Source organism: Streptomyces sp. NPDC058653 (genome assembly GCF_042716895.1).
Classification (GTDB): domain Bacteria; phylum Actinomycetota; class Actinomycetes; order Streptomycetales; family Streptomycetaceae; genus Streptomyces.
Map to the genome: position 1 here is coordinate 96324 of NZ_JBHXRM010000013.1, position 56853 is coordinate 153176.

At 71.2% G+C, this 56853-nt stretch carries 51 protein-coding genes, 1 pseudogene and 1 riboswitch; of the genes and pseudogenes, 33 read left to right on the forward strand and 19 right to left on the reverse strand.

The window, feature by feature from the left end:
- Positions 1-42 precede the first annotated feature (42 nt).
- Positions 43-810, reverse strand: a complete 768-nt coding sequence (locus tag ACFWU9_RS14110; RefSeq protein ID WP_384317914.1) for an enoyl-CoA hydratase/isomerase family protein — start codon at positions 808-810, stop codon at positions 43-45.
- A gap of 241 nt (positions 811-1051) precedes the next feature.
- Here ACFWU9_RS14110 and ACFWU9_RS14115 point away from each other — a divergent pair, with 241 nt between their 5' ends.
- Positions 1052-1576: an ATP-binding protein gene (locus ACFWU9_RS14115; RefSeq protein WP_384318037.1), complete on the forward strand. Its 525-nt coding sequence runs from the start codon at positions 1052-1054 to the stop codon at positions 1574-1576.
- Positions 1577-1618: 42 nt separating this feature from the next.
- Here the strand turns inward: ACFWU9_RS14115 and idi are convergent, their stop codons facing one another.
- The 4 genes and pseudogenes from idi to galE all read right to left on the reverse strand — a co-directional run bounded on the left by idi (position 1619) and on the right by galE (position 5528).
- Positions 1619-2212, reverse strand: a complete 594-nt coding sequence (gene idi, locus ACFWU9_RS14120; protein ID WP_384317917.1) for an isopentenyl-diphosphate Delta-isomerase — start codon at positions 2210-2212, stop codon at positions 1619-1621.
- Positions 2213-2430: 218 nt separating this feature from the next.
- Positions 2431-3129: pseudogene (locus tag ACFWU9_RS14125) on the reverse strand (class I SAM-dependent methyltransferase); the annotation flags it as partial.
- Positions 3130-3456: 327 nt separating this feature from the next.
- Complete coding sequence (locus tag ACFWU9_RS14130) at positions 3457-4398, reverse strand: cation diffusion facilitator family transporter (protein ID WP_384317920.1); 942 nt, start codon at positions 4396-4398, stop codon at positions 3457-3459.
- Between the two features lie 146 nt (positions 4399-4544).
- On the reverse strand, positions 4545-5528 hold the full coding sequence (galE, locus tag ACFWU9_RS14135; protein WP_384317923.1) for a UDP-glucose 4-epimerase GalE: 984 nt from the start codon (positions 5526-5528) through the stop codon (positions 4545-4547).
- 354 nt (positions 5529-5882) lie between these two features.
- Here galE and ACFWU9_RS14140 point away from each other — a divergent pair, with 354 nt between their 5' ends.
- From ACFWU9_RS14140 to ACFWU9_RS14225, 18 genes are all read left to right on the forward strand, one after another.
- The gene (locus tag ACFWU9_RS14140; protein ID WP_384318039.1) at positions 5883-7868 is read left to right on the forward strand and encodes a DUF5941 domain-containing protein; all 1986 of its coding nucleotides are present in this window, start codon (positions 5883-5885) and stop codon (positions 7866-7868) included.
- Positions 7865-8602: a sugar phosphate nucleotidyltransferase gene (locus ACFWU9_RS14145; RefSeq protein WP_384317926.1), complete on the forward strand. Its 738-nt coding sequence runs from the start codon at positions 7865-7867 to the stop codon at positions 8600-8602. Before ACFWU9_RS14140 ends, ACFWU9_RS14145 begins: the two co-directional genes overlap by 4 nt.
- Positions 8590-9651, forward strand: a complete 1062-nt coding sequence (locus ACFWU9_RS14150; RefSeq protein WP_384317929.1) for an iron-containing alcohol dehydrogenase family protein — start codon at positions 8590-8592, stop codon at positions 9649-9651. The genes ACFWU9_RS14145 and ACFWU9_RS14150 overlap by 13 nt, the downstream gene beginning before the upstream one ends.
- The gene (locus ACFWU9_RS14155) at positions 9629-10408 is read left to right on the forward strand and encodes a CDP-alcohol phosphatidyltransferase family protein (RefSeq protein WP_384317932.1); all 780 of its coding nucleotides are present in this window, start codon (positions 9629-9631) and stop codon (positions 10406-10408) included. Before ACFWU9_RS14150 ends, ACFWU9_RS14155 begins: the two co-directional genes overlap by 23 nt.
- 5 nt (positions 10409-10413) lie before the next feature.
- A complete protein-coding gene (locus ACFWU9_RS14160; RefSeq protein WP_384317935.1) occupies positions 10414-11286 on the forward strand; it encodes a glycosyltransferase family 2 protein in 873 nt (290 codons plus the stop codon).
- 124 nt (positions 11287-11410) lie between these two features.
- Positions 11411-12349, forward strand: coding sequence for an ABC transporter permease (locus ACFWU9_RS14165; RefSeq protein WP_384317938.1), 939 nt, complete (start codon positions 11411-11413; stop codon positions 12347-12349).
- The gene (locus ACFWU9_RS14170) at positions 12342-13127 is read left to right on the forward strand and encodes an ABC transporter ATP-binding protein (RefSeq protein ID WP_384317941.1); all 786 of its coding nucleotides are present in this window, start codon (positions 12342-12344) and stop codon (positions 13125-13127) included. The genes ACFWU9_RS14165 and ACFWU9_RS14170 overlap by 8 nt, the downstream gene beginning before the upstream one ends.
- Positions 13128-13739: 612 nt before the next feature.
- Positions 13740-14660 (forward strand): squalene synthase HpnC, encoded by a 921-nt coding sequence (hpnC, locus tag ACFWU9_RS14175; protein WP_384317943.1) that lies wholly within the window; start codon positions 13740-13742, stop codon positions 14658-14660.
- A complete protein-coding gene (gene hpnD / locus ACFWU9_RS14180) occupies positions 14657-15607 on the forward strand; it encodes a presqualene diphosphate synthase HpnD (RefSeq protein WP_384317945.1) in 951 nt (316 codons plus the stop codon). The genes hpnC and hpnD overlap by 4 nt, the downstream gene beginning before the upstream one ends.
- Before the next feature lie 100 nt (positions 15608-15707).
- Positions 15708-17096, forward strand: coding sequence for a hydroxysqualene dehydroxylase HpnE (gene hpnE / locus ACFWU9_RS14185; RefSeq protein WP_384317947.1), 1389 nt, complete (start codon positions 15708-15710; stop codon positions 17094-17096).
- A 143-nt stretch (positions 17097-17239) separates the two neighbouring features.
- On the forward strand, positions 17240-18298 hold the full coding sequence (locus ACFWU9_RS14190; protein WP_384318041.1) for a polyprenyl synthetase family protein: 1059 nt from the start codon (positions 17240-17242) through the stop codon (positions 18296-18298).
- Between the two features lie 147 nt (positions 18299-18445).
- Positions 18446-20518: a squalene--hopene cyclase gene (gene shc, locus ACFWU9_RS14195; RefSeq protein ID WP_384317949.1), complete on the forward strand. Its 2073-nt coding sequence runs from the start codon at positions 18446-18448 to the stop codon at positions 20516-20518.
- Positions 20518-21231 (forward strand): 1-hydroxy-2-methyl-2-butenyl 4-diphosphate reductase, encoded by a 714-nt coding sequence (locus ACFWU9_RS14200; protein ID WP_384317951.1) that lies wholly within the window; start codon positions 20518-20520, stop codon positions 21229-21231. The genes shc and ACFWU9_RS14200 overlap by 1 nt, the downstream gene beginning before the upstream one ends.
- Positions 21232-21236: 5 nt before the next feature.
- Positions 21237-22256 carry an adenosyl-hopene transferase HpnH gene (hpnH, locus tag ACFWU9_RS14205; RefSeq protein WP_384317953.1) on the forward strand — a complete coding sequence of 340 codons (1020 nt, stop codon included), beginning with the start codon at positions 21237-21239 and terminating at the stop codon, positions 22254-22256.
- 126 nt (positions 22257-22382) lie between these two features.
- Entirely contained in the window at positions 22383-24281 is a 1899-nt protein-coding gene (dxs, locus tag ACFWU9_RS14210; protein ID WP_384317955.1) for a 1-deoxy-D-xylulose-5-phosphate synthase, read from the forward strand.
- Positions 24282-24294: 13 nt separating this feature from the next.
- Positions 24295-25743: an aspartate aminotransferase family protein gene (locus ACFWU9_RS14215; protein WP_384317957.1), complete on the forward strand. Its 1449-nt coding sequence runs from the start codon at positions 24295-24297 to the stop codon at positions 25741-25743.
- A 101-nt stretch (positions 25744-25844) separates the two neighbouring features.
- Entirely contained in the window at positions 25845-26483 is a 639-nt protein-coding gene (locus ACFWU9_RS14220; protein ID WP_384317959.1) for a helix-turn-helix domain-containing protein, read from the forward strand.
- A gap of 141 nt (positions 26484-26624) precedes the next feature.
- Positions 26625-26750 carry a DUF6126 family protein gene (locus ACFWU9_RS14225; RefSeq protein ID WP_384318043.1) on the forward strand — a complete coding sequence of 42 codons (126 nt, stop codon included), beginning with the start codon at positions 26625-26627 and terminating at the stop codon, positions 26748-26750.
- Positions 26751-26780: 30 nt separating this feature from the next.
- On the opposite strand, the gene ACFWU9_RS14230 is transcribed toward ACFWU9_RS14225, so the two are convergent.
- Positions 26781-27581 (reverse strand): tyrosine-protein phosphatase, encoded by an 801-nt coding sequence (locus ACFWU9_RS14230; RefSeq protein ID WP_384318045.1) that lies wholly within the window; start codon positions 27579-27581, stop codon positions 26781-26783.
- Between the two features lie 401 nt (positions 27582-27982).
- A riboswitch (cyclic di-AMP (ydaO/yuaA leader) is annotated at positions 27983-28147 on the forward strand.
- Between the two features lie 4 nt (positions 28148-28151).
- Here ACFWU9_RS14230 and ACFWU9_RS14235 point away from each other — a divergent pair.
- Positions 28152-29099, forward strand: a complete 948-nt coding sequence (locus ACFWU9_RS14235; RefSeq protein ID WP_384317961.1) for a LysM peptidoglycan-binding domain-containing M23 family metallopeptidase — start codon at positions 28152-28154, stop codon at positions 29097-29099.
- Between the two features lie 172 nt (positions 29100-29271).
- Positions 29272-30072, forward strand: a complete 801-nt coding sequence (locus ACFWU9_RS14240; protein WP_384317963.1) for an SGNH/GDSL hydrolase family protein — start codon at positions 29272-29274, stop codon at positions 30070-30072.
- Position 30073: 1 nt separating this feature from the next.
- Here the strand turns inward: ACFWU9_RS14240 and ACFWU9_RS14245 are convergent, their stop codons facing one another.
- The 6 genes from ACFWU9_RS14245 to ACFWU9_RS14270 are packed head-to-tail and all read right to left on the reverse strand — an operon-like array spanning position 30074 to position 36245.
- Positions 30074-30937 carry an STM4011 family radical SAM protein gene (locus tag ACFWU9_RS14245; RefSeq protein WP_384317965.1) on the reverse strand — a complete coding sequence of 288 codons (864 nt, stop codon included), beginning with the start codon at positions 30935-30937 and terminating at the stop codon, positions 30074-30076.
- 7 nt (positions 30938-30944) lie between these two features.
- A complete protein-coding gene (locus ACFWU9_RS14250) occupies positions 30945-32312 on the reverse strand; it encodes an STM4012 family radical SAM protein (RefSeq protein WP_384317967.1) in 1368 nt (455 codons plus the stop codon).
- Positions 32309-33121 carry an STM4013/SEN3800 family hydrolase gene (locus tag ACFWU9_RS14255; protein ID WP_384318047.1) on the reverse strand — a complete coding sequence of 271 codons (813 nt, stop codon included), beginning with the start codon at positions 33119-33121 and terminating at the stop codon, positions 32309-32311. The genes ACFWU9_RS14250 and ACFWU9_RS14255 overlap by 4 nt, the downstream gene beginning before the upstream one ends.
- Positions 33122-33179: 58 nt before the next feature.
- Positions 33180-34346: an STM4014 family protein gene (locus ACFWU9_RS14260; RefSeq protein WP_384317969.1), complete on the reverse strand. Its 1167-nt coding sequence runs from the start codon at positions 34344-34346 to the stop codon at positions 33180-33182.
- Positions 34327-35301 (reverse strand): STM4015 family protein, encoded by a 975-nt coding sequence (locus ACFWU9_RS14265; protein ID WP_384317971.1) that lies wholly within the window; start codon positions 35299-35301, stop codon positions 34327-34329. Before ACFWU9_RS14265 ends, ACFWU9_RS14260 begins: the two co-directional genes overlap by 20 nt.
- The gene (locus ACFWU9_RS14270; protein ID WP_384317973.1) at positions 35298-36245 is read right to left on the reverse strand and encodes an STM4015 family protein; all 948 of its coding nucleotides are present in this window, start codon (positions 36243-36245) and stop codon (positions 35298-35300) included. The genes ACFWU9_RS14265 and ACFWU9_RS14270 overlap by 4 nt, the downstream gene beginning before the upstream one ends.
- Before the next feature lie 169 nt (positions 36246-36414).
- Between ACFWU9_RS14270 and ACFWU9_RS14275 the strand changes: the two genes are divergently transcribed.
- Both ACFWU9_RS14275 and ACFWU9_RS14280 read left to right on the forward strand, forming a co-directional pair.
- Positions 36415-36744: a hypothetical protein gene (locus tag ACFWU9_RS14275; protein ID WP_384317975.1), complete on the forward strand. Its 330-nt coding sequence runs from the start codon at positions 36415-36417 to the stop codon at positions 36742-36744.
- Positions 36745-36806: 62 nt separating this feature from the next.
- Entirely contained in the window at positions 36807-37808 is a 1002-nt protein-coding gene (locus tag ACFWU9_RS14280) for a DUF6745 domain-containing protein (protein ID WP_384317977.1), read from the forward strand.
- Positions 37809-37863: 55 nt separating this feature from the next.
- Here ACFWU9_RS14280 and ACFWU9_RS14285 read toward each other — a convergent pair whose 3' ends face one another.
- The 3 genes from ACFWU9_RS14285 to ACFWU9_RS14295 form a co-directional block, all read right to left on the reverse strand.
- Positions 37864-38742 carry a carbohydrate kinase family protein gene (locus ACFWU9_RS14285; RefSeq protein ID WP_384318049.1) on the reverse strand — a complete coding sequence of 293 codons (879 nt, stop codon included), beginning with the start codon at positions 38740-38742 and terminating at the stop codon, positions 37864-37866.
- Positions 38743-38936: 194 nt separating this feature from the next.
- A complete protein-coding gene (locus ACFWU9_RS14290) occupies positions 38937-39557 on the reverse strand; it encodes a TetR/AcrR family transcriptional regulator (protein WP_384317979.1) in 621 nt (206 codons plus the stop codon).
- Positions 39558-39640: 83 nt separating this feature from the next.
- Positions 39641-40822: a Glu/Leu/Phe/Val dehydrogenase dimerization domain-containing protein gene (locus ACFWU9_RS14295; protein ID WP_384317981.1), complete on the reverse strand. Its 1182-nt coding sequence runs from the start codon at positions 40820-40822 to the stop codon at positions 39641-39643.
- A gap of 356 nt (positions 40823-41178) precedes the next feature.
- On the opposite strand from ACFWU9_RS14295, the gene ACFWU9_RS14300 reads away from it, so the two are divergent.
- Complete coding sequence (locus ACFWU9_RS14300) at positions 41179-42474, forward strand: MBL fold metallo-hydrolase (RefSeq protein ID WP_384317983.1); 1296 nt, start codon at positions 41179-41181, stop codon at positions 42472-42474.
- Positions 42475-42972: 498 nt separating this feature from the next.
- On the opposite strand, the gene ACFWU9_RS14305 is transcribed toward ACFWU9_RS14300, so the two are convergent.
- Complete coding sequence (locus ACFWU9_RS14305) at positions 42973-43764, reverse strand: DeoR/GlpR family DNA-binding transcription regulator (protein WP_384317985.1); 792 nt, start codon at positions 43762-43764, stop codon at positions 42973-42975.
- 132 nt (positions 43765-43896) lie between these two features.
- Here ACFWU9_RS14305 and ACFWU9_RS14310 point away from each other — a divergent pair, with 132 nt between their 5' ends.
- The 6 genes from ACFWU9_RS14310 to ACFWU9_RS14335 all read left to right on the forward strand — a co-directional run bounded on the left by ACFWU9_RS14310 (position 43897) and on the right by ACFWU9_RS14335 (position 49209).
- The gene (locus ACFWU9_RS14310) at positions 43897-44787 is read left to right on the forward strand and encodes an SIS domain-containing protein (RefSeq protein WP_384317987.1); all 891 of its coding nucleotides are present in this window, start codon (positions 43897-43899) and stop codon (positions 44785-44787) included.
- A gap of 355 nt (positions 44788-45142) precedes the next feature.
- Positions 45143-47194: an ATP-binding protein gene (locus tag ACFWU9_RS14315; protein WP_384317989.1), complete on the forward strand. Its 2052-nt coding sequence runs from the start codon at positions 45143-45145 to the stop codon at positions 47192-47194.
- Between the two features lie 6 nt (positions 47195-47200).
- Complete coding sequence (locus ACFWU9_RS14320; RefSeq protein ID WP_384317991.1) at positions 47201-47638, forward strand: roadblock/LC7 domain-containing protein; 438 nt, start codon at positions 47201-47203, stop codon at positions 47636-47638.
- A gap of 2 nt (positions 47639-47640) precedes the next feature.
- On the forward strand, positions 47641-48012 hold the full coding sequence (locus ACFWU9_RS14325) for a DUF742 domain-containing protein (RefSeq protein WP_384317993.1): 372 nt from the start codon (positions 47641-47643) through the stop codon (positions 48010-48012).
- Entirely contained in the window at positions 47990-48676 is a 687-nt protein-coding gene (locus ACFWU9_RS14330) for an ATP/GTP-binding protein (protein WP_384317995.1), read from the forward strand. Before ACFWU9_RS14325 ends, ACFWU9_RS14330 begins: the two co-directional genes overlap by 23 nt.
- Complete coding sequence (locus ACFWU9_RS14335; protein ID WP_384317997.1) at positions 48676-49209, forward strand: GAF domain-containing protein; 534 nt, start codon at positions 48676-48678, stop codon at positions 49207-49209. The genes ACFWU9_RS14330 and ACFWU9_RS14335 overlap by 1 nt, the downstream gene beginning before the upstream one ends.
- 42 nt (positions 49210-49251) lie before the next feature.
- Here ACFWU9_RS14335 and ACFWU9_RS14340 read toward each other — a convergent pair whose 3' ends face one another.
- Genes ACFWU9_RS14340 through ACFWU9_RS14350 form a run of 3 tightly spaced genes read right to left on the reverse strand, consistent with a single transcriptional unit; the run spans position 49252 to position 53684 of the window.
- Entirely contained in the window at positions 49252-51252 is a 2001-nt protein-coding gene (locus ACFWU9_RS14340; RefSeq protein WP_384317999.1) for a DUF2264 domain-containing protein, read from the reverse strand.
- A gap of 54 nt (positions 51253-51306) precedes the next feature.
- Positions 51307-52599, reverse strand: a complete 1293-nt coding sequence (locus ACFWU9_RS14345) for a mandelate racemase/muconate lactonizing enzyme family protein (RefSeq protein WP_384318001.1) — start codon at positions 52597-52599, stop codon at positions 51307-51309.
- Positions 52596-53684, reverse strand: coding sequence for a LacI family DNA-binding transcriptional regulator (locus ACFWU9_RS14350; protein ID WP_384318051.1), 1089 nt, complete (start codon positions 53682-53684; stop codon positions 52596-52598). Before ACFWU9_RS14350 ends, ACFWU9_RS14345 begins: the two co-directional genes overlap by 4 nt.
- 249 nt (positions 53685-53933) lie before the next feature.
- Between ACFWU9_RS14350 and ACFWU9_RS14355 the strand changes: the two genes are divergently transcribed.
- From ACFWU9_RS14355 to ACFWU9_RS14365, 3 genes are read left to right on the forward strand one after another with little or no spacing between them, the layout of a single operon-like run.
- Positions 53934-54782, forward strand: coding sequence for an ABC transporter permease (locus ACFWU9_RS14355; RefSeq protein ID WP_384318052.1), 849 nt, complete (start codon positions 53934-53936; stop codon positions 54780-54782).
- Between the two features lie 29 nt (positions 54783-54811).
- Entirely contained in the window at positions 54812-55828 is a 1017-nt protein-coding gene (locus ACFWU9_RS14360; RefSeq protein WP_384318003.1) for an ABC transporter substrate-binding protein, read from the forward strand.
- Positions 55825-56694 carry an ABC transporter ATP-binding protein gene (locus ACFWU9_RS14365; protein WP_384318005.1) on the forward strand — a complete coding sequence of 290 codons (870 nt, stop codon included), beginning with the start codon at positions 55825-55827 and terminating at the stop codon, positions 56692-56694. Before ACFWU9_RS14360 ends, ACFWU9_RS14365 begins: the two co-directional genes overlap by 4 nt.
- The last annotated feature ends 159 nt before the right edge of the window (positions 56695-56853 follow it).

Below are 56853 nucleotides of genomic sequence, written 5' to 3' on the forward strand. Positions count from 1 at the left end.
GGTCGCTCGCCGCACGCCTGAGCGGCAGCGTCGCGACGGAGCTCAGCCCCGTACCGTCCACTCGAACCGCGGCGCGCGGCGTTCCAGGAACGCCGTCACCCCCTCCGCCCGGTCGCCGCTGTCGCGCGCCTGCCCGTCCCAGTAGGCGTCCCGGTCCTCGCGGCCCGTCGCGTACTCCTTCGCCGCCGCCTGGGTCAGTTGCGAGCGGGTGGCCAGCACTTGGGTGAACTCGGCCACCCGCTTGCCCAGTTCGCCCGGAGCGAGCACCTCGTCCACCAGGCCGACCCGCAGTGCCCGCTCGGTCCCGATCAACTCGCCCGAGAAGAGGAGGTACTTGGCCGTCGACGGACCCACCAGCGAGACAAGCCGGCGCGTCGACGACGACCGGTAGACGACACCGAGCTTCGCGGGTGTGATCCCGAACTGTGCGCCCTCCTCCGCGAACCGCAGGTCGCACGCGACCGCCAACTGGGCGCCGCCGCCCACGCAGTAGCCGCGTACGGCCGCGAGCGTCGGCTTCGGGAACGCGGCCAGCGCCTCCTCGGCCCGCACGCTGAGGTCCTGTATCGCGTCGCCGGGCTCGCGCAGCGCCCCGATGTCGGCGCCCGCGCTGAACGCGTCGCCGGCGCCGGTGAGCACCAGCGCGCGTACGGCGGGATCCGTCGCCATCCCGGCCAGCAACTCGGGCAGCGACCGCCACATGCCGGGGGTCAGCGCGTTGCGCTTGGCGGGATGGGCGATGGTGACGGTGGCGATCCCGTCGGCGACGGCGGCGGTCAGCCGTGGCGGCGCGGGCTCGGTGGGCTCCATGCGCCGGATGCTATCCGGGCGGATCGGACGGCCCGCGCGGGCACCCGCCTCTCACAGAAGGACAGGAAAGCGACACGGCCGGTCAGCCGTCCGAAGAGAGGGAACGCACCCGGCCGCAATCCGTCGATTGGTGCTGACTTCTGTTCAGCGCACCGGTCCGACCTGCCTCGTTCCCAAGACTTCGGAGTCCGATGTACAGCGCGCCCGGAGCGCTGGGGAACCGAGGGTGGGTGCCGCGGTGATGGAGAGCCTCGGGAGTGTTCCGGCCAGACCGGAGCCGTACGAGGGGGTCTGGCGGTTCACGGCTCCCTCGGTCGAGCTTTCCGTGCCGCACGCCCGGCACGCGGTACGTGACCTCCTGGTGCGGCAGGGCGCCCCGGTGTCCGACGAGACCGTCCAGGGGCTGCTGCTGATCGTCTCGGAGCTGGTGACCAACGCCGTACGGCACGCGGCCCTGCTCTCGCCCGAGCTCGCGGTGGAGGTCGCCATCGCCGCCGACTGGATCCGGGTGTCCGTGGAGGACGACCACCCGTACCGGCCCACGGCGCTGGAGCGGGACTACGCCCAGACCGGCGGGCGCGGTCTGCTGCTCGTGCGGGAGATCACCCGGGAGGCGGGCGGTGCCTGCGACGTCGACCACACGGCGAGCGGCGGGAAGATCGTCTGGGCGGTGCTCCCGCTCACGCCCGCCGCCCCGGTGGTGCCCGCCCAGGAGATCCCGCCGGTCCACGAGGCCCAGGGCCACCCCGTACCCCCGGCCCCGTGATCCGGGCCTCCCCCCCCGTGATCCGGGGGGCGGGCGAGAGCGCTACCAGCCCCCGGCCGGCCCGGTGAGTTCCCGGACCGCCGGGCGCGCCGCGTCCAGCACGGTCATGAACCACGCGGAGAACGGCGCCGTCCGGTGCCGCTCCGCCAGCTCGTTCGGGGTGACGTACGCCGTGTCGCCGATCTCTGTCGGGTCCGGCCGCAGCGCCGCCTGCACGAGTCCCACGAAGAGGTGGTTGTACTCGTGCTCGACCAGCCCGGACCCCGGGTCCGGGTGGTTGTAGCTGACCGTGCCCGCCTCGGCGAGCAGCGTGGGCGAGATGCCGAGTTCCTCGTACGTACGCCGGGCGGCGGCGGCGAAGGGCGCCTCACCGGGGTACGGATGCCCGCAGCAGGTGTTCGACCAGACACCGGGGGAGTGGTATTTGCCGAGCGCGCGGCGCTGGATCAGCAGCCTGCCCTGCTCGTCGAAGAGGAAGACGGAGAACGCCCGGTGCAGCCGACCCGGTGGCTGATGTGCCGCGAGCTTCTCCGCCGTGCCGATGGTGTTGCCGTCCTCGTCGACCAGCTCCAGCATGATCGCTTCTTGTACGCTCTTCGGCGAGCTGCTCGTCGCAGTGACAGGTGTGGTCGGCATAGCCATCCTTCGCTTCGGTCCTCGGCCCCCAAGTCTGCCGTACAAGAGCGTCCTGTCCGTACTTCCGCGAAACGGGCATGTCCGCCCCCGGAATGTGCTCCGCGGGGGCGGACATGGGTGTTACGTCCCGGCTTCCGCCGGGGGAAGGACCGTCACACCACGGGCGTCCCTTACGTCCCTTCGGTTCCTTGCGTCCCCCCGGACCCTGGGGTCGTCCCGGGGCGCAGGACATAACCGGTGTAGCCGTACTCGCCACCGTGCTCGCGCCGCATCGCGATCTCCCGGCGCGTCGTGGCGAGCGCCCACGCCATGCCGGGCGCCGCCGGGTCGGCGGAGTCGGCCCGCTCGGCGAGCGGCCCGTAGTACTCCTCCCAGTCGCTCTCCGGCTGCGGGTACACCTCCAGCACGGTGTATCCGGCGGCGACGGCCGCGGCCGTGTTCTCCTCGGCCGTACGCAGCGGATACTCCGCGTCCCAGAAGGCGCGTGCCTCGGGGCTCGGCTCCGCCGTCGTCCACTCGCACTCGGTGACGACCAGCGTCCCGCCGGGTGCGAGCAGCCGCCGCCAGAGGCGCAGGCCCCTGTCGAAGCCGATGGAGTAGATCGAGCTCTCCGCCCAGATCAGGTCGAACGACCCGTCCGGGTGAGGGAGTTCCGCCATGTCCACCGCTTCCGTGGTGATCGATCCGGTGAGCCCGCGGGCGGCGGCGGAGTGCCGCAGCTCGTCGAGGAACGGCTCGTGCAGATCGACGGCGGTCACCCGCGCGCCGGCCTCGGCGGCCAGCAGGAGCGACACCCGGCCGGGGCCGCAGCCCAGGTCGAGCGCGCGCGGACGGGACGGCAGCGGTCCGGCGAAGGACAGCAGCCGCCGTGCGGTGGCGTCGGAGCCCGGGCCCTGGCGGGGCAGCCCGTGGTGCAGGGCGAAGAAGGCGTCGTGGAGCGCGGCGGTCGCCGGGGCGTCCGCCGCGTCCTCGGTCTGTGCGTCTGTCGTGTGTGCGTCGTTGTCGGACAACGTGAACCCTTGGGTGAGGGGGCTCCGGCCGACGCGGGACCGGTGTGGTGCGACCGGTCAGCCGGCAGCCCGGGAGTCGATGAGCAACCGTGTGCCGCGCGGGGCGGCCTCCACTGCGACAGTCATCGACTCAGCACCTCTCATGACGCGGGAGACGGTGGTGTCTCCGGGCGGGACTGTAACAGGGCCCGGCGGACCGGGGCCCCCGGTTTCCACCACCCCGTGCCGCACCCCTCAGTGGCAGAGATTCGCCTCGTGCTCGGCGTGTCCCGCCGGCTCCAGCTGGAAGGTGCAGTGCTCGACGTCGAAGTGGTGGCCGAGACAGCCCTGGAGGTCGTGCAGCATCTTCTCGTGCCCGACGCTGTCCAGCACGGACTGGTTCACCACCACATGCGCCGAGAGCACCGGCATGCCCGAGGTGATCGTCCAGGCGTGCAGGTCGTGCACGTCCTCGACCCCGGGGAGCGCCACTATGTGGGCCCTGACCTCCCCCATGTCGACGCCCTTGGGCGCCGCCTCCAGCAGCACGTTCAACGTCTCGCGCAGGAGCTTCACCGTCCTCGGGACGATCATCACCCCGATCACCAGGGAGGCGATCGGGTCGGCCGCCTGCCAGCCCGTGGTGAGGATGACCGTCCCGGAGATCAGGACGGCGACCGAACCGAGTGTGTCGGCCAGCACCTCCAGATACGCGCCGCGCACATTGAGGCTCTCCTTCTGCCCGCGCATCAGCAGGGAGAGCGAGACCAGATTGGCGGCCATACCGATGCCCGCGAAGATGATCGTGAGCCCGCCCTCGGTGTCGGCGGGGGTGATGAAGCGCTGGATCGCCTCGTAGAGCAGGAAGCCGCCGACGCCGAGCAGCAGCAGACAGTTGGCGAGCGCGGCCAGGATCTCGGCGCGGGCCAGTCCGAACGTACGGTTGCCGGTCGACGGGCGGTTGGCGAAGTGGACGGCCAGCAGTGCCAGGGCGAGACCGACGGCGTCCGTCGCCATATGAGCGGCGTCGGCGACCAGCGCCAGGGAGTCGGAGGCGATACCGCCGATGATCTCCATGACCATGACGGAGAGGGTGATCCCCAGCGCGATCCGCAGCCGCCCCTTGTACGCGGCGGTCGCGGTCCCGGGCGGCGGCGCGCCGCCGTGCGTGTGCCCGTGATCGTGCCCTGCCCCCATGGGGTTTCCTCCCGGTCGTCCGAGCCGATGCCGCCAGTGAACTACGGGTGGGGGGTATCCGGCAACACGGGACTGAACACCGTTGTCATTACCTCTGACCTGCGGTGATGCCCGCAGGTCAGAGGAGCGACAAGATCGTTTACGGCTCAGTCCGCCGACAGTTCCGGGTGGCGCAGCCGCCAGCCCTCCCACGCCGATTCGACCATTTCGCGTACCCCGCGCCGGGCCGTCCAGCCCAGGTCCGCGGTGATCGACCCGACCGAGGCGACGGCCTTCGCCGCGTCGCCCGGCCGGCGGGGCTCCACGACCGGGGGAGCCCCGTGACCCGTGACCTCGCCCACCAGCTCCGCCAGCTCGCGCACCGACACGCCCTCGCCGCGCCCGATGTTGTACGTCACATCGCCCGGCGTCTTCTGCTCCGCCAGCCGCCGGGCCACCGCCAGATGGGCGTCCGCGAGATCGGCGACATGGATGTAGTCCCGTACGCAGGTGCCGTCCGGCGTCGGATAGTCGTCGCCGAAGATCCGCACCGGCTCGCCGCGGGTGATCCGGTCGAAGAACATCGGGATGATGTTGAACACCCCGATGTCCGACAGCTCGGGACGCGCCGCCCCCGCCACGTTGAAGTAGCGCAGACAGGCGGTGGACAGCGAGTGGGCCCGGCCCGTGGCGCGTACCAGCCACTCGCCCGTGAGCTTCGTCTCGCCGTACGGGTTGATCGGCACCGCCGGGGTCTCCTCGGTGATCAGCTCCACGTCGGGCACGCCGTACACGGCGGCGGACGACGAGAACAGGAACCGCTCCACCCCGGCGGCGACCACGGCCTCCAGCAGCACGGTCAGACCGTGCACGTTCTCCCGGTAGTAGACGAGCGGGCGCTCCACCGATTCGCCGACCTGCTTCTTGGCGGCGAGATGCACCACACCGGTCACGGCGTGCTCGGCCAGCGCCCGGTCGAGGACCTCCCGGTCGAGCAACGAGCCCCGGACCAAGGGGATTTCGGCGGGCAGCCGGTCCACGACGCCGGACGAGACGTCGTCGAGGACGACGACCCGCTCACCCGCCTCGGCCATGGACCGCGCCACATGCGCGCCGATGTACCCCGCTCCACCTGTGATCAGCCAAGTCATGCCGTCACCCTAGGCGCTCGCGCGCGACCGGTGCCGGGGCGGCCCGGTAGTCGTACGGTTACCGGACGTTCACCTCTCGGTCGCGGCTTCGACGGTGCAGACCGTGCGGAGTCGGATATGTCTTACGGTGCCGTCCCGGGATTCCGACGGCACGGTTTGTGAGGCGGGGCACCGATCGACAATGATGATCTCCCGGCGGGCCGGAATTGGCCCGGCTCATGGCGACCGGGGCGTGAACGGGTGATGAACGCGGTCTTCCTTTCATCCGATAGCCTCTGCCGACATGCCGCCCGACCCGGCCCCCGGGCAGAGCCGCCGCACGTCCGCCCTGTCACTGTCAAGGAGTGAATTCGTCTGTCGACCGCCATCCTCACCGGCACACCGGTACCCGGATCGCCGCTCGAAGGCGATCTGCGGTCGCTGGGATTCGACGTGCGCACCGCGCCCGACGCGGCGGCGGCCCTGAGCCTGCTCGCCGCGGTGCCCGCCGCCGACCGTGTCGCCCTGGTCGACCAGCGCTTCGTCGGTCATCTCCACACGCTGCGGCTGGCGTTGACCGATCCCCGGTTCCCGGCGGCGGCCGTCACCGGCGCGCTGACGGCCCGACCCGAGGCGCGTGGGGCGCTCGCCGTGGCGCTGACCACCGTGACGAAGGGCACTCCCGCCGCCCGTACGGCCGTGCGCGCCGACGCGGCGACGGATCTGACGGCCGGCGCGGCGACCGACACCCCCGCCGTACGGACCGGCGGCACCGGCCTGGCGACCGAGGCCGGCGGGTCCGCCACCGCGCCCGCGCCCCCCGAACTCCCCCTCGCGGACCGGATCACCGCCGCGCTCGAAGCCGACGGCACCGACGTACGCCACCCCGAACTCGGCTCGCTCGTCGCCGCAGTCCCCGACCGGCCGGCCGCCCGTGAGGCGGCGCTCGTCGCCGTCGCCGCCGTCGACGACGAGGCCGTACGGCTGCGCTCCGCCGTCAAGGCCCGCGACGGCTTCTTCACCACCTTCTGCATCAGCCCCTACTCCCGCTACCTCGCCCGCTGGTGCGCCCGGCGCGGTCTCACCCCCAACCAGGTCACCACCGCGTCCCTGTTCACCGCCCTGATCGCGGCCGGCTGCGCGGCGACCGGCACCCGGGGCGGCTATGTCGCCGCCGGACTGCTGCTGATCTTCTCCTTCGTGCTCGACTGCACCGACGGACAGCTCGCCCGCTACTCGCTGCGGTACTCGACGCTGGGCGCCTGGCTGGACGCCACCTTCGACCGTGCCAAGGAGTACGCGTACTACGCCGGTCTCGCGCTCGGCGCGGCCCGGGGCGGTGGTGACGACGTATGGGCGCTCGCGCTCGGCGCGATGGTCCTCCAGACCGTGCGGCACGTCGTGGACTTCTCCTTCAACGAGGCGAACTACGACTCCACCGCCGCACCCGCGTCCGCGAAGGGCGCGTCGGGCAAGGAGGCCAAGGCCGTCGTCGGCACCCCCACCACCGCCCTCTCCAGCAGGCTCGACAGCGTCGGCTGGACCGTCTGGGTCCGCCGGATGATCGTCCTGCCGATCGGCGAGCGCTGGGCGATGATCGCTGTCCTCACCGCCCTGACCACCCCCAGGACCGTCTTCTACGCGCTCCTCGCCGGCTGCGCGTTCGCCGCCTGCTACACCACCGCCGGCCGTGTCCTGCGCTCCGTGACCCGCAGGGCCGTCCGTACCGACCGCGCCGCCGGAGCCCTCGCCGACCTGGCCGACTCGGGACCGCTCGCCGAACTGGTCGCCCGTGCGACGCGACGCCCGGCCCGGGCCCTGCCCGGCGTACTGCCCCTGCTGATCGCCCTCGCGGGCGGCGCCGCGGTCACGGGCCTCGCCGCTTTCGGCCCGTCCGGCAGCCCCCTGCTCGTCCTCGGCGCGCTGGTGTACGTGGTCACCTCGGGGATCGCCGTCGCCCACCGGATGGGCGGCCCGCTCGACTGGCTCGTCCCACCGGTCTTCCGGGCCGCCGAGTACGGCACCGTCCTGATCCTCGCGGCCCGCGCCGACGTCCCCGGCGCCCTGCCCGCCGCCTTCGGCCTGGTCGCGGCTGTCGCCTACCACCACTACGACACGGTGTACCGCATCCGCGGCGGCGCCGGAGCCCCGCCCCGCGGGCTGGTCAGATCGCTCGGCGGACACGAGGGCCGGACGCTCCTCGTCGCCGTACTCGCCGCCTTCTCCACGGCCGAACTCGACCTGCCGCTCGGACTGACGTCGCTCGCCGTCGTCGTCGCCGTCATCGCGCTCACGGAGTCCATCCAGTTCTGGGTGTCCTCGGGAGCCCCCGCCGTACACGACGAAGGAGAAACCGCATGATCGGCCTTGTCCTGGCAGCGGGTGCCGGCAGGCGCCTGCGCCCGTACACCGACACCCTCCCCAAGGCCCTCGTGCCCGTGGACGGCGACACGACCGTCCTCGATCTGACGCTCGGCAACTTCGCCGAGATCGGGCTCACCGAGGCCGCGATCGTCGTCGGCTACCGCAAGAAGGCCGTGTACGAGCGCAAGGCGGCCCTGGAGGCGAAGTACGGCCTCACCCTCACACTCGTCGACAACGACAAGGCCGAGGAGTGGAACAACGCCTACTCCCTGTGGTGCGCCCGCGACGTCATCAAGCGCGGTGTGATCCTCGCCAACGGCGACACCGTCCACCCCGTCTCCGTCGAACGCACGCTCCTCGCGGCCCGCGGCGAGGGCCGGAAGATCATCCTCGCCCTCGACGCGGTGAAGCAGCTCGCCGACGAGGAGATGAAGGTCATCACCGAGGCGGACAAGGGCGTACGGCGCATCACGAAGCTGATGGACCCCGCCACCGCCACCGGCGAGTACATCGGCGTCACCCTCATCGAGGCCGAGGCCGCCGACGAGCTCGCCGACGCCCTGAAGGCCACCTTCGAGCGCGACCCCGACCTCTACTACGAGGACGGCTACCAGGAACTCGTGGACAGAGGCTTCACCGTCGACGTCGCCCCCATCGGCGACGTCCCCTGGGTGGAGATCGACAACCACGACGACCTCGCGAAGGGCCGTGTCATCGCGTGCCAGTACTGACCCGACTCATCCCGTCCCCCGTCGTCGTCGACATCACCAGCGGCGCCATGGACGACCTCGCCGGCCTCCTCGCCGACCAGCGGATCTCCGCGTCCGGCAGACTCGCCCTCGCCGTCAGCGGCGGCTCCGGCCAGGCGCTGCGCGAGAAGCTGGCCCCGGTGCTGCCCGACGCGGACTTCTTCCTGGTCGCCGACGGCACCATCGACTGCGCCGTGAAGCTCGCCGACGACATAAAGGGCAAGCGTTACGACGCGGTCGTCGGGCTCGGCGGCGGCAAGATCATCGACGTCGCCAAGTACGCGGCGGCCCGCGTGGGCCTGCCGATGGTGGCCGTCGCCACCAACCTCTCGCACGACGGCATCTGTTCGCCGATCTCCACGCTCGACAACGACAACGGCCGTGGCTCGTACGGCGTCCCGACGCCCATCGCGATCGTCGTCGACCTCGACGTCATCCGCGAGGCCCCCGTCCGCTTCGTCCGCTCCGGCATCGGCGACGCGCTCTCCAACATCTCCGCCATCGCCGACTGGGAGCTGTCCCACAAGATCACCGGCGAACCCGTGGACGGCCTCGCCGCCGCCATGGCCCGGACCGCCGGCGAGGCCGTCCTGCGCCATCCCGGCAGCGTCGGGGACGACGAGTTCCTCACCGTCCTCGCCGAGGCGCTCGTCCTGACCGGGATCGCCATGTCGATCAGCGGCGACTCCCGCCCCTCCTCCGGCGGCTGCCACGAGATCAGTCACGCCTTCGACCTGCTGTATCCCAAGCGCTGCGGCCTCCACGGCGAGCAGGTGGGGATCGGCGCGGCCTTCGCGATGCACCTGCGCGGCGCGCACGAGCAGTCAGGGCTCATCGCGGAGGTCCTGCGCGGACACGAGATGCCGGTGCTCCCCGAACAGATCGGCTTCACCGCCGACGAGTTCGTGCGCGCCGTCGCCTACGCGCCGCAGACCCGCCCGGGCCGCTTCACGATTCTGGAGCACCTCGACCTGTCCACCGATCAGATCAGGGACGCGTACGCCGACTATGCCAAGACCATCAGTAGCTGAACTCCGTCCGGTCGTTCACCCCCCCGGCGTCAAGGACCGGCGGAGCGGCGAGCACTGGGGGGGCCGGCTGTACATGCGCGAGGTCTCCCTGCGCGTCGACCGGTACCTGGTGAACACACGGGTCACGCCCAACCAGCTGACCTATGTGATGACCGTCGCCGGTGCCCTGGCCGCCCCCGCCCTCCTGGTGCCGGGGATCGGCGGCGCGGTGCTCGGCGTGCTGATGGTCCAGCTCTATCTGCTGCTGGACTGTGTGGACGGCGAGGTCGCCCGCTGGAAGAAGCAGTACTCGATGACCGGGGTCTATCTGGACCGGGTCGCCGCCTACCTCTGCGACGCCGCCGTCCTGGTCGGCTTCGGGCTGCGCGCCGCCGATCTGTGGGGCTCGGGGCGGATCGACTGGCTGTGGGCCTTCCTCGGCACGCTCGCCGCCCTCGGCGCCATCCTGATCAAGGCCGAGACCGACCTGGTGGGCGTCGCCCGTCATCAGCAGGGCCTGGCCCCCGTGAAGGAAGCGGCGTCCGAGCCGCGCTCCTCCGGCATGGCGCTGGCCCGCAGGGCGGCGGGGGCGCTCAAGTTCCACCGGCTCATCCTCGGGATCGAGGCGTCGCTGCTGATCCTGGTGCTGGCGATCCTGGACTCGATCAGGGACGACCTGTTCTTCTCCCGCCTCGGCGTCGCCGTGCTGGCCGGCATCGCCCTCGTACAGACACTGCTGCACCTCGTGTCCGTGCTCGCCTCCAGCAGGCTGAGGTGAGTGACATGCGTCTCGGTGCGGTGATCATCACCATGGGCAACCGCCCCGACGACCTCCGCGCCCTGATCGACTCCGTCGCCAAGCAGGACGGCGACCCGATCGACGTCGTGGTCGTGGGCAACGGCGCCCCGATCGGCGAGGTGCCCGACGGCGTACGCACCGTCGAGCTGCCCGAGAACCTCGGCATCCCCGGCGGCCGTAACGTCGGCATCGAGGCCTTCGGCTCCTGCGGCTCCGACGTCGACGTCCTGCTCTTCCTCGACGACGACGGGCTGCTGCCCGGCACCGACACCGCGGAGCTGGTCCGCGAGGCGTTCGCCGCCGACCCGGTCCTCGGTATCGTCAGCTTCCGGATCGCCGACCCCGACACGGGGCTGACCCAGCGCCGGCACGTCCCCCGGCTGCGCGCGTCGGACCCGCTGCGCTCGTCCCGTGTGACGACCTTCCTGGGAGGTGCCAACGCCGTCCGTACGAAGGTCATCGCCGAGGTCGGCTCGCTGCCCGGCGACTTCTTCTACGCCCATGAGGAGACGGACCTGGCCTGGCGGGCGCTGGACGCCGGCTGGATGATCGACTACCGCGCCGACATGGTGCTCTTCCACCCCACGATGCCGCCGTCACGGCACGCGGTCTACCACCGCATGGTGGCCCGTAACCGGGTCTGGCTCGCCCGCCGCAATCTGCCCGCGCCCGTCGTCCCGGTCTATCTCGGCGTCTGGATCCTGCTCACCCTGGCCCGGCGCCCCACCGTTCCCGCGCTCAAGGCATGGTTCGGTGGTTTCCGGGAAGGCTGGACGACTCCGTGCGGTCCACGCCGGCCCATGAAGTGGCGTACGGTGTGGCGGCTGACCCGACTGGGCCGACCGCCTGTCATCTGACAGGCTCGGTTCTGAGAACATCGGGGCTGGGTCCGCTCCGAACGACGGACCCCGACTTCCGGGTCACGGCCGTCCACGCCTGTGCCCGACCGGCTGCGCATCTTGAACACGAAAGTTTCAACTTGTGAGTGAGACAACCCATGACGGCGCGATCGCGATGAGCGCCCCGCCGTCTCCCGACGACGGTCTGTCCTCGGCCGAACTGGCCGCCAAGTACGGCCTGTCGGTGAGCGGTGCCCGTCCGGGACTGGCCGAGTACGTCCGCAGGCTGTGGGGCCGGCGCCATTTCATCCTCGCCTTCTCCCAGGCGAAGCTGACGGCCCAGTACAGCCAGGCGAAGCTCGGCCAGCTCTGGCAGGTGGCGACCCCGCTGCTCAATGCCTTCGTCTACTTCTTGATCTTCGGCCTGATCCTGAACGCCGGACGCGGGATGGAGATCCGCGTCTACATCCCGTTCCTGGTCACGGGCGTGTTCGTGTTCGCCTTCACACAGACGTCCGTGATGGCGGGTGTGAAGTCGATATCGGGCAATCTCGGGCTGGTGCGCGCCCTGCACTTCCCCCGGGCCTCGCTGCCGATCTCCTTCGCGCTCCAGCAGCTCCAGCAGCTGCTGTTCTCGATGATCGTGCTGCTGGCCGTCGTGGTCGCCTTCGGCAGCCTCCCGGGCATGTCCTGGCTGCTGGTGCTGCCCGTCCTGGTGCTCCAGTTCGTGTTCAACACCGGCCTCGCGCTGATCATGGCCCGGCTGGGCAGCAAGACGCCCGACCTCGCGCAGCTCATGCCGTTCATCATGCGCACCTGGATGTACGCCTCCGGCGTGATGTTCTCGATCCCGCTGATGCTGGCGAACAAGCCGGACTGGCCGAGCTGGATCGTCGACGTCCTCCAGTACAACCCCGCCGCCATCTACATGGACCTCATCCGCTTCGCGCTGATCGACGGCTACGGCTCGGAGAACCTGCCCCAGCACGTGTGGGCGTCGGGTCTCGCCTGGTCGCTGCTCGTCGGCATCGCCGGCTTTGTGTACTTCTGGAAGGCTGAGGAACGGTACGGCCGTGGCTGACCTCATCGAGCAGGGACGTATCCCCACCGTCATCGCCGACGACGTGCACATCGTGTACCGCGTCAACGGGACCGGTGGCGGCAAGGGCAACGCGACGGCGGCGCTGAGCCGCATACTCAGGCGCGACAAGAGCGAGGAGCGCGGGGTCCGCAAGGTCCACGCGGTCCGGGGTGTCAGCTTCACCGCCTACCGCGGCGAGGCGATCGGCCTGATCGGCACCAACGGCTCCGGCAAGTCGACCCTGCTGCGCGCCATCGCGGGACTGCTGCCCACGGAGCACGGGAAGGTGTACACGAACGGTCAGCCCTCGCTGCTCGGTGTGAACGCCGCGCTGATGAACGACCTGACCGGCGAGCGCAACGTCATCCTCGGCGGTCTGGCCATGGGCATGTCGCGTGAGCAGGTGCGTGAGCGCTACGAGTCGATCGTCGACTTCTCCGGCATCAACGAGAAGGGCGACTTCATAACCCTGCCGATGCGCACGTACTCCTCCGGTATGGCCGCCCGGCTCCGCTTCTCGATCGCGGCGGCCAAGGACCACGACGTCCTGATGATCGACGAGGCGCTGGCCACCGGTGACCGCAAGTTCCAGATCCGCTCGGAGGCGCGGATCCGTGAGCTGCGCAAGACGGCGGGCACGGTCTTCCTGGTCAGCCACAGCAACAAGTCGATCAGGGACACCTGCGACCGGGTGCTGTGGCTGGAGAGGGGCGAGCTCCTCATGGACGGGCCGACGGACGAGGTGCTCAAGGCGTACGAGAAGGAGACCGGCAAGTAGCCGGAATCCCGGGGGAGTTCGAGGCTCCCAACAGGGCCAGGGGCGGCCCCCGCCGGATGCGATCCGGCGGGGGCCGCCGCGCTGATCCGGGTACGCGGCGACCGGCCGGCGGCGTGCGGGCGGAGTCACTGTCGGTCATATTAGGTGGCGTCGAACGCGCCTTCGAACGCACGAGCGACAACATGGTCGCCGGCCCGGTGCCGCCCCGGGAGTGTCCCGCCGTCGGCCGACCCGGTCGCCGCCGAGTCTCGCGGGGAGTCCGTCCGGTGCCCGGGAATCGTCAAAGTTGTGTCAAGTCCCGTGCCGCCGAGGAAGGTTGGGAGGGGCCGTGATGTTGTCGTTGTGCGCGAGACGCCCCGGCGCGGGCCTGGGCGTTGTACAACGTAAGCTGTACCGGTGCTGATTCGTGGCAAGAGCGGCGATACGCCCGCCGGCCCCGGCTGACCGGCCGCGGATCCGCCCCCATAACGGCGGTATCCCAGTCGCCAGGCCGCGCGGCGTGTCCGAAATGGGATGTTTGGGTCGGCAGTGTAGAACGGGAGACGTGACGGCAATGACGGTTGATCTCCAGCTCCGCGAGGGTCGCGCCGTCCCCGCAGCAGGCGGTCCGCGGTGACGGGCGCCTCCCAGAGGCAGACCGGGACCTCGTCGCGGGCCACCCTCGACAAGGCGTCGGGTGAGAACTTCCCCGTCGCCCCCTTCTTCCTGCCCCGCGCCTGGCGCCAGGATCTGATGGCCGTCTACGGCTTCGCCCGTCTCGTCGACGACATCGGCGACGGGGACCTCGCACCCGGTGGCGAGGACGCCCGGCACCTCGGCCTCGACCCCTCCGCCACGGACGACAGGCTCGCCATGCTGGACGCCTTCGAGGCCGACCTGCGGCGGGTCTTCGATCCGGCCGGCGCGGCCCCGGGCCACCCGCTGCTCAGGTTCCTCACCCCGACCGTACGGCGCCACGCGCTGACCCCCGAACCGTTCCTCGGGCTGATCGAGGCGAACCGCCAGGACCAGTCCGTACGCCGCTACGGCACCTACGACGACCTCGTCGCCTACTGCGAACTCTCGGCCAACCCCGTCGGCCGGCTCGTCCTCGCAATCACCGGCACCGCGAGCCCCGAACGCGTCCGCCGCTCCGACGCCGTCTGCACCGCGCTCCAGATCGTCGAACACCTCCAGGACGTCGCCGAGGACCTGGCGAACGACCGGATCTATCTGCCCGCCGACGACATGAAGCGGTTCCATGTCACCGAGGCGGACCTCGCCGCGCCCACCGCGAACTCGTCCGTCCGGAGCCTGATCGCCTTCGAGGCCGACCGGGCCGGTCAACTCCTCGACGAGGGAGGGCCGTTGGTTCACAGCGTCCGGGGCAGACTCAGACTCCTGCTCGCCGGATTCGTCGGCGGGGGGCGCGCCGCCCTCTCCTCGGTCGCCGCCGTGGGACACGATGTACTGCCCGGACCGCCCAGAGCGACCACACCACGTCTGCTGCGTGAAGTGGGAGCAGTCCTGCGGAAAACGCACAGAAAGGGGTGAGCCGGATCGTGGAGGGACAGACCCCCCTGTCGGCGCCGGTACTGGCCGCGTACAGCTACTGCGAGACCGTCACCGGGCAGCAGGCCCGTAATTTCGCCTATGGCATCCGGCTGCTGCCCGCCGACAAACGGCAGGCCATGTCGGCGCTGTACGCGTTCTCGCGGCGCGTCGACGACATCGGCGACGGCACGCTGGAGCCATGGGCCAAGCAGTCGAGACTTGAGGAGACCCGCGCCCTCCTCGGACGGATCAGGGACGGCGGCGTCGAGGAGGACGACACCGATCCCGTCGCCGTCGCGCTCACCGACGCGGCCCGCCGCTTCCCGCTCCCGCTCGGCGGGCTCGACGAACTGATCGACGGCGTCCTGATGGACGTCAAGGGCGAGACGTACGAGACGTGGGACGACCTCAAGGTCTACTGCCGGTGCGTCGCCGGGGCCATCGGCCGACTCTCGCTCGGCGTCTTCGGCACCGACCCCGCCGCGCCCGGCGCCGAGCGCGCGTCGGAGTACGCCGACACGCTCGGCCTCGCGCTCCAGTTGACCAACATCCTGCGTGACGTGCGCGAGGACGCCGGCAACGCCCGTACCTATCTGCCCGCCGACGATCTGGCCAAGTTCGGCTGCTCGGCCGGGTTCCAGGGCGCCACCCCTCCCGCCGGCTCCGACTTCGCCGGGCTCGTCCACTTCGAGGTCAGACGCGCCCGCACCCTCTTCGCCGAGGGCTACCGGCTGCTGCCCATGCTCGACCGGCGCAGCGGCGCCTGCGTCGCCGCCATGGCGGGCATCTACCGCCGACTGCTCGACCGGATCGAACGCGATCCCGAGGCCGTCCTGCGCGGGCGGGTCTCGCTGCCCGGACGCGAGAAGGCGTACGTCGCGGTGCGCGGCCTCTCGGGACTGGACGCCAGGAACATCTCCCGGCAGGCCGCCAGGAGGCGCCCGTGACGCCGCCGCCCGCCGCCGGGGCCGGCCGCTCCCGCGTACGGCGATCAACCCTCCGGGGGTCTGACGCGTCCCTGACTGCGACAGCCGCAGGGGAGGGCGCATGACGACACCCGCACGTACGACGGCACGCCACGCGGTCGTCGTGGGCGGCGGCATCGCCGGTGTCACCGCCGCGCTCCAGCTCGCCGACGCCGGGGTGCGGGTGACGCTCGTCGAGGGCCGCCCGCGCCTCGGCGGTCTCGCCTTCTCTTTCACCCGCGGCGAGTTGACCGTCGACAACGGCCAGCATGTCTATCTGCGCTGCTGCACGGCCTACCGCTGGTTCCTCGACCGCGTCGACGGCGCCGCGCTCGCCCCCGTGCAGGACCGGCTGGACGTCCCCGTACTGGACGTGGGACGCGCGGGCAAGCCCCGTGTCGGACGGCTGAGCCGCAACGCCCTTCCCGTTCCCCTGCATCTCGCGGGCGGTCTCGCGACCTACCCGCACCTCTCGCTCGCCGAGAAGGCCTCCGTAGGACGCGCCGCGCTGGCGCTCAAGGCGCTCGACCCGGCCGACCCGGCCCTCGACGGCATCGACTTCGCGACCTGGCTCGGCCGCCACGGCCAGTCGGCCCGCGCCGTCGAGGCGTTGTGGAACCTCGTCTGCGTCGCCACCCTCAACGTCCCCGCCGAGCAGGCCTCCATGGGCCTGGCCGCGATGGTCTTCAAGACCGGACTGCTCTCCGAGCGCGGCGGCGCCGACATCGGATGGGCCCGGGTGCCGCTCGGTGAGCTGCACGACACCCTCGCCCGCAAGGCCCTCGACGCGGCGGGTGTACGGACCGAACTGCGCACCCGCGTCACGGCCGTGACCCGCGCCGGGGACGGCCGCTGGAGCGTCGACGTCCCGGGCGAGCGCATCGAGGCGGACACCGTGATCCTCGCCGTACCGCAGAGCGAGACGCACACGCTGCTGCCCGACGGCGCGCTCGACCAGCCGAGCCGGCTCCTCGACATCGGCACGTCGCCGATCCTCAACGTGCACGTCGTCTACGACCGCAAGGTGCTGCGCCGCCCCTTCCTCGCGGCCCTCGGCACCCCCGTCCAGTGGGTCTTCGACCGGACGGACGCCTCGGGCCTGAAGGAGGGCCAGTACGTGGCGCTGTCGCAGTCGGCGGTCACGGACGAGATCGATCTGCCGGTCGCCGAGCTTCGCGCCCGCTATCTGCCCGAGCTGAAACGTCTCCTCCCCGCCGCGCGGAGCGCCGAGGTGCGGGACTTCTTCGTGACGCGCGAGCGCACGGCGACCTTCGCGCCCACGCCCGGTGTGGGGCGGCTGCGACCGCCCGCCGAGACCCGCGCGCCCGGCCTCTTTCTGGCGGGGGCGTGGACCGCGACCGGCTGGCCCGCGACTATGGAAGGCGCGGTCCGCAGCGGTTTCAGCGCGGCGGGCGCGGCCCTGGCCCAACTCGGCCGCACCCACCGGCATCCCCTGCGGGAGGCCGCGTGAGACCGGACGCCGCGGTGAAGGGTGCGGCGAGCGGGAGAGCGGCGGACAACGGCGCGACGAGTAACGGCGCGGCAAGGACGAGTACGGCGACGACGCGTACGGGACCCATCAGTACTGCAAAAAGAGGAGAGACCGTGCCGACTGTGCCCCCGGCGAATCCGGCTGTCGACACCGCGGACGTCTTCGCGCTGCTGGAGCGCGGCCGTGCCCTGTCCACCCCCGTGCTGCGGGCCGCCATCGACAGACTCGCCGCGCCGATGGACACCGTCGCCGCCTACCACTTCGGCTGGATCGATGCCGAGGGCCGGCCCGCCGACGGCGACGGGGGCAAGGCCGTACGCCCGGCGCTGGCGCTGCTGTCGGCCGAGGCGGCGGGATCGCCGGCCGAGACCGGTGTCCCCGGCGCGGTGGCCGTGGAACTGGTGCACAACTTCTCGCTGCTGCACGACGACCTGATGGACGGCGACGAGCAGCGCCGCCACCGCGACACCGTCTGGAAGATGCACGGCCCCGCCCAGGCCATCCTCGTCGGTGACGCGCTCTTCGCGCTCGCCAACGAGATCCTGCTGGAGATCGGCACCGCCGAGGCCGGCCGCGCCACCCGAAGGCTCACGGTCGCCACCCGCAAGCTGATCGACGGCCAGGCGCAGGACATCTCCTTCGAGCACCGTGAACGGGTGACCGTCGAGGAGTGCCTGGAGATGGAAGGCAACAAGACCGGCGCGCTGCTCGCCTGCGCCGTGTCCATCGGCGCCGTCCTCGGCGGCGCCGACGACCGGACGGCCGACCTCCTGGAGTCGTACGGTCATCACCTCGGCCTCGCCTTCCAGGCCGTGGACGACCTCCTCGGCATCTGGGGGGACCCCGGGGCGACCGGCAAGCAGACGTGGAGCGATCTGCGCCAGCGCAAGAAGTCCCTTCCGGTCGTCGCCGCGCTCGCCGCCGGGGGCCCCGCGTCGGAACGGCTCGGCGAGCTGCTGGCCGCCGACGCCAAGAGCACGGACTTCGCCAGCTTCTCGGAGGAGGAGTTCGCGACCAGGGCCGCGCTCATCGAGGAGGCGGGCGGCCGGGAGTGGACCTCCCAGGAGGCCCGCAGGCAGCACGCCGTCGCCATCGAGGCCCTGAACGGTATCGACATGCCCGAACGGGTCCGCGCGCAGCTCACCGCGCTCGCGGACTTCGTCGTCGTACGAAAGAGATGATCACCATCGCCATCTGTATATCCACGCTCACCGGAGGCTGACGCACCGAAAGCCTCCGTAGTCGCGCCGTCCGTCGGTTCGTTCCCGATCCCCCGGACGACGGAGACCCCAGCACAGCAGAGGACCAACTGCACGTAAGGGGAAGCCATGACAGCGACGACCGACGGAAGCACCGGGGCCGTGGGACCCCGCGCTGCCGCGGCGAGCGAACCGTCCGACACCACTCACGTCGTGAGCGACATCGGAGAGGTCGCACGGCGTGCCACCGCACGATCCGTCGAGCATCTGCTCGGCCAACAGGACGCCCAGGGCTGGTGGAAGGGCGACCTGGAGACCAATGTGACCATGGACGCCGAGGACTTGCTGCTCCGGCAGTTCCTCGGTGTGCAGGACGCGAGGACCACCGAGGCGGCCGGCCGCTTCATCCGCGGCGAACAGCGCCCCGACGGGACCTGGGCCACCTTCTACGGCGGGCCCGGCGAACTCTCCGCCACCATCGAGGGATACGTGGCGCTGCGGCTCGCCGGGGACGAGCCGGACGACCCCCACATGGCGCGCGCCGCCGCCTGGATCCGGGAACAGGGCGGCATCGCCGAGAGCAGGGTCTTCACCCGGATCTGGCTCGCGCTCTTCGGCTGGTGGAAGTGGGACGACCTCCCCGAGGTCCCGCCCGAGGTGATCTTCCTGCCGAAGTGGTTCCCGCTGAACATCTACTCGTTCGGCTGCTGGGCCCGGCAGACCATCGTGCCTCTCACGATCGTCTCCGCCCTGCGCCCCGTCCGCCCCGCGCCCTTCGCCCTGGACGAACTGCACACGGACGTACGGCGCCCGAATCCCCTGAAACCGCTGGCCCCGGCGGCCAGTTGGGACGGGATCTTCCAGCGCGTCGACAAGGTGCTGCACCTGTACCACAAGGTCGCGCCGCGCGCCGTCCGACGTACGGCGATGAACGCGGCGGCCCGCTGGATCGTCGAACGCCAGGAGAACGACGGCTGTTGGGGCGGTATCCAGCCGCCGGCCGTCTACTCGATCATCGCCCTGCATCTGCTCGGCTACGACCTGGAGCACCCGGTGATGCGCGCCGGACTCGAATCGCTCGACCGCTTCGCCGTCTGGCGCGAGGACGGCGCGCGCATGATCGAAGCCTGCCAGTCCCCGGTGTGGGACACCTGTCTGGCCACGATCGCGCTGGCCGACGCCGGTGTGAGCCCGGACCACCCGGCACTGGTCAAGGCGGCCGAGTGGATGCTCGACGAGCAGATCGTGCGCCCCGGCGACTGGTCCGTACGCAGACCCGGACTCGCCCCCGGCGGCTGGGCGTTCGAGTTCCACAACGACAACTACCCCGACATCGACGACACCGCCGAGGTCATCCTCGCCCTGCGCCGGGTCGCGCACCCGGACACCGGGCGGATGGACACGGCCGTCCAGCGCGGCGCCCGCTGGACGCTCGGCATGCAGTCGAAGAACGGCGCCTGGGGCGCGTTCGACGCCGACAACGTCAGCCCGTTCCCCAACCGGCTGCCGTTCTGCGACTTCGGCGAGGTCATCGACCCGCCGTCGGCGGACGTCACCGCCCATGTCGTGGAGATGCTCGCGTACGAGGGTCTGGCCAAGCACCCCGACACCCGGCGCGGTATCGAGTGGCTGCTCACCGAACAGGAGGCGGACGGCTCCTGGTTCGGCCGCTGGGGCGTCAACTACGTGTACGGGACGGGGTCCGTCGTGCCGGCGCTCGTCGCCGCCGGGCTGCCCGAGAGCCACCCGGCGATCCGCCGCGCGGTCGGCTGGCTCGAATCCGTACAGAACGACGACGGCGGCTGGGGCGAGGACCTGCGCTCGTACCGCGAGGACAAGTGGATCGGGCACGGCGCGTCCACCGCCTCGCAGACCGCGTGGGCGCTGCTCGCGCTCCTGGCCGCCGGGCGGCGCGAGACACCGGCCGTCGAGCGCGCGGTCGCGTGGCTCGCGGCGGCCCAGCGGGAGGACGGCTCCTGGGACGAGCCGTATTTCACCGGCACCGGGTTCCCGTGGGACTTCTCCATCAACTACCACCTCTACCGGCAGGTGTTCCCGCTCACTGCTCTCGGCAGATACGTCAACGGGGAGCCGCGTCCGGGCCGCGGGTCCGCCCGCGGCGAGCTGCTCGGGGACGGCCGGACGAGGAACGTCACGGAGCGACGACCCGACAGCCGGGCGGACAGCCGCAAGGGGGCCTGATGGGACCGGCCCCCGACCGAGCCGACCGAGCCGCCCCCGTCGACGCGGGGGCCGGCCCCGCCACGACACCGCTGCTGATCGCCTGCGCCCTCGGCATCGAGCAGGTGGCTCTGCGCAGCGCCCTGCGGAGCGCACAAGCGGGGCGGGGCGGCCGTACGGGCGGGACCGGGCCCGTCACCGTCCTGCGGACGGGCATGGGCCCCAAGAACGCCGAGCGCGCGACGGCGCGCGCGCTCGGAACCGACCGGAACAGGGCCGCGGCCGTCATCGCGTCCGGATTCTGTGCCGGCCTGGTCCCCGGGATGAACCCGGGGGACCTGATCGTCGCCGAAGAGACCCGGGGCTCCCACGGCCTGACGCGCTGTACGGGAACGGCGCTGCTCGTGGAGGCGCTGTCCCGGGCGCTGCCAGGACGTACCGTCCACACCGGCCCGCTGGCCGGATCCGACCATGTGGTGCGCGGCCCCGAGAGGGCCGGGCTGCGTGCCACGGGAGCCGTGGCCGTGGACATGGAGTCCGCGGCCACGCTGCGCACCGCTCTGAGCGCCGGGTCCCGCCCGGTTGCGGCCGTACGGGTGGTCGTGGACGCTCCAGAGCATGAGCTAGTCCGAATTGGCACGGTAAGCGGTGGAATATCAGCTTTCCGTGTCCTTCGTGCCGTCATTCCGGCTTTTCTTGAATGGCACCGTTCTTTGCTGCTCCCCAGGAGGTGAGCTAGATGGCCATGCCGCTCCGTCAGACCATCAGGGTCGGGACATACCTCGTCGAACAGAAGCTACGCAGGCGTGAGAAGTTTCCACTCATCGTCGAGCTGGAACCACTCTTCGCCTGCAATCTCGCATGTGAGGGCTGCGGCAAGATCCAGCACCCGGCCGGGGTCCTGAAGCAGCGTATGCCCGTGGCGCAAGCGGTGGGGGCGGTGCTCGAATCCGGGGCACCGATGGTCTCCATCGCCGGCGGCGAGCCGCTGATGCACCCGCAGATCGATGAGATCGTCAGGCAGCTCGTCGCGAAGAAGAAGTACGTCTTCCTCTGCACCAACGCGATGCTGATGCGCAAGAAGCTGGAGAAGTTCACCCCCTCGCCGTACTTCGCCTTCGCCGTGCACATCGACGGCCTGCGCGAGCGGCACGACGAGTCGGTCGCCAAGGAAGGGGTCTTCGACGAGGCCGTGGAGGCGATGAAGGAGGCCAAGAAGCGCGGCTTCCGGGTCACCACCAACTCCACCTTCTTCAACACCGACACCCCGCAGACCATCATCGAGGTCCTCAACTACCTCAACGACGACCTGAAGGTCGACGAGATGATGATCTCGCCCGCCTACGCCTACGAGAAGGCACCCGACCAGGAGCACTTCCTGGGCGTCGAGCAGACGCGGGAGCTGTTCAAGAAGGCGTTCGCCGGCGGCAACAGGGGACGCTGGCGCCTGAACCACTCACCGCTCTTCCTGGACTTCCTGGAGGGCAAGGCCGACTTCCCGTGCACGGCCTGGGCGATCCCCAACTACTCGCTCTTCGGCTGGCAGCGCCCCTGCTATCTGATGAGCGACGGATACGTCCCGACGTACCGGGAACTGATCGAGGAGACCGACTGGGACAAGTACGGCCGGGGCAAGGACCCGCGCTGCGCCAACTGCATGGCGCACTGCGGCTACGAGCCGACGGCCGTACTCGCCACCATGGGCTCCCTCAAGGAGTCGCTGCGTGCCGTACGGGAGACGGTCGCCGGGAGCAGCTGAGACCGGCGGCCCGTGACGTCACGGGCACCGGAGGGACAGCGGCGCACCCCGCCGCTGTCCCTCCGGCGCCCTGACCGGAGTGCAGAGAGCTGACGGATCCACGAGAGGATCCAGAGGGGGCCGAACATGTCGATGCTGGAGAACATCCGGGGGCCGCGCGACCTGAAGGCGCTGAGCAGGACCGAACTCGACGAACTGGCCGGGGACATCAGGGAGTTCCTGATCCCCGCGGTCGCCAGGACCGGGGGCCATCTGGGCCCCAACCTCGGGGTGGTGGAGCTGACCGTCGCCCTGCACCGCGTCTTCGACTCACCGGCCGACCGCATCCTGTGGGACACCGGACACCAGAGCTATGTCCACAAACTGCTCACCGGCAGGCAGGACTTCTCCAAGCTGCGGACCAAGGGTGGCCTCTCCGGCTATCCCTCGCGCGAGGAGTCCGACCACGACGTCATCGAGAACTCCCACGCCTCCACCGTGCTCGGCTGGGCCGACGGGCTCGCCAAGGCCCGCCAGGTGCGCGGCGGCGCCGACCACGTCGTGGCGGTCATCGGGGACGGCGCGCTCACCGGCGGAATGGCCTGGGAGGCCCTGAACAACATCGCCGCGGCGAGGGACCGGCCGCTGATCATCGTGGTCAACGACAACGAGCGGTCGTACGGTCCCACCATCGGCGGCCTGGCCAGGCACCTCGCCATCCTGCGCACCACCGACGGCTACGAGCAGGTGCTCGCGTGGGGCAAGGAGGTCCTGCGGGGGACCCCCGTGGTCGGCCGGCCGCTGTACGGGTCGCTGCACGGCGCGAAGAAGGGCTTCAAGGACGCCGTCGCCCCGCAGGGCATGTTCGAGGACCTCGGGCTCAAGTACGTGGGACCGATCGACGGACACGACGTCGGGGCCGTCGAGACGGCGCTGCGGCGCGCGAGCCGCTTCTCCGGACCCGTACTGGTGCACTGTCTGACCGAGAAGGGCCGCGGCTACCAGCCCGCCCTGGACGACGAGGCCGACCACTTCCACACCGTCGGCGTGATGGACCCGCTGACCTGCGAACCGCTGGCGCCTCCCGGCAAGCCCTCCTGGACCTCGGTCTTCGGTGACGAGATCGTCGCCATCGGCGAGGAGCGCCCCGACGTCGTCGCCGTCACGGCCGCCATGCTGCACCCCGTGGGGCTGACGGGATTCGCCGCGCGCTTCCCCGAGCGCGTGTGGGACGTCGGCATCGCCGAGCAGCACGCGGCGGTCTCCGCCGCCGGGCTCGCCACCGGCGGACTGCACCCCGTCGTCGCCGTCTACGCCACCTTCCTCAACCGCGCCTTCGACCAACTGCTCATGGACGTCGCGCTGCACCGGTGCGGAGTCACGTTCGTACTCGACCGGGCCGGTGTCACCGGCGTCGACGGCCCCTCCCACAACGGCATGTGGGACATGTCCCTGCTCCAGTGCGTACCGGGTCTGCGGATCGCCGCGCCGCGCGACGCGGACCAGCTCAGGTCGCTGCTGCGGGAGGCCGTGGACGTCGACGACGCGCCGACCGTCGTGCGCTTCCCCAAGGAGTCGGTGGGCGAGACGATCCCCGCCGTCGGCCGTACGGGCGGGCTCGACGTCCTGCGCGCGCCGGAGGCCGGCGAGGCCGACGTGCTGCTGGTCTCGGTCGGGGCGCTCGCCGGGGTCTGCCTCGGAACCGCCGAACTGCTGGCCGCGCGCGGCATCGGCTGCACCGTGGTCGACCCCCGGTGGGTCAAGCCCGTGGACGCGGAGCTGGCGCCGCTCGCCGAGCGGCACCGGATCGTGGCCGTCGTGGAGGACAACAGCCGCAGCGGCGGCGTCGGTTGGGCCGTGGGACAGGCGCTGCGCGACGCCGACGTGGACGTACCGCTGCGGACGTTCGGCATCCCGGAACAGTTCCTCGCGCACGCCAAACGCGGTGAGGTGCTCGCCGACATCGGGCTCACCCCCGTCGAGATCGCGGGACAGATCAGCGCCGCACTGGCGCGCCAGGAGAAGCGCGAGGAGAAGACGCCATGACGGAGCACACGCGATGACCGGGTCGACAGGGCACGAGGAGGCGGCCGGGTCGCGGGAGGAGGAGGCGGCCGGAGTGCCGGGCAAGGAGTTCGACCTGGCGAAGCTGCTGGCCGAACGCGGCGGTGAGCGCTACGAGTTGCACAGCGCCCATCTGAACCACCAACTCCCGCGCATGCTGCGGACCATCGGCTTCGACAAGGTCTACGAGCGCGCCGAGGGCGCCTACTTCTGGGACGCCGAGGGCAACGACTACCTGGACATGCTCGCCGGCTTCGGTGTAATGGGCATCGGCCGGCACCACCCCGTCGTACGCAAGGCCCTCCACGACGTCCTCGACGCCTCGCTCGCCGACCTCACCCGCTTCGACTGCCAGCCGCTGCCTGGCCTCCTCGCCGAGAGACTGCTCGCCCACAGCCCGCATCTGGACCGGGTCTTCTTCGGCAACAGCGGTACGGAGGCGGTCGAGACGGCACTCAAGTTCGCCCGGTACGCCACGGGCAGGCCCAGGATTCTCTACTGCGCGCACGCCTTCCACGGGCTGACCATCGGCTCGCTGTCGGTCAACGGCGAGGACGGCTTCCGGGACGGCTTCGCGCCGCTGCTCCCCGACACGGCGATCGAGGGGGGCGATCTCGACGCGCTGGAGCGGGAGCTGAGGCGCGGCGACGTCGCGGGCTTCGTCGTCGAACCGATCCAGGGCAAGGGCGTGTACGCGACCCCGCCCGGCTTCCTGCGGGCCGCGCAGGAGCTGCTGCACCGGCACAAGGCGCTGCTCATCGTGGACGAGGTGCAGACCGGGCTCGGCAGGACCGGCGACTTCTACGCGTACCAGCACGAGGAAGGCGTCGAGCCGGACCTGGTCTGTGTCGCGAAGGCCCTCTCCGGCGGTTACGTACCGGTCGGCGCGACCCTCGGCAAGGACTGGATCTTCAAGAAGGTCTACTCCTCGATGGACCGGGTGCTGGTCCACTCGGCCAGCTTCGGATCCAACGCGCAGGCGATGGCCGCGGGGCTGGCCGTTCTGTCGGTGATCGAGGACGAGAAGATCGTCGCCAACGCCAGGACGACCGGTGATCTGCTGCGGACACGGCTGGCCGCGCTGGTCGACCGGTACGAGCTGCTGAGCGAGGTGCGCGGCCGGGGACTGATGATCGGGATCGAGTTCGGCCGGCCGTCGTCGATCGGGCTGCGCAGCCGCTGGACGATGCTCCAGACCGCCCGCAAGGGTCTCTTCGCGCAGATGGTCGTGGTGCCGCTGCTCCAGAAGCACCGCATCCTCACCCAGGTCTCCGGGGACCATCTGGAGGTGATCAAGCTGATTCCGCCGCTGACCATCGGGGAGCGGGAGGTCGACCGCTTCGTGACGGCCTTCACGGCCGTGATGGACGACGCGCACGCGGGTGGCGGACTGATGTGGGACTTCGGCCGGACGCTGGTGAAGCAGGCGCTCGCCAACCGGTGAGGACGGGTGTCGGTGCCGACGCCGGTGTCGGTGGCCGTAGGCGGGTTTGCCTCTGAGGTAATAAATTTGCCTCAGAGGAGAATTGCTGGCGGAATGGGGGCATGAACAACCCCGCCGCTCATGAACAGGCGACCGACCGGACCGACGCCACGGACGAGACCCTGCCGGACGTCGCGCCCCGGCTGCGCGAGCTGCGTCGCGGCCGGGGCCTCACCCTGGAGGCCGCCGCCGGACGGGCCGCGCTCTCCCCGGCCCATCTCTCCCGACTGGAGACCGGACGGCGCCAGCCCTCGCTGCCGATGCTGCTCGGACTGGCGCGCGTCTACGGTACGACGGTCTCCGAGCTCCTCGGTGAGGAGCCGCCCGAGCGCGACCCGGTCATCCGCGCCGCGCGGGCCGAGCCCGTCGAGGCCGACGGCTGGATCTACCGCCAGGCGGGCAGCTCCTCCGGCCGGGCGATGCAGCCGCTGCGGGTGACGGTCCCGTACGGCGCGCAGGGCGACCTCGTCCGCGTCCATCCGGGGGAGGAGTGGATCCATGTCCTGGAGGGGCGGCTGCGGCTCGCCCTCGGGGACGCGGTCCATGTCCTCGACCCGGGCGACAGCGCCCACTTCGACTCGACCACCCCGCACCGCCTCGCGGCGGCCGGCCCCGCCGGTGTCGAGCTGCTGTTCGTGCACACCCTGCTGACCAGCCCTGTCGGTGAGCTGTGCCTGCCCGGTGGGGCGCACCGCCGCTGAACCGGCGCCACTGACCCGCCGTCAGCCGTGACAGCGGGCCCCGACCCGACCGGATCCGACCCGACCAGAGAGGCCATCACCGTGTCCGACAGCCCAGTGGACGCCGTTCAGGAGCCGTCGCCCGAGGAGCCCGCCAAGTCCGTGATGGACGAGGAACGGAGCTTCCCCCGCGGTCTCGCCATCCGGCTCTTCGTCTACCTCGTCGCCGGCCATGTCCTGGCCGGCTTCCTCTATCTGCTCTTCGAGGCGGGCGCCGCCAACCGGTAGGTCCGCGGGGCCCGCCGCTCCGGAGAGGCCTCAGTCCTCGACGAGGCGCGTCCGCAGCCGCTCGCGCGTCTCGTCCGTCAGCCCCAGACCGTCCGTGAGATAGCGGTCGACGCTGCCCCACGTCTCCTCCATCGTCGTGAACGCCGTTTCGAGATAGACGGCGCGCGCGTCGAAGAGCGGGGCCAGCAGCTCCAGCACCTCGGGCGAGGTCCCGCCCGGCGACGGGTCGCTGCGCCGTACCTGATACCTGCGGTGCGGATCGTTCGACTTCAGATAGTCCGCCTCGATCGCCTCCCGCTCCACACCCACCGCGAGCAGCGACACCGCGATGGAGAGACCGGCCCTGTCCTTGCCCGCCGCGCAGTGCATCAGCGCGGGCAGGCTCTCCTCGGCCAGGGAGTGCAGCACGCGCCGGTGCTCGGCGGTGCGGTCCAGAATGATCGAACGGTACGAAGCGGACATCCGGGCCACGCCCTTGCCGTCGGCGAGGATCGACCGCAGCTGGTCGAGATCGCCGTCGCGGACCATCTTCCAGAACTCTGTGCCGTCGGCCGGGTCGGTGAGCGGGATGTTCACATTGCGTACGCCGACCAGCTCGACGTCCAGACCGTCGAGCTTCTGGTCGGCCGCGTTGCGGAAGTCGAAGACGGTGTGCAGTCCCAGCGAGGTCAGGAACGCCGAGTCCTCGGCGGTGGCGTGCGCGAGGTGGCCGCTGCGGAAGAGGCGTCCGTACCGTACGGTCCGTCCGTCGACGGTCGGCAGACCGCCCACGTCCCGGAAGTTGCGTACTCCGGCGAGATCGGGCTCGCCCGGCGGGACCTGCTCCGGCACCTCGTGCGTCACGTGCGCTCCTCCGCGTCTGCGGTCGGCGCTCGTCGCCGACGCGCTCCGACTTTACGACATCGGTTCCCTCTGAAAGCGCCTGGCGAATAGGGCTTCTGTCCGGATTGGGTGATTGCTCATAAGGTGCCCCGGTCGCAGGTGAGATGGGTGCAGATCGGCTTCGGCTGGTGAGCAGGATCATATCCGTGACGGTGTGTGGCCGGGCGCGGGAAGGGAATTGGGGGCGTCGCACGGAATTCGAAGATCCGTAATCCACGCAGGGTGACCGCTCACGGAGCCGATATTCAAGGGTGGATTGACGGAGAGGATTCACCGGCTTGTACCGGTCGCCCCACGCGGCTTACCGTCACCGCAATCCGAGCGGATCGCCGAATCCTGCCGCCGTTCGGAATCCGCATCCACCCAGCACTCATCAACGTGTGGCAGGAGCGGGGGACCCAGGTAGAACGCCGGTCCGGAGATCCGGACGGCTTGGGGTGAAGCCGCGTCACGGCGCGGCCGGGCATCTCCAGCCCGAACCCGACAGCTCACCTCGTAGGCGCCGGAGAGGAATTCGCCATGCCCGGAAAGGGTAAGCACCGTCGTCCGAGGACCAACCCGATCACCCGTGGATTCGTCGCCGCGGGAACGGGTGGCGCCGCCATCGCAATTCCGCTCATCGGTGCCACGGGCGCCCACGCCGCGGAGCAGTCCTCCGCACCGTCGGCGGCCTCCGGGCGCGCCGTCGCCGCGGCGCACAGCACGGCCACCGCGCAGACCGCCCAGAAGGCCGCGACCGCCAGAACCGTGCGGACGTACTCCGTCACCGCGGGGGACTACCTCGCCAAGATCGCCGAGAAGCAGAAGGTCAGAGGCGGCTGGCAGAAGCTCTACGCGGACAACCGGGAGGCCGTCGGTGACAACCCGTCGCTGATCCACCCGGGTCTGAAGCTCACCATCGGCGCCAAGGCCAAGGCCAAGGCGTCCGCCGAGGACAAGGCCGAGGCCGCTCCGAAGAAGGCAGCCCCGAAGAAGGCCGCGCCCGCGAAGCCCGCTCCGGCCGAGCCCGCCCCGAAGGCCGACACCACCGCGAACGAGCCGGCCGCGCAGAGCGCCGACTCCGGCTACACCGCGCCCGTCGACGGCGCGACCGTCACGACCCCGTACCGCGCCGCCGGCGGCAGCTGGGCCAGCGGCTACCACACGGGCGTGGACTTCGCGGCCGCCTCGGGTACCACCGTCAAGGCGGTCGGCCCCGGCACCGTCGTCTCGGCCGGCTGGGCCGGTTCGTACGGCAACGAGGTCGTCATCCAGCACGACGACGGCCAGTACTCGCAGTACGGCCACCTCTCCTCGCTCTCCGTCTCGGCGGGCCAGCGGGTCTCCGGTGGCGACCAGATCGGCCTCTCCGGTTCCACCGGCAATTCCACGGGACCGCACCTGCACTTCGAGATCCGCACCGGTCCGAGCTACGGCTCCGACGTCGACCCGGTGGCGTACCTGCGCGAACACGGCGTTTCCCTCTGACCACTTCGGTCACGCACGTAATCGGCCGTTCGGCCGGCACCTTCGGGTACCGGCCGAACGGCCTTTCGTATATTCCCCGGTTGAACGAATTTTGACCGATGGCGTTTCTCACCGAAGCCGGCGTCTTCTTACGGTCGCGTAGGTCGGATCCCCGGGTGAATGATGTTCTGCTGTGGCTGACGATTCGAGAACGGAAACCAGAGGTGCCTTCGGGTCTTACGCGGCCATCGGTGACAGTTTCACCGAGGGCGTCGGCGATCCCGGACCGGGCGGAATCTACGTCGGCTGGGCGGACCGTCTCGCGGTACTGCTCGCCGACCGGACGCCGGAAGGATCGTTCCGGTACGCCAATCTCGCCGTACGAGGACGACTGCTCGACCAGATCGTCGCCGAGCAGATCCCGCGGGCCAAGGAACTCGCCCCGGATCTGGTGACGTTCTGTGCCGGCGGGAACGACATCATCCGGCCCGGCTCCGACCCCGACGACGTCGCCGAACGTTTCGAACGGGCGCTGGCCGACCTCACGAGCGCGGTCGGCACCGTCATGGTCCCCACCGGGTTCGACACCCGGGGCGTGCCGGTCCTGCGCCATCTGCGCGGCAAGATAGCCACGTTCACCGCCCATGTCCGCTCCATCGCCGACCGCCACGACTGCCCGGTGCTGGACCTGTGGTCGCTCAAGTCCGTCCAGGACAGGCGCGCCTGGAACGGCGACCGGCTGCACCTGTCACCCGAGGGCCACACCCGCGTGGCGCTGCGCGCGGCCCAGGTCCTCGGCCTCGACACCCCCGCCGACCCCGACCAGCCGTGGCCGCCCCTGCCGCCGCGCGGCACCCTTGAGGTGCGCCGCGACGACATGCAGTGGGCGCGCGACTATCTGGTGCCCTGGATCGGCCGCCGGCTCCGCGGTGAATCCTCGGGCGACCACACCGTCGCCAAACGCCCGGACCTGCTGCCGCTGGTACGTCACTGAGTCACCCCGGCCCCACGGGAGCCGCCGCGGCCGGTACGCGTTCCAGGACGCCGCCCGCGAAGACGTCGTACAGCGGGAGCGTCTCCAAGTGGACGTAGCCGATGTGGCAGTCGCAGGTGGCGAGGGGGCACGCGCGGGGTTCGAGGGCGCGGCGGTAGGTGCCGTCGTAGAGATTGCCCAGCTCCGCCGGGACGAAGTGGCAGCGGCGGACCGTCCCCTCGCCGTCCACCGAGATCACCGACTCGCCCGTGCGGCACGGGAGGCCCGCCGAGCGGTGCGGGTGACGGCTGAACGGGAACAGCGGGTCGATCGAGGTCCACTGGGCGGCCTCCGGGTCCGCATACGTCCGGCCCTCCGCCGCGTTGACCCACAGGTAGACATGCCCGGGGAGATCCGCGCGGAGCCGGCGCGCCTGGTCGAGATGGTCGGGGAACCCGACGATCCCGACGCTGAAGCGGATGCCCGCCGCGCCCAACTCGCGGGCCTTGGTGAGGAAACGGTCGTACGGCGTCTGGCCCGGGTGATACGTGCACCAGAGCGCCAGCTTCTCCGGGTCGGCGGCTTTCAGCCAGTCCGTGCGGCAGCTCAGGTTCGTCTGGATGGCGACCCGCGCGACATGCGGGAGGTGGGAGAGCTCGGTCAGCGCCCGCCGGTACCAGGAGCGGGTCAGCCCTTCGCCCCACGGGGTGAAGAGGACCGACAACCGGTCGCCGGTCTGCGCTGCCACCCACGCCGTGAACCGCTCCAGCGCGGCCCTGTCCGCGCGCAACTGGTCCGTGCTGTCACGGCGCTTGGCGAACGGGCAGTACGGACAGTCGTAGTCGCAGGAGGCGAGCGGGCCCCGGTAGAGGATCGTCAGGTCCACGGCGGCCTCACTTCGGTTCGTACGCGGCCATCGCGGCCCGCACGGCGGGGGAGAACAGGGCCGGGCCCAGCGCGTCCGAATGGGCGAGCCCTTCGGGGGAGAGCCGCAGCAGACCGGGACCGGCGCCCGCGTCGAGCCAGCCGAGACCGGCGAAGCGGTCCAGCTCGGCGGGGAAGTCGTCGGCGGGAAGGCTGCCGAACCGCGCGCGGTACTCCTCCAGCGCCATGCCCTGCGCCTGGAGCAGCGACTGGAGAAGATGTCGGCGGCGCGCCTCGTCCAGGTCGACCGCACGGCCGACCTCGGCCCGGGAGAAGTCCTCGGTCCGCGTGTAGTCGTCGATGATGTTCCGGATCTCGCGCATCCCGACCGCGTAGTCGAAGGAGTAGTGCAGCTCCGAGGTGTACGAACGCGCCCCGCAGCCCAGGCCGATCATGCCGTCGGTCTGGCACGCGTAGTCGTCCGCCCCCTCGTGGGGCGCGTCTCGGCGGCGGAACATCCGCATCGACACCTGCTCGTACCCCTCGGCGAGCAGATGGTCCCGGCCCCGCCGGTAGAGATCGAGCCGCTGGGCGTCCCAGCCGGCCTCGCCGGGATGGGCGCGCCTGCCGAGCGGGGTCAACGGCCGTGCGTACAGCGGGTAGAGATACAGCTCCTCGGGCCGCCAGGCCAGCGCCGCGTCCAGCGAGAGCCGCCAGGACTCCGGGGTCTGTCCGTCGATGCCGTAGATGAGGTCGATGTTGAGGACCGGGATCCGCGTGTCCCGGATCCGGCCGAGCGCCGCCTCGACGTCGGAGCGGTGCTGCGGACGCACCGCCGCCCTCGCCTCCTCCTCGACGAAGCTCTGCACTCCGATGCTCAGCCGCGTCGCCCCGCGCTCGGCCAGCACCGCCAGCCGGTCGGCCGTGGCGGTCGACGGCGAGGTCTCCACCGAGAGCGGGACGGCCCGCAGGTCGGCGCCCATCCGTTTCTCGGCGATGTCGCAGAGCCGCTCCAGCTCGCCGGCCGTCAGGAAGGTGGGCGTGCCGCCCCCGAAGGCGGCTGCGGCGAAGCTCACGCCGGTGCCCGTCGTGCCGTCCGCGTGGAGCGCGTCGGCCACGGCGGTCGCCTGCCGGTCCAGCGCGTCCAGGTAACGGGTCGTCAGTTCGTCGGGGACTCCGATCCGGGTGAAGAGGTTGCAGAAGCCGCAGCGGACCTCGCAGAACGGTATGTGCAGATAGAGCGAGAGCGCGTCCTTGCGTTCACCGGCCCACAGACCGCTCAGCGCGGGGCGGTCGGCGAGCGGGCGGTATGCCGTCTTGTGCGGATAGGCGTACACGTAACTCTCGTACGGGCGCGGCCGGGGCGCGGTGCCGGTGGTACTGGTCGGATGGGTCATGAGGGTGCCCCTGGCTCCAGGAAGAAATGGGCGTACGGCACGGTCCAGACGGACTTGTGGCCCAGACGGTGACCCGTCCAGCCGTCGTCACCGTAGGCCGTGCCGTGGTCGGAACAGACGATGGTGAAGCAGCGGCGGCGGCTGCCGGCCGCGGCGAAGAGCCGGCCGATGTGCCGGTCCACATATTCGAGCGCGGCGGCGTGCGTCCGGCGGGAGTCGCCCGCCTCACGGGTGGCGCCGGGCAGATGGAACCAGTTCGGCTGGTGCAGCGACGGCACGTTGACGAAGAGGAACAGCCTTTGCGTGGCGGGCAGTTCGGCGACGACCCGCTCCGCGCGGGCCACCTGAGACTCGAAGGACGTCGGCGACGCGACACCGAACTCCGGCTCCCAGTGGCTCTCCTGGAACATCCCCGGCAGTACGGAACCGAGGGCGCCACGCTTGTTGAAGAAGCCGACGCCCCCGATGCAGACCGTCCGGTACCCGGCGTCCGCGAGACCCGACACGAGGTCGGGCGCGTCGAAGACGAACGTCCGCCCGGCGGTGGACTCGCTGCCCTCGAATCGCGCGGCGAACAGCCGCGGATGCGGTCCCGCCGCCGCGGGCGTGGGCAGGAACCCGGCGAACATGGCCTGGTGCGAGGCGTAGGTGAAACTGCCCGGCGCGTGCCGCTTCTCCCAGCGCCCACCCGGCAGATACCGACCGAGATTGGGCAGCCGTCCGGCCTCGGCCAGCTCGACGGCCACGTCGTACCGGAGTGTGTCGAGGGTGACCAGCAACAGATCGTCCCGCCCGACGACTTGACGCATGTCGGGCAGTCCCGCGTCGGCCGTGTCCGCCGTAGTGGCGATCTCCGTGTCCCTCCTCTCAGAGGCGCGCATACCGGTCGCCTCCCGTGGCCGTCGGGCGCGGGCGGGTGGTGCGCAGCGCGGCGAGTTGGGCTCCGTAGGTGTCCAGGCCCTCCGCGCCGCCGGCGGGGAGGCCGGTGAGTCCCGGCAGCAGGTCGCCGAAAGCGTTGACCTCGCCGACGGCGAAGCGGCGCCAGCCGGTCGCGGGGAGCAGGTCCACACCCACACAGTGCGTGCCCGGGAAGCAGGCCGCGGCCCGCTCGCAGATCGCCAGGGCGGCCGTCCAGCCCCCGCCACCGCTCGCCGCCTCGGTCGCCTGCCGTACCGCGTTCAAGTCGCCCCGGGACCCGCCGAGATGCAGGTTGGTCATCGGCGACGAGCTGGTCCGTACGACGGCGTGTGTCGCGCGGCCCGCGACCACCACTACCCGCAGGTCGGTCGCCCTGCCGTTCTGCATGGCTTTCGGGAGCCACCGCTCGACATGCAGTCCGTCCGGCGCCAGCGCGTCGACGATCGCCGCCACCTCGGACTCGGTCGTCAGACGCCGTACCCGAAGGGAGTTGAACAGCCGCCCGGCCGCGTCCCGTTCGACCGAGGTCGTCGCGCGCACCCGGCCGGGGCCGGCGGTCTCGACCGCCAGCACCCCGGAGGCCGACGACCCGTGCGCGATCTTGACGAACGCCCGGCGCATACCCGGACCGCCCATCAGCGCGCGCACGTCGTCCCAGCCGCGTACGGGCGGGGCGCCCCGCCCCGAGGTCGGCGACGGCGGCACGGGTACGGAGGCCAGGTCCAGCACCTCGTGACAGAGCCGCTTGTCGAAGAGCACCGCCAACTCGTCCGGGTCGTCGAGAAGTTCCGCGCCCGCCTCCCGTACGGCTCGGCCCAACTCCCGCACGGCGGAGGTGAACCGCTCGTACCAGAGGGCCGTTCCCTCGACCCGCGTCGGATCGTCCGTGCCCCGCAGCAGCCGCTCCACCGCCGCGTCCTCGCCCGGCGACTCGACCCGTACGGTCTCTCCGGGCCGGAACTCCGCGCGCCCGGCGAGCACATCGAGCCAGGCCACCTCGCGGGCCGGCGGCAGGCCCGCCGCGGCCACCGCGTCCTGGAACAGCCGCACACGGCGGTTGGCGGGATTGCCGACGACCGCCAGGCGCGGCCCGCCGCTACTCGGAGACGGCGACATAACGCCACTCGTCGTCTTCGTCGATGTCGTGGGACGGCGCCGCTTCCACACGCACACCGTGCGGGAGCAGAGCCTCCTCGATCCTCGCGGTCCAGGCCGGTGACATGAAGTGGTGGCGCAGGTCGAGCGCCTTCAGATGGCTGAGCGGCTGGCCGGCGAGCAGCGCCTCGCCGCCCGCGTCGCCGAGCGTGCCCATGGACAGGGCCAGCGATTCGAGCCCGGCGACGACCGGCGCGGAGGCGACGGCGCCGGCGATCTCGTCCTGGATCTCGCTGTTCTGGATGCCGAGATGGCGCAGTCGCGGGAATCCGCGGCCGTCGAGCAGCGGCGCGAGATCGGCGACGGTGGCATCGCCGCCGTACTCCTCGACGCCCAGCCACAGCTCCAGCCGCTCCAGCGCGGGCAGTTCACTGTCGCCGACCGCGCGGACGACGGCGCCGGGCAGCCCGCCCGACTCGAAACGCAGCACCCGCAGCCGGTCGTGCCTTACCGGCCGCAGCCGCACGGCACCGTTCTGATACGTGTCGCCGCAGCCCCGCACCCCGAACTCCTCCAGCGCCGGGAACGCCTCGATCGCCGGGGTGACGTCGGTCATCACCAGCCAGGACACCTCGCACTCCTCGCCGACCACGTCCGCCAGGAACAGGGCGCGCAGGGCGGGGAAGCGTGCCGCGTCCGCGACGATCAGCTCCAGGACGGGGGTCAGCGCCGAATACTCGCCCGTCCACCACGGCCCGATGACGAGCGCCTGGACGCGCTCGGTCTCCACGACATCCGTGAACCGCCCCCACAACTTCTCGAACGTCCACTCCTCCTGCCACCCGCAGTCGATCCGCCACGCCACGGCATCGGGCTCGGGCAGTCCGTCGGGCGGAAGGACCTCGTCGTGGGGGAGGGTGAAGACGGGCAGCCCGTGGAATTCGTCGAGGTGCTCGATACCGTCCGCGCCGATCATTCCGCCACCGCCGTGTAACGCGAGTCGCGGTCCGAGAGCGGCCCGCCCTCGGACAGGTCCAGGACCACACCGGCGGGCTCCAGCGTCGCGCGGAGCCGGTCCTCCATCGGCTTGCTCATGTAGTGGTGGTGCAGATCGAGCTTCTTGAGGTGCGTGAGCGGCTGACCGGAGAGCAGCGCCTCGACGCCCTCGTCCCCGAGAGTGCCCATCGACAGGTCGAGCGTCTCCAGCCGCGCCACCACCGGCGCCCCCGCCATCGCCGCCGCTATCTCGTCCTGGATCTCACTGTTGCGCAGCGCCAGCGACGTGAGGGCCGGCAGCCGCTCTCCGCTCAGGAACGGCTCCAGATCCGCCACGACCGTGTTCGCCCCGTACCAGGACGTGCCCAGCCAGATGTCCAGATGCTCCAGCGCCGGCAGCTCGGCCGCGGCGATGCTCCGCACCACGCCGGCGTCCAGCCCACCCGTCTCCACGGTCAGCGAACGGAGCCCCTCGTGCTTGATGCCGGTCATGTCCAGATCCTGACCACCGCGCACCCCGAACGAGTGAAGCTGGGGAAGGGCGTTGATCAGCGGCGCCATCGCTGTCTGGTTGATCCACGAGATCTCGCACTGCTCGTACGTCATGTCACCGACGAACAGCGCCCGGAGGGACGGGAGCCGGTCACTCGCGGCCACGATGGCCTCGACCACCTCGTCGGGACCCGACTCGTAGGCGTCGGACCACGAGCCCACGATCAGCGACCGCACCTCGGTGGAGTCGACGGAGTCGAGGAATCGGGCGAACGCCGACTCCCAGCTCTCGTCGCTCTCGTACGCGTCGACCATGACCAGCCAGGCCACCGAACCCGCCTCGGGGAGCTCCGCCGTCGGTTGGGTGTCCGCGTCGGGGAAGTAGGCCCTGGGCAGGCCGTACAACTCCTGCAGATGGCTCGAAATAGTCATGGCGAGTGCTCCAGACACCGGGCGTCGGCGTTGATCGGCTTGCTGCTGAGAGAAGTTGTAACAGGCCCCACTGACAAGCCCGGTTCGGGGGCGGAGCCCGTTGTCAGACCCACCGACTAGCGTCGTTCACAGGTCGGCGCACTCGGCGCCGCCGGTCGAGGGGAGAGCCATGTACCGGCAGGGAGACGTGCTCATCGTGCCCGTCGCGCAGGAGAGCGTGCCGCCCGGTGTCGCCGAGGCGCGGAGCGAGCCGAGGGACGCGCGGGGGCGCCTGGTCCTGGCGCTCGGCGAGGTCACGGGACACGCCCACGCGGTGACGGGCCCGGGCCTGCTCGTGCGGGAGACGGGCGGCGAGTTCGGGCCGATGCTGCTCCATCTGCCGGAGGGCGGACGGGTGGTGCACGAGGAGCACGCGGCGATAGCGCTGCCCAAGGGGTGGTTCCGCGTGGTGCGCCAGCGCGAGTACCTGCCGGGAGCGGTGCGCGTCGTCGCCGACTGAGAGGCGGCGACCGGCGACAGGAAAGTACACGGACAGTGACAACAGGGGACGGGGCTTCAGACATGCGGAATGTGGACAAGTGGCGGGGCGTCGCGGCGGCGACAGGGGCGGCGGACCGGCCGGCGGCCGAAGCGGGGATACGGCTCGCCTACCGGACGGCCGGGCTGAGTGAACCGGAGCGGATCATCTGGGCGGACTCCCCGCTCGCCGGACTCGGGGCCGTCCGGTCCCTCACGGATCGGGGCGGATCGGTCCGGGAGGAGGTCCGTACCAGGCCGTGGGCGGAGGAACGGCGGCGTATCCACGACGAGTTGGGCCCGGCGGGCTGGGCGGAGTGGTGGGGCGCCACCGGCGCCCGGCTGTGGGACACCACCCGCGCTCTCGCCGACCGGATCCGCTCCGGCATCACCGACTCGCTCGGCACGGAGGAGTCGGACCTCCCCGAGATCCGACAGCTGCTGCTCGACGCGGTCCTCGGCCAGCACGACGCCGCCTGGCTGGCCGCGTTCGACGGACGCGGCGACCGACTGGCGGGACTCGCCGAGGTGGCGACGCACGCAGGCTGGTGGTGGCCGTACGAGAACGTCACCGTCGTCTGCGAACGGCCGGTGGAGCTGCACCGCGACGAGGCGGGACGTCTCGACCGCGGCGACGGCCCGGCCCTCGCCTACCCCGACGGCTTCGCCCTCCACGCATGGCGCGGTATGCCGGTCCCCGCCGACTTCCTCGCGGAGCTCACCTCGCTCGACCCGGCGCGCATCCGCAACGAGGAGAACGCGGAGCTGCGCCGCGTGATGCTGGAGCACTACGGCTACGACCGGTATCTCAGCGAGTCCGGCGCCGAGCCGATCAACAAGGACGAGGCGGGCATCCTCTGGCGGATAGCGCTCGAGGGCGACGAGGACGTCGTGATGGTCGAGGTCGTCAACTCCACCCCCGAGCCCGACGGCACGAGCCGCACCTACTGGCTGCGCGTGCCGCCGGGGACTCGTACCGCCAAGGCGGGTGTCGCCTGGACGTTCGGCCTGGAGGCCCAGGAGTACGAACCGCTCAAGCAGACCTGACCCGCCGACGCGTACCTGGTCCGCCGACGGGGACCGGGCCCTCTTCGGGCCCCGGTCAGACCCTGGGGGAGAGAAGCGTGTCGGCGTCGATCAGCGACGAACTCCCCTCCACCGTGCAGGCGTGGGCGCCCGCGACCGCGCCGAGATGCGCGCAGGCTTCCAGGTCCCGCCCGGCCAGCCGCCCGTACAGGAACGCGGCGACATACGCGTCGCCCGCGCCGTTGGAGTCCACCACCGGTGCGGGCGGGACGGTCGCCGGGATCGGGCGGGGAGTGCGGCTGCCCCCACGGACCAGCAGATACGAGCCTCCGGCGCCCGCCGTGGCGACCACCGCCTGCGCCCTGCCCTCACGCAGGATCTCCCGCATCACCGGGGCTATCCGCTCGCTCGCTCCGGCGGCGCTGAGGAAGACGAGATCCGCGCGGTAGGCGAACTCGCGGTGGTAGGAGTTCATCCCGTCCCAGTCGTGCAGATCGGTCGAGACGGGGACGCCCTGTTCGATGATGTCGTCGAAGAGGAAACGGGTGAAGTTCGTGATGGACACATGGACATGGCGGGCCCGCGCGAGATGGGGGAGATAGAACTCGCGCGGCATCCGCAGGTCCTCCGGATCGCGCGCGTCGTGGAAGGACATGCGGCGGCCCGTCGTCTCGACGAGATTGACCGCGCGGCGCGTACCGGCCGGGGAGATCAGCCCCTCGAAGTCGACGCCGCCCCGGGCGAGATGTTCACGGACCTGGGCGCCCGCCGGGTCCTCACCGATGAAGTCGAGGAATTTGACGTTCAGTCCGAGGGCCCGACAGCCCAGGGCCACATTGCCACCGGTCTGCCCCGGCCATTCGCGGATCGGCCCGACACCGACGGAGTCGGCGAGGGGGACGGGGAGCGAGCCGACACGGACGACCGTGTCCACGCCGCAACCGCCGACGACCAGTACGTCGGGGCCCGGCTCGGCCTCTGGCCCGGCCCCCGGATCCGCTGTGCGCCCAACGTCCGGATGTTCGGTCTGTCGCTGCGCCACAGTCTCCACCTTCGTTCCGGATTCCGGATGTCGCGCACAGTATGGCCGTGCCGGTGCCGGCCGGAGGTGGCGCCCCGCGGTGGCGGTTCCTCAGCCGGTGGGACCGGTCATCGGCCGGCGGCGGTGAGCTCCGCCCTGTCGACGCCCAGTTCGCGTGCCAGCGCCTCGTCCGTCCAGTCCAGCAGGGTGGCGCGGGTCAGCGACCCCGCGTACGACGTCATCTGCACGGCGAGTCCGTCCAGCAGCGCGGTCAGCCGCCACGCCGTCGCGACCGGGTCCGCGCAGCGGAACTCCCCGGCGTCGACGCCCTCGGTGATGACGGAGGCGATCGCGGCCTTCCACTGCTTGTCGAGTTCGCTGGCCACCTCGTGCAGCGCGGGCTCGCGCGGAGCCGCCGCCCAGCCCTCGATCCACAGCCGCCAGCCCTTGGCCTCGCCGGTCGGCGCGTACCAGCGGATGGCGGCGTGCAACCGGCGCAGGGCGCCGGCGTGACGGCCGAGCAACTCCCGCAACTGCGCCAGGTCTTCCTCCGCGGCGTGCCGGAAGGCGGCGGCGAGAAGCTTCTCCTTCGTGGAGAAGTGGTACAGCACCAGTGCGTTGCTCACCCCGAGGACGGCGGCGACGTCGGCCACCCGCACGGCCGCCACTCCGCGTGTCTGGATCTGATCGACCGCGGCGCGCAGGAGGTCCTCGCGCCGCTCCTCCACACTCAGCCGTACTCTCGCCACACTGAAGCCTACCTCCCATTGGTTTACACCAGCCCCGTGTGCGTAAAGCGAGGGCTCCCGAACCGGCCGAACCGGCCAACCGGTCAGCGGTAGTGGCCGAACCGCTCGGCGATCAGGGGGAGTCGGGCCGTGGCGATCGCGTGCGCGGCGGCTCTCGGAGTCGTACGCCCGGCCTCCGCGCGGTCCAGCATCAGCTCCGTCAGCGCGCGCATGGACCGCCGGGTGTGGGCGAAGGCCTCGTCGGCGTCCGGGCCGATGTCACCGAAGAGGGTCCACCACCACCAGGCGTTGGTACCGGAGTTGACGACGATGTCCGGCAGCACGGTGATCCCGCGTGCGGCCAGCAGTTCCTCCGCCTCGGCCAGAACAGGCATGTTGGCCGCCTCCACGATCCAACGGGCCGTGATCCGGGCCTGGTTGGCGGTGTCGATCGCGTACGAGACGGCCGCGGGCACCAGGATCTCGGCGTCCGTCAACAGCCAGGCGTCGCCCGGCAGTTCCCGGTCGCCGGGCCGTAGCGCCGCCCGGTCCACCGTCCCGAACCCGTCACGCGCGGCGAGCAGCGACTCGACGTCCAGGCCCTGCGGACAGGCGATGGTCCCCTTGACGTCCGCCACCGCCACGACCTTGAGCCCGGCCGCTGACAGGAAGCGCGCCGTGGCCCCGCCCATGGTCCCCAGCCCCTGCACCGCGACCCGGGTCCCGTCGTACGCCACGCCCGCCCGGTCGAGCGCGGTGAGCGTGGCCTCGGCCACTCCGCAGCCGCCGGCCAGTTCGTCCAGGCCGATGCCGTCGACGTCCACGGCGAAGGCGTCGGCGAGCCGGCGCCGCGCGGCCTCCTCGTCGTCGAGGAGCGGATGGATCGCCTGGATCGTGGAGACGAGCCCCGCCTCCTCGGCGGCCCGGTCGATCAGATCCTGGGTGAGCCCCAGGTCCTCGCCCGTGGTCCAGACGGTCTCGATGTACGGCCGCAGGGCCCGCAGATAGCGGACGAGGACGCCGTACGCCGCCGGGTCCCTCGGATCGCAGTCGATTCCCCCCTTGGCGCCGCCGAGCGGGATGTAGCGGGCGGAGGGGTCGTCGTTGAAGTGCAGGGCTTCCTTCATGGTCATGCCACGCGCAAGCCCGGTCACCTCCTCCAGCGAGCACCCCTCCCGCATCCGCAGTCCACCGCTGGAGACCCCGCGCACGAGCCGGTCGACGACCAGATACCCCTGGCGGCCGGTGATGTGGTCGCGCCAGGTCAGCGATATCAAGGGGGACATGGGCGGGGTGCCTCCAGGGGTGACGGCGGACCGTGGGGGAGTGCTGCAACTGAATGCAAAGTCAGTACGTCTGGAATGTCAGTATCGAGAGCGGGTGACGCCCCTGTCAAAAAGATCGTTCGAAGCGGTCCCCGGGCGCTCGGCGGGCCCTGGCCGAGTGGCCGGAAATCGACGGTGGCCGGCCATGCGGGGGAATCCGGGAGATCGTCCGGACGTTGCAGTCAGGTGCCCCGGACGGCATACGGGCCTGGCACCCCGGTAGAGAAATACGCCCATAATGAGATGAACTCGAACCTTCAGGAGATGCAGTGAACGGCGCCGGCTCCCCACCCTCACTCCGCTCCCGGCTGCGATCGATGCGGTCCGAGACCTTCGGTGCCGACCCGGCCGGCGAGCGCCTGGAGCGAATCCTCAACTCTCCCAACTTCGCCGACGGTGTGTTCCGGAATCCCGAGGGCACCGCGAGGACCAGGCCCTCCGGCTCCATGCTGGAGCTGTCGAAGGTCTACCTCCGTAAGGAGGCGCGCGCCCGGCGGGCACCCGCCACCCCGATCCCGGTCCACCAGGACACACTCGCGGACCTCGCCGTACCGCCCGCCTCCGGGCTGCGGCTGACCTGGATGGGACACTCCAGCGTCCTCGCCGAGATCGACGGCCGGCGCGTCCTCTTCGACCCCGTCTGGGGCGAGCGCTGTTCCCCCTTCTCCTTCGCCGGACCGAAGCGGCTGCACCCCGTGCCCGTCTCGCTCGCCGCACTCGGACCGGTCGACGTCGTCGTGATCTCCCACGACCACTACGACCATCTCGATCTGCCGACGATCAAGGGGCTCGCCTCCACCAACACCGTCTTCGCCGTGCCGCTGGGCGTCGGCGCGCACCTGGAGCACTGGGGAGTGCCCGCCTCGCGCCTGCGCGAGCTGGACTGGAACGAGACGGCGGAGGTGGCCGGCATCTCCTTCACCGCGACGCCCGCGAGACACTTCTGCGGCCGTGGTCTGCGCAACCAGCAGCACACCCTCTGGGCGTCCTGGGCCGTCGCGGGGCCCGAGCACCGGATCTACCACAGCGGTGACACCGGCTACTTCTCCGGATTCCGTGACATCGGCGCCGCGCACGGCCCCTTCGACGCCACGATGATCCAGATCGGCGCCTACAGCGAACACTGGCCGGACATCCACATGACCCCCGCCGAGGGCGTGCGCGCACACATCGACCTCCAGCAGGACAGCCCCACCGGTGTGATGCTGCCCATCCACTGGGGCACCTTCAACCTTGCCCCGCACCCGTGGGCCGAGCCCGGCGAGGGCACGGTCACGGCGGCAGCCGAGTCGGGCGTACGGATCGCGCTGCCGCGTCCCGGCGAGTCCTACGAACCCACGGCGGGCGACACCATCCCCGGCACCCCGTGGTGGCGCGCCGTCGCGATCCCGCCCACCGGCGGCTGGCCGGAGGGGGTACCGGCCGGGGACAAGGCGTCCGTCCCGGCCACGGCAGGAACGGCGGAGAAGGCCGCGGTCGCGGGCTCCGTCGCGGAGTCGGGTACGACGGCGAAGGCGACGGCCACCACCACGGCCACCGGCGACACGTCCGCCGCCGCGACGGCCGGTACGGACTCCGCCGGACCGGCGCCCTCCGCGCAGAGCGCGCCGTAACGCCGACACCGACGCACCCATCGGCGACGGGCCCCCGCCGACCGGTCTGAACACGGCCCGCTCCTGGGGATCGAGCGGGCCGTGAGGGGTCAACGGCGAGGGCTCGGGGCGTACTTGAGACCTTACGCCGGTGTCCCAGCCGGCGCTGCGGAGTGCGTCCGCGCAGGCCGTCTCGGGCCGTGTACCGGCCTGTGCCCGACCGCCGTTGGAGGAGATGCGCGGTACCGAACGGATGCCGGCGGCACGCACGCGGGCCGGCTCGTCCCGGAGGGAGTCGGCCGTGGCGTCATCGGCGGCGACGCCGCCGCAGGCGAGGTACGGCGCCGCACAGATGACGTCCAGGACGAAATCGACCCTGGTGATCCGGTGCTCGGACTGCTCCACGGCGCGAGCTCCGTTCTCCTCGGCCGACCCGCTGTCAGCGACGCCAGAGGCTGAACGGCGGTTGAGGTCAGGAGCCTCACCCGGCGGCCTACGGGGGCGTCCGCGGCCGTTCTCTCAGACCTGGACCACCTTCACGCCGCAGTCCTCGAACTTCCTGGCCTGTTCGGGGGCGCCCACGTCCGTGATCAGTGTGCCGATGGCGTCCGTCGGGCAGATCCGGGCGAAGGCAGGCGTGCCCAGCTTCGAACTGTCCGCCACCACCACGAGCCGGCGCGCCCGTTCGGCGAGAAGCGCGTTGATGCTCGCCTCGTGCTCGCTGCGCGCCCCCGCCCCCGCTGCCACGTCCACCGCGTCGGCGCCGATGAAGGCGATGTCCAGGCTCACCTCACCGAGGATGTGCCGGGCCAGCGGCCCCACCAGTTCGTACGACTGCGGCATCGCCACCCCGCCCGTCGTCACGATCTTGATGTGCGGGCGCACGGCCAACTCGTGGGCGATGTTGAGCGCGTTGGTCACCAGCGTGACGGCCGGTTCGCCGCCCCGGTCCGTCATGTCGGCCAGATCGCCGCGCGTGGCGATGGCGCGCGCGACCTCGGCCGTCGTCGTCCCGCCGTTGAGCCCGACCACCATGCCCCGGTAGACGAGTGCGGCGGCGGCCCGGCCGATGCGCTGCTTCTCCGCCGACCGCCCCACCGACTTGTAACGGGGCGGCAGTCCGTACGAGACGGAGTGCGCCACCGCCCCGCCCCGGGTCCTGGTGAGCAGTTGCTGCTCGGCGAGATGGTCGAGATCCCTGCGTACGGTCGCCGCCGACACGGACAGCTCGGCCGCGACGACGTCCACGTCCAACCGGCCGCGCTCGGCGAGCAGTTCGAGCAGGGTGTTGTGCCGTTCGTACCGGTTCACCGCGTCTCCTCCGTCACGCCTCGGATCATTCAAGCACCTTCAAGTGCCGAGAGTTTGCTTGAAGGTGCGTGAAAAGCTCCCCTAGCATGCACGAACAAGCAGCTTCCCTGCGATCGAGAGTGGAGAGCCGACGTGACGTTTGTCCAGACGGAACTGGCCAGCCAGCCCGCGAACTGGAGCCGGGCCGCTGAACTGGCCGACGGCCTGCGCGGGTCGGGCCGACTGCCCGAGACCGGTGAGCGCACGGCCGTCGTCGGCTGCGGCACCTCCTACTACATGGCGCAGGCGTACGCGGCGCTGCGCGAGGGCGCGGGCGAGGGGGAGACCGACGCGTTCGCCGCCTCCGAGTTCCCGGCCGGCCGCCGCTACGACCGCGTCGTGGCACTGACCCGGTCGGGCACCACCACCGAGGTCCTCCACCTGCTGGCCGCCGCCCGCGGCACGGCTCGGACGACCGCCGTCACCGCGGACCCCGAGACACCGATCCGGTCGGCCGCCGACGACCTGGTCGTCCTGGACTTCGCCGACGAACAGTCCGTCGTACAGACCCGGTTCGCCACCACCGCCCTCACCCTGTTCCGCGCCCATCTCGGGCTGCACACCGAGTCCGTGGTCGCGGACGGCGAGCGGGCCCTCGTCGAGCCGCTGCCCGAAGGGATCACCGACTGCGGGCAGTTCACCTTCCTCGGCCGGGGCTGGACCGTCGGTCTCGCCAACGAGGGCGCGCTCAAGATGCGGGAGGCGGCGCTCGCCTGGACGGAGTCGTACCCCGCGATGGAGTACCGGCACGGCCCCATCAGCATCACCACCGAGTCCACCGCCACCTGGATGCTGGGTCCCGCGCCGGACGGTCTGGCCGAACAGGTCGGCGCGACCGGCGGGCTCTGGGTGGCGGGTGAACTCGACCCGCTGGCCGAGCTCGTACGGATCCAGCGCCTCGCACTCGCGCTCGCCGACGCGCGGGGTCTCGACCCGGACCGGCCGCGCCACCTCACGCGTTCGGTGATCCTCGAAGGCGAGTAACGGGACCGGGTGGGAGTCGGGCGCCCCCGAGGGCGCCGGGTGGACGAGGGCCGGAGACGTGGGCAACTGCTCCGGCCCTACGTGTGATTGCGCCGTTTCGGACTGTTGTGCGACAGCTCATACCAGAGCGGGATGCTCTGTGGGCAAGTTTGTCAACTGCCCGCCGCGACCGACTATGGGCCAACTACCGTGTGTGCTCGGCGATCAACGCTGGGCTTCTTTCGCATGTCCGCCTGCCGTTGCGTCGACGACCGCGTACCACCACCCGCCCCGCACCACGACCGCACCGCACCACCACCGCAACACACCGCCGCAGAACACCAGATGCCTGGGGCCCCACGTACCGAGGACACCGATGTCTCAACTTCGCGCACCCGCCGCGCGACCCGAACGCCGAGAAGGCGGACGGCACGGCCGACCGGGCAGCCGCGCGCCCTCGGCCAAGGCGTCGCCGGCCAAGGGCGCCGCGACCGCCGGGCCCGACGCGCCCGCGCCCGTATCACCCGAACGGCGTATACGCCCCCAACTCCTGCGCGCCGCGGTGGTGCCCACGGTCATAGCCTCACTCAGCGGCCTCCTCGCCGTGCTCGTCACCGTCCGCTCCGGCGGCACCCGGCCCGCCCCCGAGATCTGGGCGGCGGTCGGCGGCACGGTGCTGGTCGGTCTCGTCGCCGCCACGGCCGCCGCCGTCGGCGCCGACCGCGCCTCCCGGTCCGTGATCGACCGCTGCAACGCACTGCGCAGGTCGAGCGCCCGCGCCCAGGCCGATCTGCGCGGTGTCGTGGAGCAGCTCCGCCGCGGTGAGGGCCCCCCGCCGCGCCGCACACCCCCGGTGAAGGCCCTCGTCGGCGATGAACTCGACCTGCTCACACAGGAGTTGGGACGGTCCCAGGAGGCCGCGGTCGCCGCCGTCGTCCAGGCTTCCCGGCTGTCGAGCAGCGTCGGCAACGAACAGAAGGTCGAGGTCTTCGTCAACCTCGCCCGCAGACTCCAGTCGCTCGTGCACCGGGAGATCCAGCTCCTGGACGAGCTGGAGAACAAGGTCGAGGACCCGGACCTGCTGAAGGGCCTCTTCCAGGTCGACCATCTCGCCACCCGCATCCGCAGGCACGCCGAGAATCTCGCCGTACTCGGCGGCGCGATCTCACGCCGCCAGTGGAGCCGCCCGGTCGGTCTGACCGAGGTGCTGCGCTCGGCGATCGCCGAGGTGGAGCAGTATCCGCGCGTCAAACTCGTGCCGCCCATCAACGGCACCCTGCGCGGTCACGCCGTCGCCGACGTCGTCCATCTGCTGGCCGAACTCGTCGAGAACGCCACGGTGTTCTCCGCACCGCACACCCAGGTCCTGCTCCGTGCCCAGCTGGTCACCGCCGGGCTGGCCGTCGAGGTGGAGGACCGCGGGCTCGGCATGCCCGCCGACGAGCAGAAACGGATGAACGCCCTGCTCGCCGACCCCGACCAGGTCAATGTGGCGCATCTTCTCCAGGACGGGCGGATCGGGCTGTTCGTGGTGTCGGCCCTTGCCCGCCGCCACGGCATCGCCGTCCGTCTGCACGCCAACATCTACGGCGGCATCCAGGCCGTACTCGTCCTGCCGCAGAGCCTGTTGGGCGCGGACGCGGACGGACCGGAGGTGGCCGGGCAGGTCCCGGGAGCGCCCCCGACCGGGCCGGCGCCCGCGAACGTGCCCGGGTCCGTACCCGGGAACGGCCCCGTGCCCGCGAACGGCTCCGTAGCCGGGAACGGTCCCGTGCCCACCCAGCAGGAGGCGGTTCCGGCGCCCGCTCCCGTACCCACGCGGATGTACGAGGCGGAGCCCCCGCCCGTGACCGAGGCCCGCCGCCCCTATCCCCAGCCCAGGCCGCAACGCGCGTCGCACCGGCGGACGTCCGGACGCAGGCCGCTGCCCGTACGGGGCGAGCGCGGTGCGCGCGCCACACCGGCCGACGCGCGCCCCGGTCCGGTCCCGCCGCTCCGGCCGGAGGCCCCGCTCCGGCCCGAGTTCCAGCGGGTGGACGACCCGTCCCTGCCTGCCCCGGCGCCCGACCCGTCGTCGGATCTCGGCGTACCGGGCATCGTGCGCGGCACCATGGACCGGCCCCAACTGCCCAAGCGCCGCAGCCAGGAGCATCTCGTCCCCCAGCTGCGGGACGCGCCCGCCCCGCCGGCCGACGGTGACCCGGCGCTCCACGACCCCGGACTGATGGCCGCCTTCCAGCGCGGCATCGGCCTCGCCGAGGCCCAGCCCGCCAGGGACCCGGGACCCGATCTCGCCGCAGCCGAGGCCCAAGCCCAGGCCCAAGCCCAAGCCCCAGCCCACACCCCAGCCGGGGCGCCCGCTCCCAGCCCCGCGACGGAACTGCCGGACCCGCACCGCCACGACCGGGACAACCCCCACAAGGAGTAGATCACCATGGCGAGCGATGTGCCGACAGGCCACGTCTCCGACCTCGACTGGCTGCTCAGCGGCCTCGTCCAACGGGTGCCGTACACCCGCAGCGCGGTACTCCTCTCCTCCGACGGACTCGTCAGATCCGTCCACGGCCTCGACCCCGACAGCGCCGACCACATGGCCGCTCTCGCCTCCGGCCTCTACTCGCTCGGCCGCAGCGCCGGCGCGCGCTTCGGCGACACCAGCGAGGTGCGCCAGGTGGTGGTGGAGCTGGACTCCACCCTGCTCTTCGTCTCGACGGCGGGTTCCGGCACCTGCCTCGCCGTGCTGGCCGGACGCGAGGCTGACGCCGCCGTCCTCGGCTACGAGATGGCGATGCTGGTCAAGAGCGTCCGGCCCTATCTGGCGACGCCGGTCAGGCAGGCGGCCGGCACCACATCGAGCGTCACGGGGCCGTGAGCGTGACGGTCCCGATCGACGGGCCGTGGCTGGACGACGCGGCGGGCCGGCTCATCCGTCCGTACACGGTCAGCGGCGGCAGGACCCGCCCGACCGCCGCGCTGGATCTGATGTCGCTGGTCATGGCCACGGGAGCGGCGAGTGAGATGTATTACGGCCCCGAGCACAGCGAGGCGCTCGGTCTCTGTCAGGGGCCCATATCGGTGGCGGAGATCGCCGGGCGTCTGCGACTGCCCGCCGTCGTCACGAAGATCCTGCTCTCCGACCTGATGGACAGCGGCGCGGTCACGGTCCGGCCACCGCACAACTTCGACAATCCCAGCGACTGTTCCCTTCTGGAGGCAGTACTCGATGGCCTACGACGACAGCTCTGACTCCCTCCCCACCCCGTTTCCCACCGCGCTCAAGGTCCTGGTGGCCGGTGGTTTCGGGGTGGGCAAGACGACATTCGTGGGATCGGTCAGCGAGATCGCGCCGCTGAGCACCGAGGAACTGCTGACCCAGGTCGGGGCGGAGACGGACGATCTGACCGGCGTCGAACTGAAGACATCGACCACCGTCGCCATGGACTTCGGCCGGATAACTCTCGACGAGCGGCATGTGCTCTACCTCTTCGGCACCCCGGGTCAGGAACGGTTCTGGTTCATGTGGGACGAGCTCTGCCGGGGCGCCCTCGGCGCGATCGTCCTCGCCGACACGCGGCGGCTGGAGAACTCCTTCTCCGCCGTCGACTTCTTCGAGCAGCGCGGCATCGGATTCGTCGTCGCCGTCAACGAGTTCGACGGCAGCTTCCGTTACGACCCCGAGGAGGTACGGGCGGCGATCGATCTCAGGCCGGACGTGCCCGTGGTGATATGCGACGCGCGCATCGCCAGCTCCGGGATCCGCACCCTCGTCACCCTCGTCCAGCATCTGCTCACCGCCGTTCCGGTGGCCGATGCCCCTGATACCCCCGATGCCACCGATGCCACCGATGTCGCCGATGTTCAGGACGTCGCCGTGCCGAGCGGTGCCAGCCCGGACGACGGGGCGGCGTGATGAGGTACGACCCCATCGGACGGTTGCTCCTCACCCCCGTCGACCGCGACGCGCCCGACCGGGCGAAGCGGCTGCGTCTGCTCGGGCTCGGGTTCGGGGAGCGGCCCGAGCCGGCTTTCGACGCCTTCGCCCGGCATCTCGCCCAACTCGCCGGCGCGCCCTACTCGATGGTCACCTTCATAGACGAGGAACGGCAGTTCTACGCCGGGCTGCACACCCCCGCACCCGAGGTCGGCCGCCTCAGGGACCGGGACCACGGCTACTGCCCCCATGTGGTCGTCCGTCGCAAGGCGCTCGTTCTGGAGGACGTACGCGACTTCCCCCGGTTCGCCGGCAACGCCATCGTCGACGAGACCGGGCTCCGTTCCTATCTGGGCGTGCCGCTCATCGACCGGACCGGTATCGCGCTCGGCACAGTGTGCGTCGTCGACACCCGGCCCCGGCAGTGGGGAAGGGCGGGCCTGGACACCGTCAAGTCGCTGGCGGCCGAGCTGTCCGAGCAGATACACCTCAGAGAGGGCGGGTATATCTGACGTCCCGTCAGTTAGCTGCTACCGGTCGCTTCGTCGGGTCGGTCACACCTGGACGGACTCGCCGTCGTCGAAGGCCAACCACACTCCCTCGCCGTCCACTTGTACGCGCACGGCGTCGCGCAGAGCCTCCGGGTCCGGCGCGGCCGTCGCGTCCCCGACGAGGGCGACGAGCGTCACGAGGACGTGCACACCGCCCGGATGACTCGCCAGCCGCAGGCTCGGCGTCGCGGAGTGCGTGCCGTACGCGTTCGCGCCCACCCGACGCACGACGGTCCCCGCCGGCTCCGGGTCCCAGCCGTGCAGCCCGACCAGCGCGCTGGTCAGCCCGGCGGCCGTACGGGCGAGCGCCCAGCCGGGACCGGTGCTCGCCACAGGAACCTCGGGACCGGCCACGGCGTGACCGCCCTCGCGGACCGGACAGCCCGCCGGAGCGGCGACCCGGTGCACGCGGATCTCCCACGCGCCGTGCAGCACACTCGTCGTACCGATCCGGAACGTCCCTTCCTCGCCCGGCAGTTCGGCCTCGTACCAGGACGAGGCCGTACGGCCCTCGCACCGCTCGAAATGGATCCGGCGCCGTCTGCTGGGGGTGCCGTCGGCGGCGAGCAGCGCGAGGTGGTTCCCGAGCCGGTCGGCCCACGCCTCCTCGGCCGAGTCGGGCGCCGTCGCCGTCGAGTAGCCGAACGCGGCGTAGTGCGGATCGTCGTCGCCCGGCTCCTGGCCCCATGAACGGGGGTCCTGCCGGTCGCTGCCGTGGTTGACCAGCCGTACGATCCCGTCGCGCCGGGTCCCGTGCAGCAGCCAGCCCGGCGCGGGCAGGGCGGTGTACCGGTCCGACTCCTCTACGGGCAGGGGCCGTTCGGGCTCCGTCCAGACGGCGTGATCGGCGGGGAGCAGCAGGCCGACGAACGCCTTGCTCGCCCAGTACGGCGACGCGGGACCCGAGTAGAGCTGGGTGACCGGGAGGAACGCGTCGTACCAGCCGAGGGTCAGCAGCCCGCGCTCGTCGGGCGCCCCGCGCTCCACGAAGTGCCGCACCGCGCCCGACGCGAGCCGGCGGGTCAGCCCCGGCGCCAGCGGGGTACGGCCGGCCAGCGCCCCCATCCACACCGGGGTCGCGGCGGCGAAGCGGTACGTCAGTGAACGCCCCTGGTGGACCGGGGCGCCGTCGGCGCCGAAGAAGTGCGGATAGGTGGTGAGGAAGCGGGCGAGCCGCTCCCGGTAGACCTCGGTGCGCCCGCCGTCGTCGCCCGGCTCCCCTCCCGGTCCGCGAGTTCCGGCGACGATCCGGGACCAGAGCAGCGGATAGAGATGCATCGCCCAGCCGGCGTAGTAGTCGAACTTCCGGCCGTCACCGTCCGTGTACCAGCCGCCGCCGACGTACCAGTCCTCGATCCGGTCCAGCCCGTTCTCGATGTCGGAACGGCTGTGCGGAGCCCCGACGGAGGCGAGGAACTGTTCCGAGACGACCTGGAACAGCCGCCAGTTGTTGTCGTGCGTACGGCGGCCGATGAAGCCCCCAAGCCACTCCGCCACCCGCTCCTGGACCCGGGTGTCCAGCCGGTCCCAGATCCAGGGGCGGGTCTCGTGCAGTCCGATCGCGATCGACGCGGCCTCCACCATCGGCTGGGTGCGGTCGGCCAGTGGGGGCCAGGCCTCGCCGCTGCTCGGATCCGTGCCCGCGGCGAGTCCGGCCGCGTACCGCTCGATCAGCGCCTCGTCCACCTGTCCCCGCGCGCCCGCGATCCGGAAGGCGGCGAGCAGGAACGACCGGGCGTACCCCTCCAGTCCGTCGCTCAGCTCACCCGAGCTGCTGGTCCTGCCGGGCAGCCGGTACAGCGCCCGGCCCGGCGAGGCGTACGGGACGAGCGCGTCGAGCAACTGGTCGGCGACCGACTCCCAGTGGGCGCGGGTCCAGCCGGTGTACGGCGAGAGGGCGGTGTCGTCGGGCGGCAGGACCAGCCGCGACCGCGACCGCGAGGCGCCGGCGGTGAAAGAAGGAGAGTTGAAGGAAGGAGAGCTGACGGGAGGGGAGTCGGACATCCTGCACTGCTCCTCGTTCTGGGGTCGTGGACGGCCGTATGCGGTCGTACGCGGTCAGGCACGCTGTTCCAGTACGTCGACGGCCAGTTCACGTACCACCGACTCGTCCACCTCCACGCCGAGACCCGGCCCTTCGGGCACCCACGCGGTGCCGTTCTCGACCCGCACGGTCTCTCCCGCGTAGGGGGAGCCGATGAACTGACGGCCGTTGAGATCGACCGGCGTCGTGATGCCGTACGCCGCGAACAGGTGCAGCGAGGCGGCCAGTCCGAGATCCGACTCGGTGAGCCCCGACCCCATCAGCTCGACCCCGCAGTCCTCCGCGAGCGAGCAGAGCCGTCGGGAGAGCGTGAGACCGCCGCTGCGCTGGACCTTGGCGATCGCGACGTCGACCGCGCCGAGCCGGACGAACGTCGCCAGATCGCTCGGATGCCGCAGGCTCTCGTCGAGCGCCACCGGCACGGCCGAGAGGTCCCGCAGCCGCCGGAGGCCCGCGATGTCGTTGGCCGGCAGGGGCTGTTCGAAGGCGGTCACTCCGAGCGCGTCGAGCCGCCGGGCCATCCGCAGGGCGACCGGGACGGTGTACGCCTGGTTGGCGTCGACCCAGAGCGGTGCGTCCGGGGCGTGTTCGCGGACGGCGGCGACCACGGCCGCGTCGGTGGCCTCGTCGTGCAGACCGATCTTGACCTTGAAGGCGCGATACCCCTCCGACGTACCCTCGGCGACGCTGTCGCCCACCTCGGCGGGCGACTGGCCCGAGACGATCCACCCCAGTTCGATACGCGACATCCGGCGCTGCCCCCACAGAACGCCGAGCGGCACACCGGCCGCCCGGCCGAGCAGATCGTGCAGCGCGACGTCCACGGCGCTCTTGGCGAGGGGCGCGCCGATGGTGAATCCCCGGTTGACCGCCCGGTCGAAGGCGGCGTCGACCGCGTCCAGATTCCACGCGGGAGTGCCGATGATCGCGGGCGCGAGATAGCGGTCGATCGTGGTCACGATGGACTCGGCGGTCTCGTACGTCCAGGCCGGGATGGGGGTGGCCTCGCCCCATCCGTACGCCCCGTCCGCGCCGACCCGGACCAGGACGCGGACGGACGGTTTCCCGGCGACGGCGACCGAGCCGCCCGCGACGCCGAAGGAGCGGTGGGTGGGCAGTTCGACGGCGAATGTCTCGACACGGTCGATCCTCGGGCCGACCGGAGGGCCCCCGGGACGGCCCGCCGGAATGCCTGCCGGAGAGCCCGTCGGGGTGTCTGCCGGAGAGCCGGCCGGGGCGCTAGCCGGAATGCCTGCCGGGGTGTCGGCCGGGGCGCTTGCCGGAATGCCTGCCGGATTCTCGTTCATGTGATCTCCCCCTTCACCGCCGAGTCCCGCGCGGGAGCCCCGGTCGTACCCTCCGGCGCCTCCGGAGCCGCGCCCGGCGGCGGCCCCGTGCTGGCGCGCAGCACCACCTCGCCGCCCACCCTCAGCACCCGCGACCGCTGCCCGTGCGGCTCGCGCAGCGCCAGCGAGATGGCGTGCTGCCCCATGGCGGTCAGCGGCAGCGCGACGGTGGTGAGCGGGGGAGTCAGCTCCCGTACGAGCGGGATGTCGTCGAAGCCGGCGAGCGAGATGTCGCCGGGCACCTCGATGCCCGCCTCCCGGAACGCGGCGAGCGCGCCCACCGCCATCACGTCGGTCACCCCGAAGACGCAGGTGGGGCGGGTGGGACGGATGAGGAGTTCGCGGGCGGCGGCGTACCCGCCGTCGCGGGTGAAAGCGCCTTCTACGACACAGTCGGGGTCGAGCGTGACCCCCGCCTCGGCGAGCCCTTCGCGGAAGCCGGCCAACCGGTCGGCGACGGTGGTGAGTTCGGGCGGCCCGCTCAGCACCCCGAACCGTCGGTGGCCGAGCGCCAGCAGCGCGCGGGCGAGCTTCGCCGCGCCCGCGCGGTTCTCGGGCAGGACCGCGTCCGCGCGCACGCTGCGGTGCCGGCTGACGACGGCGACCCGGCCGCCCGCGCGGATGTACGGATCCAGCTCGGCGCCCAACGCCCGTTCCCAGGTGCGGTCCTGGAAGCCGGAGCCGATCAGCAGGATGGCGCGGGCGCGCTGGGCGCGGAGGATGGAGACGTACTCGATCTCCCTCGCCGGTTCCCGGAACGTGCTGGCGAGCATGACCAGTACGTCCTGTTCGGCCGCCGCCCGCATCACGCCGTCGGCGATCGCGGCGAAGTACGGATCGCCCACGTCGTGACAGATCAGTCCGACCGTGTTGCTCGACGAACTGGCCAGCGCCTGGGCGTGCGCGTTGGGGATGTAACCGAGCAAATCCGCTGCCGCGCGCACCCGTTCACGGAGCTCGTCACGGACGCGGGTCGTGCCGTTCAGCGCCCTGGACGCGGTCGCCAGCGAAACACCCGCACGCCGGGCCACGACGTCGAGCGTCACATGGGGCCGTGCTTCCCGTTCACTCACGTCGGCCCCCTCGGGCGGTCCCTCGGCGGGCCCGGGAAACTTCCGGACGACCTATTGACCGTTCGGACAAGCAGTCATTAGCGTGGCGATCACCTTACCAGAAAGCGCTTTCTGAAAGCGCTTCTTCCGGTACGGCAGTACGGCAACCGGTACAGCTGAGGATCGGACAGCGCTTAGTAACCGCTCCTGATTCCCGAGGAGTTCACTGTGAGCCAGAGTGTCATGCCGGGACCGACCAAAGAGATAGCGGGAGTCGCCACACGGAACAGGCCAGGAGCGGGGGAGAGGTTCGGAAAGGCCGTCGAGACCAGCTGGCGGCCCGTCGCGCTGCTGCTCGCGTGCTTCGTCGCCTGGTGGGCCGTCGCCGCGGCCGAGTTGGTCGAGCCGTATCTCGTCCCCTCGCCCGGAGCGACCCTGGACGTGCTGACGGGCCAGACGAGTTACATCTGGGAACACACGTGGGTGACCACCTACGAGACCCTGCTCGGCTTCGCCATCGCGGTCGTCGTCGGAGTCCTGGCCGCGGTCGTGATGGTGTACTCGTCGACCGTCGAGAAGACGCTCTACCCGATCCTGCTCTTCGCCCAGGTCGTACCGAAGATCGCCATCGCACCGCTCTTCGTCGTGTGGCTCGGCTTCGGGATCACCCCGAAGGTCCTCATCGCGGTCCTCATCGCCTTCTTCCCGGTCGTGATCTCCATGGTCACCGGCCTCAAGGCGGTCGACCCCGAGATGCTCCAACTCTCCGCGACGATGGGGGCGAAGCCGTGGCAGACCTTTGTCAAGATCCGGTTCCCGGCCTCGCTGCCGCATCTGTTCTCGGGCCTCAAGGTCGCCGTGACGCTCGCGGTCACCGGCGCGGTCGTGGGTGAGTTCGTCGGTGCCAACGAGGGTCTGGGCTATGTGATCCTCCAGGCCAACGGAAACCTGGACACCCCGATGCTCTTCGCGGGGCTGCTTGTCATGTCACTGATCGGCGTCGTCCTCTTCGTCCTGGTCGAGATCGCCGAGAAGCTGCTCCTGCCCTGGCACGCCAGCCGCCGGGACGCCAACGTCACCACCTCGTTCTGATGAGACCTCTCCTCCGAGAAGGGCCAGCCATGCGCTCCCGCAGACTCCTGATCGGCCTCGTGCCGCTTCTTCTGGTCGCCACCGCCTGCGGCGAGGACGGCGACGACACCAGCACCAGCGACTCGGGCAAGAAGCTCGACAAGGTGACGCTGACGCTGAACTGGTACCCGTACGGCGAACACGCGCCGTTCTACTACGGCGTCGAGGAGAAGATCTTCGAGAAGCACGGCATCGACCTGGAGATCAGGGCGGGCCAGGGCTCCCAGAAGACCGTCCAGGCCACCGCCGCCGGGCAGACCGACTTCGGCTGGGCCGACACCCCCGCCGTGCTCAGCGGCGTCGACCAGGGCGTCAACGTCAAGAGCCTCGGTGTGATGCTCCAGACGACACCGTCGTCCGTGCAGTTCTTCAGCGACCAGGACATCAAGACGCCCGCCGACATCAAGGGCAAGACGGTCGCGGGCACGGCCGGTGACGCGCTCACCAAGACGTTCCCGATCTTCCTGGAGAAGAACAACCTCAAGCTGTCGGACGTCAAGATCCAGAACACCGACCCGGCGGGCAAGATCGCCGCGGTGATCTCGGGCAAGACGGACGCGCTGCTCGGTTACGCGAGCGACCAGGGCCCGACCATGGCGGACAAGGCCAAGAAGGACGTCGAGTACCTCCGCTTCTCGGAGAACGGGCTCAACTTCTACTCCAACGGTCTGATCGCCGGCCAGAAGATCCTCAGCTCGGACGCCGACCTCACCAAGCGCATGACCGCCGCGGTCAGCGAGGCGTGGGCCGCCGCCGAGAAGGCGCCGGAGCCCGCCGTCGCCGCGATGGAGGGTGCGTCCGAGCAACTGCCGCCGAAGGCGGTGCTGACCGAGCAGTTCGCGACGACGATGACGCTGCTGCACACCGAGTCCACCCAGGGCAAGGCTCCCGGGTTCAACACCGAGGCCGACTGGCAGGAGACCATCGACGTCTTCGCCGAGGCCGGTCTGGTGAAGAACCCGAAGGCTCCGTCGGATTACTGGGACAGCTCGGCACTGAAGGGATGACGATGCCCAGGGAAGCGACTCTCCGGGAGCGTGGCGTGAGCAGGACCAGTCTGAGCAAGGACGACGGAACGAAGGACCGCGCGGGTGCCGACGGCACGGCGGCGGTCTCGCTGAGCGACGTGGCCGTCCGGTTCCGTACGAAGGACCGCGACGTCACGGCCCTGCGGGAGGTGTCGCTCGATGTGCCGATGGGCGAGTTCGTGGCGATCGTCGGCCCCTCGGGGTGCGGCAAGTCGACACTGCTCAAGCTGGTCGCCGGCCTGCTGAAGGCGTCCGCCGGTGACGTACGGCTCCACGGTGAGCAGGTCGACGGGCCACGGCCCGACATCGGTTACGTCTTCCAGCGGGCCGCCCTCCTGGAGTGGCGTACCGCCCGGCGCAACATCCTGCTCCAGGCGGAGATGCGCCGGATGCCGAACGTCGTGGCGCGGGCGCGCGCGGACGAACTCATCCGGATGACCGGCCTCGGAGGCTTCGAGGACGCCTATCCGCACGAGCTGTCGGGCGGGATGCAGCAGCGGGTGGCCCTGTGCCGGGCGCTGCTGCACCAGCCGCCGGTCCTGCTGATGGACGAGCCGTTCGGCGCGCTCGACGCGCTGACCCGCGAGCAGATGAACATGGAGCTCAACCGCATCTGGCGGGAGACCGGCACCACCGTCCTGCTGGTCACCCACTCCATCTCGGAGGCCGTCTATCTGGCCAACCGGGTCGTGGTGATGAGCCCGCGGCCGGGCACCATCACGGAGGTCATCGACGTGGGTCTGCCTGCGGAGCGGGACTACGTGGAGACGCTGGCCCGGCCGGAGTTCCGCGAGGCGACGACGCACATCCGGGAACTGCTGGGAGCGGCGTCGGCCGAGGACTGACCACGCGGTCCGTCCCATGAACCGGGCGGGGGAGGGCACGACCTGTCGACGTGCCGGCCCCCGCCCGTCCGTATGTCCTCTGCCGCACGGTGTCGCACCGCCTCGCACTGTCTCGCACCGACTCCCACGGTCTCGCACGGTCTCGCACCGTGTCGTCCC

Excerpts from the sequence above, each read along its gene's own strand:
- ACFWU9_RS14330 (WP_384317995.1), top strand. The coding sequence starts at position 47,990 with ATGGCCTACGACGACAGCTCTGACTCCCTCCCCACCCCGTTTCCCACC.
- dxs (WP_384317955.1), top strand. The coding sequence starts at position 22,383 with ATGTCGATGCTGGAGAACATCCGGGGGCCGCGCGACCTGAAGGCGCTG.
- ACFWU9_RS14280 (WP_384317977.1), top strand. The coding sequence starts at position 36,807 with ATGCGGAATGTGGACAAGTGGCGGGGCGTCGCGGCGGCGACAGGGGCG.
- ACFWU9_RS14145 (WP_384317926.1), top strand. The coding sequence starts at position 7,865 with ATGATCGGCCTTGTCCTGGCAGCGGGTGCCGGCAGGCGCCTGCGCCCG.
- ACFWU9_RS14300 (WP_384317983.1), top strand. The coding sequence starts at position 41,179 with ATGCGGTCCGAGACCTTCGGTGCCGACCCGGCCGGCGAGCGCCTGGAG.
- ACFWU9_RS14160 (WP_384317935.1), top strand. The coding sequence starts at position 10,414 with ATGCGTCTCGGTGCGGTGATCATCACCATGGGCAACCGCCCCGACGAC.
- ACFWU9_RS14110 (WP_384317914.1), bottom strand. The coding sequence starts at position 810 with ATGGAGCCCACCGAGCCCGCGCCGCCACGGCTGACCGCCGCCGTCGCC.
- ACFWU9_RS14335 (WP_384317997.1), top strand. The coding sequence starts at position 48,676 with ATGAGGTACGACCCCATCGGACGGTTGCTCCTCACCCCCGTCGACCGC.
- ACFWU9_RS14320 (WP_384317991.1), top strand. The coding sequence starts at position 47,201 with ATGGCGAGCGATGTGCCGACAGGCCACGTCTCCGACCTCGACTGGCTG.
- shc (WP_384317949.1), top strand. The coding sequence starts at position 18,446 with ATGACAGCGACGACCGACGGAAGCACCGGGGCCGTGGGACCCCGCGCT.
- ACFWU9_RS14270 (WP_384317973.1), bottom strand. The coding sequence starts at position 36,245 with ATGACTATTTCGAGCCATCTGCAGGAGTTGTACGGCCTGCCCAGGGCC.
- ACFWU9_RS14295 (WP_384317981.1), bottom strand. The coding sequence starts at position 40,822 with ATGTCCCCCTTGATATCGCTGACCTGGCGCGACCACATCACCGGCCGC.
- idi (WP_384317917.1), bottom strand. The coding sequence starts at position 2,212 with ATGCCGACCACACCTGTCACTGCGACGAGCAGCTCGCCGAAGAGCGTA.
- ACFWU9_RS14130 (WP_384317920.1), bottom strand. The coding sequence starts at position 4,398 with ATGGGGGCAGGGCACGATCACGGGCACACGCACGGCGGCGCGCCGCCG.
- ACFWU9_RS14115 (WP_384318037.1), top strand. The coding sequence starts at position 1,052 with ATGGAGAGCCTCGGGAGTGTTCCGGCCAGACCGGAGCCGTACGAGGGG.
- ACFWU9_RS14265 (WP_384317971.1), bottom strand. The coding sequence starts at position 35,301 with ATGATCGGCGCGGACGGTATCGAGCACCTCGACGAATTCCACGGGCTG.
- ACFWU9_RS14345 (WP_384318001.1), bottom strand. The coding sequence starts at position 52,599 with ATGAACGAGAATCCGGCAGGCATTCCGGCAAGCGCCCCGGCCGACACC.
- ACFWU9_RS14315 (WP_384317989.1), top strand. The coding sequence starts at position 45,143 with ATGTCTCAACTTCGCGCACCCGCCGCGCGACCCGAACGCCGAGAAGGC.
- ACFWU9_RS14235 (WP_384317961.1), top strand. The coding sequence starts at position 28,152 with ATGCCCGGAAAGGGTAAGCACCGTCGTCCGAGGACCAACCCGATCACC.
- ACFWU9_RS14215 (WP_384317957.1), top strand. The coding sequence starts at position 24,295 with ATGACCGGGTCGACAGGGCACGAGGAGGCGGCCGGGTCGCGGGAGGAG.
- galE (WP_384317923.1), bottom strand. The coding sequence starts at position 5,528 with ATGACTTGGCTGATCACAGGTGGAGCGGGGTACATCGGCGCGCATGTG.
- ACFWU9_RS14250 (WP_384317967.1), bottom strand. The coding sequence starts at position 32,312 with ATGACCCATCCGACCAGTACCACCGGCACCGCGCCCCGGCCGCGCCCG.
- ACFWU9_RS14220 (WP_384317959.1), top strand. The coding sequence starts at position 25,845 with ATGAACAACCCCGCCGCTCATGAACAGGCGACCGACCGGACCGACGCC.
- ACFWU9_RS14340 (WP_384317999.1), bottom strand. The coding sequence starts at position 51,252 with ATGTCCGACTCCCCTCCCGTCAGCTCTCCTTCCTTCAACTCTCCTTCT.
- ACFWU9_RS14200 (WP_384317951.1), top strand. The coding sequence starts at position 20,518 with ATGGGACCGGCCCCCGACCGAGCCGACCGAGCCGCCCCCGTCGACGCG.
- ACFWU9_RS14275 (WP_384317975.1), top strand. The coding sequence starts at position 36,415 with ATGTACCGGCAGGGAGACGTGCTCATCGTGCCCGTCGCGCAGGAGAGC.
- ACFWU9_RS14260 (WP_384317969.1), bottom strand. The coding sequence starts at position 34,346 with ATGTCGCCGTCTCCGAGTAGCGGCGGGCCGCGCCTGGCGGTCGTCGGC.
- hpnH (WP_384317953.1), top strand. The coding sequence starts at position 21,237 with ATGGCCATGCCGCTCCGTCAGACCATCAGGGTCGGGACATACCTCGTC.
- ACFWU9_RS14365 (WP_384318005.1), top strand. The coding sequence starts at position 55,825 with ATGACGATGCCCAGGGAAGCGACTCTCCGGGAGCGTGGCGTGAGCAGG.
- hpnE (WP_384317947.1), top strand. The coding sequence starts at position 15,708 with ATGACGACACCCGCACGTACGACGGCACGCCACGCGGTCGTCGTGGGC.
- ACFWU9_RS14155 (WP_384317932.1), top strand. The coding sequence starts at position 9,629 with ATGCCAAGACCATCAGTAGCTGAACTCCGTCCGGTCGTTCACCCCCCC.
- ACFWU9_RS14360 (WP_384318003.1), top strand. The coding sequence starts at position 54,812 with ATGCGCTCCCGCAGACTCCTGATCGGCCTCGTGCCGCTTCTTCTGGTC.
- ACFWU9_RS14355 (WP_384318052.1), top strand. The coding sequence starts at position 53,934 with ATGCCGGGACCGACCAAAGAGATAGCGGGAGTCGCCACACGGAACAGG.
- ACFWU9_RS14255 (WP_384318047.1), bottom strand. The coding sequence starts at position 33,121 with ATGCGTCAAGTCGTCGGGCGGGACGATCTGTTGCTGGTCACCCTCGAC.